Genomic DNA, 42,661 nt, shown 5'->3' on the forward strand with positions numbered 1-42,661 from the left:
TCGCCCGCGTGCTCGCCCTGCTGGAACTCCTTCAGTCGGGCGGCACCCGGACCGTGACCGAACTCGCCGGTCGGCTGGACGTCGACGAACGCACCGTACGGCGCTATGTCGGCCACCTCGTCGACCTCGACGTGCCCGTCGAGTCGGTGCGCGGCCGCTACGGCGGCTACCGCCTTGCCCCCGGTTACCGCCTGCCCCCGCTCATGCTGAGCGACGACGAAGCACTCGCCGTGCTGCTCGGCCTGGTCGCGGGCCGGCGAGCCGGCTTGACGACGACCATGGGCACGGCGAGCGAGACGGCGGCGGCCAAGATCCGGCGAGTGCTGCCCGAGCGGCTGAGCCGCAGACTCGACGCCCTTCTCGGCTCTCTCGCCTTCACGGACCGGCCCGGCGAAACAGTCGCCCCGCACTCCACGGTGCTGCTCGCGATCGCCGACGCGGTCAGCCATCACCGGCCGATCTCGATCCGGTACACCGCCGCCGACGGCCGGCGCAGCGAACGCACGCTGCACCCGCACGGGGTCGTCGCCCACTCGGGCCGGTGGTACGTCACGGCCGCGGATCTCACGGCGGATGAGGACCGGACGTTTCGGCTGGACCGCATCACCGAGGTGAGAGTCCTGCCCGGCTCCTTCGAACCACCCGCCGGTCTCGACCCGGCGGAGCGCGTGCTGACCGGGCTCGCCACGGCTCCGTACCGGCATGAGGTAACCCTGCGGATCCAGGGGACGGCCGAGCAGATCCACACCCGACTTCCCGCCGGCGTCGCGATCGTGGCGGAACTCCCTTCCCCGAGCAGCGCGGATCCGCGGACCGAGCGCTGGTCCCGCGTCGAACTCCGGGTGGAACGGCTCGACTGGCTGCCCGCCGTCCTCGCCTCGCTGGACCGGCCCTTCCTCATCGAACGCCCGGATGAGCTCCGCGACCTGGTCGAAGCCCTCGCCGAACGCCTCAGGAACTCCGCCCGGCGAAGCCCGCCTCACGCATGACGGATCGGCCGGCCCTCCCCGCACCGGAAGCTGCCCAGGACGCTCCGGAGCAGCTCGGAGATCTCCCGCGCTGCCTACTTGTCGTTCGTCGTCATGTTCTCCGCGGCTCCCGGAGGTTCGTTCGATCCGGTGAGAGCAGGCCGCCATGTCCTTGATCTTCGCGACACCTGCCGGCGGGCCGCAGCGTACCCTGCCGCCTGCGCGTCCACGGGTGTCGGCAACCGTGCGCACAGGGGCGGGTAGCGTTCGCCCGTACCGGTGGAAGGCTCAGTGGGGGAATGCCTGCGGGGGGCGCTGACGGGGCAGCGTGGTGCGGAACTCCTCGATCACGGAACTCACCTGCCGCATCAGCGAGGTCCGTTCCAACAGACCGAGGTAGAGATTGCGGCGGGCCAGTCCGGGCAGGTCCACGCAGAAGTACAGCGCCATCAGCGGGTTGATGAACAACGTGCTGCCCTTGGTCCTCTCCGTGAACCGCACGTCGCCGAAGTCACCGCGCACGGCGGCGGCGACGGATCCGTTCACGATGCTCGGGTGGCTCGCGGTGTGGCGCTGGGCGTGCGCCACCGCGTCGAGATACAGCGCGCCCTCCCGCCCTGCCCCGAGCAGCGAGAATGCGCCCAGATAGGCGCCGTCCCGGTCCAGAGCGGCCAAGTTCTCCAGCACGAGCGAGTGGTTCACGCCGTGATAGGCGTCCACCCCGAAGCCGAGGCAGGCCACCAGCCGGTGCGGGACCTCGTCCAGCCTGCTCACGGCGGCCAGGCTGGCCATGTCCTCCTCCGGGGTGCCGAGACCGTGCTCGTCTCCGCGCATCAGGATGTCGGTCCCGCCGTCCACCAATACGACCGCGTCGACACCGCCGAGATGCGTGATCAACCTCCGGTAGGCCGCCCGCAGCGGACCGACCCCGATGCTCGGGAACGCATACACGGTCGACGGAAGATCCTGCGTCGCGAGCCACTGGGCCAGCGTCCGTTCGGGGAAGTAGTCGCCTCGGAGCGGGGTGTCGGGCCCGACGGCCGCGACGTCCTCATCCACCCACACATCGAGGTCCAGGCCGTACAGGTTGGCGAACGACAGGTTGGCGAGGTGCACCTCCTTGCCCGCCGACCGCAGCGCGAGCGCGAGCGGCAGCCCGGCGTACACGTCGAAGCCGCCGCCCGCGCCGGCGATGAGCACCCGTCGCGTATCGCGCAGGCGGGTGAAGAACGCGGGTTCCCCCAGAGAGATCACCGCAGGACGGTAGCAGGAGGACGAGCCGACTCCGGGCTCGATCAACCTGCCCTGCGTTGTCGCACGGGACGGGGCGAGCCTTTTGTGTGGTTCTCCCACCCAGACGCAGGCGGTTACGCACACTCTGTCGGTGGTCGAGTTCAAGGCGGAGCAGTATTTTTTCGTGGCAAGGTCTTCCGCTGGCCTTCAACGGGTGGAAGAAGCGGTGTTGGAAGAGTCGTGCGAAGGACTTCACTTCATGAGAACGATCGCAGTTGAGGCGGCAGAGTCGGTAATCGATCTGATCTACTCCAACGAGGACACGGCGAATCATGCCGACGGATGTCGCGAACAACTCATCGACCGGGCGGAACACGAGATGGGGCTTCGGTTCCCGCCGTCCTACCGTCGCCTCATCGAGGAGTTCGGTACGTGGGAAGCAGCCCCCACAGAGTTCCCCGGCCTGTATCAGACGCCAGCAGGGGGAGACAGTCTGCTGGGCACGGTCGCTTACACCTTGGAAGACCGCGAGGCACTCAGGCTCCCGCATCACCTGATGGTCGTCATGCACGATGACGTGTGGGGTGTTGTGGTACTCGACACCTCACGGCCCGATCGGGACGGTGAATGCCCGGTATACGCCTGGAACCCCGGAGTTCTCGACGGCGGACTCATGGAGAAGATCGCGGACAACTTCGGGATCTTCGCTCTGAACGAATGCCGCCAGGCAATCGGCAATTAACGAAGCCTTTTCCTTATGCGGCGGGTGGCGTGATCCGCCACCCGCCGCGCCCAGCCGATGAGCCATCCGCCAGGTCCCCGCCCCCCGCGCGATCGAGCGGCTACGTCGGCTACGTCGGCTCACGCCGCGCTATAGCCGACTCCCACTCCAGCGCGCTCCTTCCACGCCGTACCGCCATCAAGAAGCGGGGCTGGGGCGAGGGCCTGTCCGGTGACGACTGAGCGGATCGCCGACGCCACCACGACGTCCCGGGATCGGCAACAGATGTTGGCCGTTCAAGGCTGCCGGCCCCAGCATGAGGACGCGGATGACCACCATGTAGCGGACCAGCCGGCTCGACGGACCGCAGGTGCCTGCCGGCCTCGATCCGCGTGTCCGAACCTTCGTACAAGAAGCCCGCGCATGTCTTCGACCACGCCTGGGAGTGTGCGGCCCTCAGCCACAGGAGGCCGCCGCCCGCACGGGATCCGACCGGATGCCGTTCGCGGTCCACCTGCTCGCGTTCAGCCTCTTCGCGATGGGCAGCGCCGAGTTCCTGCTCGCCGGCGTCCTGATCTCCGCCTTCGCTGTTGGCGTCGTGATCGGTGGCCCGCCCCTCGCGGTTCTCACCCTGCGCCGGCCGCGCCGGACCACCCTGGTGGTCTCCCAGACGCTGCTTGCGATCGGCGTCGCCATCGGTTTGCCGGCCGACGATTTCACCGCCCTCATCGTCACCCGCTTCCTTTGCGGTCTCACCTATGCCGGCTTCTGGGCCGTCGCCGCCGTCGCCGGTCAACGGCCCGGTCTGTGACGGCGCGCCGTACGTCCGGACCCGGCCGTCCCGCCACGCGACGGCCGGCAGACGCAGGGCCGCCCGGGGCCGGCGCCGCGACCGACACACCCGCGGCCGCCCGTTTCGCGCACCGGCCGCACGCGCGCCTGCGGCCACCCGGCCGTGGCGTACCACGGCGGCGGTGCCATCGGCGTCGCCGCCGGTCAGATGCCCGGCCGCCGGGCGAGCACCGCCGGTGGCAGCCCTGCGACCGATCGCGTCAGTCGCGCAGGGATCAAGGCCGTGTACCGGGAGTGAACCTTGCACATAGGGTGTTGGCATGTCGCTGAGCCACATAACCCTCTCGTCTGGACATTCGATCGAGCTCACCGAGCTGCGCATGTCTTCGACCTACGGAGGGATGCTGGAGGGCTACCCGTGCAAGCTCATCAATGACATGAAGGTCAGGAGCCTCCAAAGACAGGCTGAACGTGCGTTCACATCCAGGCCAGTTCACCTGGTCCTACCTTCCCGCGAGTACCCGGACGAGACTGCCGGCGCCTTCGGCCCCGTTGAGGTACTTCCTTCCGTGGCCTGCATCGGGCTCTTCCGCTCGACAGCGGTCGCCTCTGAACTTGACCCGGTACTGCACCGTTCCGCTCTCACCGTGGTCTGGTTCCAGACCGGCGTGGATGTCCCGTCGGGCGAGGACGCCGATCTTGGACTGCGCAGCATTTGCTGGGAGGAGCTGGCGCAGGACTACGAGCTCTAGCGACAGGTGCCCATGAAAGCCACTCGTTGATGTGCCGACTCGAAGGAGACGGCGTCCACCACGCCATGCACAGCATTGCCCGGAGGCATAACCTCACCCTCGCCGGACAGGACTGCGGGCCCCGCGGCCGCAAGCACGCCCGAGCAACCTGAATGAGGACCTTCCAGGCTCTCGCAGTGGAGGTCACGTTGAGGGTCCCAGCGCAGAGCGATGCCGCTGCGCCCACGCAGGGCCAAGAGCAGCCGCTCAGCGTCGTGGTAGCGTCGCCGCGGAGGCTCGTAGGTGCCTGCCCCGGACGAGATGTGCGCCGTACACGGCCCGCCAAGACGACGCACTGAGGAGGCGTCGTGGACGTAGGCACACCTTCTGCTGATTCCGCCGGCTCGTTTCCCTCGCCTCGCGAGTTGGACGTCCGTTGGATCCACGGCTCACCATCAGCCAAGCACAACTCCGACCCGGACATCCAGGTCTACGCGTTCGACGAGCATACGGTCATCCTGAGACAGAACATGGCGATCAACTACGAGGCGCCGTTCCTGTTCCTGCTCTTCGGCGATGCCCAGGCAGTGTTGATCGACACCGGCGCCACCGCATCCGCACAGTTCTTCCCATTGCGCAGGCTGGTTGACGAACTCGTCGAGGACTGGCTCGCCCGCCACCCCCGGCACAGGTATCACCTGCTGGTGCTGCACACCCATCCCCACGGCGACCACATCGCGGGGGACGGCCAGTTCGCCGACCGCCCCGACACCACGGTGGTCGGCGCAGAGCTCGCCACCGCCTGGAAATATTTCGGTTTCGACGAGGATCCCACCGCCGTGGCGCAGGTCGATCTGGGAGACCGCGTGCTCGAGTGTCTGGCCACTCCTGGGCACCACCAGGCAGCAGTCACGTTCTACGATCCATGGAGCGGGTTCCTGCTCACCGGCGACACGGTCTACCCTGGCCGGCTCTACATACAGGACTGGCCTGCCTTCGCCCGGACCATCGACCGACTGATCGAGTTCTCCGAACGCCGACCGGTCACCCACGTCCTGGGCTGCCATATCGAGATGACCACCGATCCAGGCGTGGACTACCCGATACGCACCACCTACCAGCCCGACGAACCCCCGCTGCAGATGACAACCGGCCACCTGCACGAGATCCGTGCCGCACTCAACGAGATCGGCGACCGGCCCAGGCGACGCGCCTTCCCCCTCTTTGTTCTCTGCCCGGGCGATTGAGCTCGCACAGCGAGGCGAACGCGGTGAAATCGAGTCGGGATGCCTCAAGATCAGATAGCGTACGTGGCTATGGGTGCGCTGATAGTGATCAGGCATGGCCAGACCGAGTGGAGCCTGTCGGGGCAGCATGCTGGGCGGACTGACGTCGCGCTGACGGCAGCGGGCGAGGCCGCGGCCAGTGCTCTCGCTCCGAGACTGGCCCACCGCCGTCTGCTCGCCGTGTTCAGCAGCCCACTGAGCCGTGCCATGAGGACGGCCGAACTCGCCGGCCTGACCAGTGCACAGCCCGATCCCGACCTGCTGGAGTGGGACTACGGCGGCTACGAAGGCCTGACCGCCGAGCAGATTCGCGAGTCAAGGCCGGACTGGGACCTGTGGCGCGACGGCGTGATTCCAGGCGACGCCGACCACCCTGGCGAGGAGCTGGCGCAGGTGGCCGCGCGCACTGACGCGGTGCTGAACCGCATTCGTCCGCTGCTGAGCGACGGCGACGTCGCCGTCGTGGCGCACGGCCACCTGGCGCGTATCCTCACCGTCCGCTGGCTCGGTCTCGACGCGTCCGCGAGCCGACTGCTCGGCCACCCGCATCCGGGCACGCTCAGCTTCCTCGCCACCGAGGACGGGCGACCCGTCCTCTCCGCCTGGAACGTCCCGTAGCCCGAGCCCGCCGCGTCAGATCTGCCGCGCGAGGCGCCGGAAGCCAATGAACCTTGGTACCGCGTTCGCACAGATCGGTTCGAGGCGTCATTCCTGCCCAGCGTCGGCGAGGATCTGGATGCCGTCTGCAACGTCGACGTGGAGGTGCGGCTGACAGCGGACGGATCCCGCTGGAGCGCGACCATGTTCACACTCGCCGAGGTCGAGCGCCTCATGAAGAGGTGGTCTCAAACAGGCGAGGAGTTGGGCGGCCGCTACTTCTGGTGCTCTGACGGACTGATAGTCCGGGACCCTGGCATCGACAACATGACCCAGGTACTCGCCGGCCTGATCGACGCCGGTGACTTCGCGCAGGTTCTTCAGCGACTCGATGACGAGTATTCCGCGCCCTCATTCTGAAACGATGAGTAAAGCGGCCCCGTCTTCCTTCGGACGAGGCCGCGATCACAACCGCCACTGCGCCAGATCAAGATCCCGAGGCGGGTGCGGCGGCCCGACCGGAGTGCACGGACCCGCACGATGTGCCCACTGCCACAGACCGAGGACGTGCTCGCGAACATCCGTTGCAGTGTGCGCCCGTCCGACTCAGCTCCGCGCGAGCGGAAGTGAGCCGTCACGTGACGATCTGAGCGACGGAGGAAAACCCCGGACGCTCGGCCTTGGGGCTTGTCTACGCCTCGCGGTCCGGCGGGACCAGCAGTGGACGAACGAGCCTCTGGCCTGCGCGCCTCTGATCGCGCAGAGGACCAGGGGCAGCCTGCTATTCGCTCTTGACCTCCAGCGCCCCTCGCGCCAGACCGATGAACCTGACGTAGGCCTCCCGGAAGTCCCGGTAGGCAGCGTCGTACGCGTCCCGGCACTCAGGACTGTCGTCACCGAGTAGCGCGTTGAGTCGCTGCTGCACGCGCCGTGCCATGTCCCTCACATGATCCGCAGCATCGGACACAGCGGCAGGACCATCGAGCCGGATCTCGTGCATCGCCCTGTTCATGTCCCCGATGGCCGGGCCGATGCACTCGTACATCTGCGTCAGGAGCCTGCCCCTGCTTGCAGGGTCACGGGCCGTATCGACGTCGTCCATCTGCCACGTGACCACGTTGAACGCGTGCACGCAGCTCATCATTTCCCGATATGCGGATCGGCGCCGCTCACGCTCGTCACGCAGGGCCTCTGCCCTTGTGGCTGTTTCGGCTTGCGCCCGCGCTGCGCGGAAGGTCGCCCGCGCGGTGATGTAGCTGGCTCCGAGTGCAGTCAGTGCAGTGAGGATGCCGACCCACAGTCCGCTGTTCGCCATGGTCGGAAAGTTTGTCAGCCGAGGGTGGCAGTGAGACAGACTGCAAGCCGCTCGTTGACCGTCACCATCGACGGCCAGGTCCCCCCACGAACTGGACGTCGATGGGAGATGCAAAGTGGCCACTGACACGGTGCCGTGTCCGGCAGCGCCTCCCTCTCCCGCGTTCACGCCCGCAGCACCTGGAGATCAACGGCGGTCATAGACCATGTCTGACAACCCGACCGCGCAAAGGGGGTAGCGGGCGGAAAGGATGCCCCCGGTGCGTACGAGGAGTTCCCCGGTTCACGGGGCGGTGAAGCCGATTCGCAGCACGCCTCGGACCGGTGCGTAGGCATCCCTCGCGTTGGCGACAGCGCGCTGAATCGGCTGATACGCGGGCAATAGGTCGTCACGGAGCTGGCGGCGCAGTGGTGAGGGCGACGCGGCGGCTTGCAGCGCTCGAACAACGCGCCACCATCTGACGCTCAAGCGCCTTGATCGTTTGGCTGACCCGGCCGGGAGAGACGTGCAACCGTTCGGCGGCACGTGCGAAATGCAGTTCTCCGGCCGGCGTGATGAAGGTTGCGGTCTCGTGCCGCTCCACCACGCCCCCATCCGTGACGGCGATGCACTCTGGCTGGCGCCCCCGACCGTAGGTCGACCCCGGCGAACGGACATGTCACCATGGCAGACGCGCTCGGCGAGCGCCTCGTGCAGATCTTCGAGGTGCAGGGACAGTCGAGCCACCCCCTGCGCAAAGGCTCACGCGGTGGACGGCCGACATGATCGCGCAGTCCTGTGCCGCGGAGGGTGAGGCGGAGATACTGCAACCGTCAGCCGTCCTGATCAGTGCGGCGTCGGTATGGCCGGCGGCGAGGAAGGCGCTCTCCGAGTCGTCTGCCAGGACGTGGATGCTCAGCTGGGCGCCACGAACAGTGGCCCGTGCGCCGTGGATCTCGATGACGGCGTTGATGCACAGATACACGGTTCGGTCGAACAGCGCCGTCCTTTGCCGGACACGGGCAGACAGCGGTACATCAGATCGATGATCTCAGCGCGGCCGGTCAGAGCCTGCGACTGTCGCCGTATCTAGTCGGTGTCCATGGCGGCAGAATCCTCCCGCAAGCGCACCTGAGCTCGGCACATCAGTTCGAGTTCGATCGACCGACCCGGTTCTGCCCGAGGCGTGAATTCACCCGGGCGGCGTAGCAATAGCCCCTCGGGCTGGTTGCGACCGGGACGACGGTGGATGAGCGTCTGCTTGCGGGGCAGACGTGGCCCATCACTCCGTTGCAGGTCCCGCGAACCCGGAGGTGGGAAGATGGCCGACCTCGCTCAACTGCTGCACGACACGATGCGCCGGCAACGCCTGGACGCCCAGGCCCTCGCGGACAGGACCGGGATCCGCACTCCCCGCATCCGCGTCTTCGCTCAGGAAGGGGCCACCGGCCCGATCTGTCCCACCGAGCAGGAACTGCGAGAACTGGCCCTCGCGCTGGCCCTGCCTCTTCCCACGGTTCTCGACGCCGCCGGGCCGGCACCCGCGGGCGCACCCTCGTGACGCCCGGGGGAGTCCTGCGCATACCGCGGGACGCGGACGATCAGTCGCATGCGGCCGTTGAGCGCATGGGCTCTCTCCGCCCGATGCGGGTGAACAGCAGGGCTCCTTGTTCAGTGCAGAATGCTGACAGCGCGGGCGATCACCAGCAGTGAGGTGAGGAGGGCCGAGACGCTCTGGACACTCATCATGAGCTTGGCCCGGGCGGACAACGGCATGGTGTCGGTCGGGCTGAAGGCCGTGGAGTTGGTGACGGACACGTAGAGGTAGTCGGTCAGCGTGGGAACCCAGTCGCAGGCGCGGCTGGCGCCGTCGGCGACCTCTTCGACGGCGTCGTCGTTCTCGTCCTGCGAGAAGCGGAAATCGGCCAACGGCAGCTTATCGCGCGGAACTTGTGTGCGGCTGACGGGACCGCCCCGGTCCAGCTCCCAGTAAGCCAGGCCGAAGACGATGATGTTGGTGAGCCACACCTGCAACGCTGCGACCAGCAGTCCGCGGCCGTCCTTCACACCCGCGTAGACGAGTTCATGGATCAGCAGGCCGAGAGCGACGAGATTGCTCACCGCGATGACGGCGACCAGACCCAGCGACAGCGCGCGGAACGTCTTCGTCTCACGGGTCAGCCGCCTGGGGTTGATCGCGACGAGCGGAACGAGGAGAAGGACCTCCAGAACAGGCAGTACATAGCGCGGCGCGACAAGCAGCCGCTGCGGCAGGCCGAGGTACAGGACGATGGCCACGAGAGTGGCGATCGCCGCGGGTAGCCGGGCCTCCCCTCTGCGTTCGTGCCGCGGATGCCGGATGCGAGCCTCCGCACGCGTACGAGTCACGACTCCCCCCTCCGTTCCTCTCTGCCGACCGGCCCGGTGACACCTGCATCACGCGGACCGGCCCCACGACACGTGCGCGTGAGCAGGGAACGTCTGCCCCGAACAGCATCGTTCAACGCGCGGCCGCCGACCTCAGTCACGTGGAGCCGACTGGGGTCGATGACCGCGAGGCTGTGGGCCGTGACGAACTGGTCCTTCGTGAGCCGGTGCCCGTCTGCCCCCGCATGGCGTAGCAGTTCCAGCCAGTAGATCTGGCAGAAGGTCTGGAGTGCCCTGGCCCGGCGGTCGCTCTTGTCGAGCTTGCAGGCCTGGATGCAGCGGTCGGCGAACCAGGCCGGCAAGGTTCAGGTAGCCGGGTAGCAGGGGCCGCTGCGACCAGGCCGCGGTCGCCGCAAACGGTCCCGGGGTTGGCCGACCGGCAGCTCCGGGACCGGCTCCCGGAGCTCTAACGTCACCTCGAGGCCGGCTGCGGCCGACGCCGGTGGGCGTCCCGCCGTCAGGCTGCTCCGGCGCGGAACGCGCGTCAGCGACTCGCTCTCCGGTGCCCTTGCGAGGCGGGCCGCAGCAGCACTGGGCGCAGTCGGGGGAATCCGCGTACCGAGACCGGGCGCAGCCCTTTCAGTTCGTAGCCCGCCAGCCCGGCCAGTTCGCCGGAGAAGGCCGTGTCGACGAGGACGGTGCCGGGGTGGGCGACAGCGGTCAGCCGGGCCGCCGCGTTGACCGCGGTCCCGTACAGGTCGCCGTACCGGGAGAGGACCTGGCCGTAGGCGAGGCCGGTTCTGACGCGGGGCAGCTCGGATGCTTCGTGGGCTCGAGCGGTCAGCTCCAGTGCGATGTCCGCGGCGCAGGACGCCGACTCGCAGACGAAGAACACCTCGTCCCCGATCGTCTTCACCACCCGGCCGTGCCCCTCGGCGATCACGTCGCCGGTGATGCTCTCGAAGCGGTCAAGGACCTGTCCGAGTTCGGCGCCCTCCAGGCCGCGCGTCATCCGGGTGTACCCGACCATGTCGGTGAATCCCACGGCCTGATAACGGAGTCCGGCTTCACCGGGAAGCTCTGCGGGACCGGTCGTCGCCGCGCGCGAGTGGTCCTCCTCGACCGCCCCCGGCGCGGCCTGGAACCGTTCGGCGTGTCCGGCGAGGTGGCGGTGCCAGACGTACGTCTGCAACTCCTCCAGTTGCGGCAGCAGTTCCGCGGCCCGCTCCACCGGAGCGCCGTCGCCGCGGGCCCGGCCGAGCCACTCCCAGAAGGCGTCGATCTGCCACTCGGCCAGGCGTGAGAGGTGGTATCCCACGGTGCGTACCACCATGGTCTCGCTCTCGCTGGTCACCAGCCCCGCCTCGGTCAGGCGGGCCACTGTACGGAGTGCCTCGACGTCGGCGTCGGTGAAGAAGCGCTCACCGTCCCCCACCGCGGGAAACCCCAGCGCGCGCCAGATCCGCTCGGCCCTCTCCAGCTCCACCCCCGCCCGTTCGGTGACGTCCGTCCGCGTCCACCGTGCAGGGGCGCCCAGCACCAGGTCCCGCACGGCGCCGACGGACCAGCCCGGCAGGTCGGCCGGCCTTCCCGCCGTGGCGGCCTGATCCACGCCGCTCATGTGGTGTGCACGATCAGCACATCGCGCCCGGCTTTCCTCGCGATGTCGGCGGGCACGGACCCCAGGATGCGCCCGGCCAGCGAGCGCAGGCCGCGGTTGCCCACCACCAGCAGGTCCGCCGCCTGGTCGGCGGCCGTGTTCACCAGGGCGGGCACGGGATCGTCCTGCACGGCGAGGGAACGCACATCCAGCGCCCCCTGGTCGCGGGCGCGGTCCCGTGCGGCCCGAAGGGTCTCCTCGGCCGGGGCCGAGCCCACCACCTGGTACGCCTCGGCACCGAGCTGGTCCTGCGCCCGGGAGAGTTCCGGACCGCGCATCGGCTGGTAGGCGCACACGATGACGAGTTCGGCCCGACAGGCAGCCGCGAGCCGGGCCGCTCCCTCCACAGCGGCGAACGACGACTCCGACCCGTCCGTGCCGACCATGATGACTCGATAGGAACTCACACTGAACTCCCTTACCTATGACATGACTTACTCCAAAGTAAGCTTTCGCTGTGCGAGACGTAAAGGAGTTCGGGACGCGGGCGGTGAGGCCCCGTCCACACGGGCGACTGCTCGCCCTCGGACTCATCCACCCGACGGCCACGCTGGAAGAGGCCGGTGCGGACGACGCGTGTGGTCGCCCGAGTGGTTCGGAGTGGTTCGCAGTGGCTCGGAGTGGCGACCACCGCGCTGACGGCCGGCTGTCGCCGAGGGGCGGCGGCTCGGTGACGACAACCTGACGTCCGGCGTCCGCTCAAAGTCGGTCGCGGCACGACGCGGAAGGCCGTCCGCACGTAGACGGGTCCGGTGCGGGTACGCGGTTCGAGCGGGTGACCGCGTTCTGTGAACGGCCGGCGTGTGGGAGGGGCGATGGGCGGAGGCGGGGCGTGCGGGGTGCCGGACGAGGTGGACTGGCAGGGCGAGCACCGGTGGTACGACAGACCCTGGGTGCCCGTGGGTCTGTCGGTACTTCTCGTCGGCGGGACGGCGGCAGTGTTACTGCGGATCGGCCTGGGCGGTGCCGGAGCCGTGGGGGGCGTGGCCGGAGCCGTCGGCGGGATCGTCGGCGGGGTGTGGGCCGGCGCACGGGTGCGACGGGAGATCACCCGTGAGACAGGACTGAGCAGGCAGCAGCTCCCCGTCGTGGCACGCCGTCTGCGCAAGGAACACCTGCCGGCCGACAGGCGGGTCCAGCGGGCGATGGACCTGCTCGCGCGCCGCCAGCTTCGTCAACTGCGCCAGGGGCGACACACGTTTCCCCTTCTGTTCGGGCTGTACGTGTTGCTGGGGGCCGGCATGCTGGCGAGCGGCAACACCGCGTTCGGCCTGTTCTGGCTGCTGCTCGCCGCGTTCACGCTGGTCGCCGTCGCCGGCCGACGGCGTACGCTCGCCCGGCTGGTCCGGGTACGGGCACGGCTCGCAGCCACGACCGGCCCTCCGACCGGCCGCGCGGAATGTCCGCCCTCCGGCCCCGCCTGAATCCCTCCTCCGCCGCGGCCGCACATCTCGGCGCCGTGCCGACCGCCTGCGAGGACCTGGGCGCCGACGGCGTGCGGCTCCTCGTCGGACGCCTCGTCGTCACACGTGATCTCCGAGAGCGCCTCAGGGGCGGGCGGGGTGCCGTCGGCCGGGAGGCAGAACCTCATCGGACTTCTCCGAAGAGTCCCACCTGCACCCGTCTTCCCGCATCCGCCCGCCCGCGCCTGGCCGGGCCTACAGGTGAGCCGAGTTGGACAGCATCATGACCAGGACGTTGCGCACGTTCTGGATGTTGCGGAAGTGGCGGGTGCCCAGGACCAGCACGGCAGGGTTCTCGTGGTTGGTGAGCCGGCGGGTGAAGTCGGTCAGACGGCTCCAGTTGTTCTCCAGGATCAGGTCGTCGTTGGTTTGGCTGGCGCTGCCTGATCCCGGGATCGCGTTCAGGACGTCCTGGTACACGGGCTGGAAGCGGGCCCCCTCGGACGTCGCGGCGACGAGGGTGAGAGCGGCGGTGGCGACCTGCTGGTTGGAGACGTTCCCCGAGTCGTTCGCGAAGTTGTACAGGTTCTCCAGCGACTCACCGAGAGCGTGATGGCTGAAGCTGAGCTGGGCGCGCGTACGGGACGAGTTGTACTCGAGGTGCCCCCTTTCCGTCCCGTACCGGCCGTTGAACGGCAGGGTGCGCGCGTTGCGGTCCAGCTGGTGACCCAGGTCGAAATCGTTGAACTGCACCACGTCTCCCTGCCCCACCGAGAAGCCGCGCAGGTAGAGGTTGTCGGTGGTGTAGTGGAGGCTGACCTGGCGGTTCCCGGGAAGCAGCACGGTCATCGTCGCGATGTCGGCCTGATCGCTCGTCACCTGGAACGACGGGTCGGCCGGGTACGCGTGGCCGACCGACTGGCGCAGCCGGCTGATGGCCTGGCCGTAGGTGTTGCGGATCACCGAGGCATCGCTGCTCTGGAAGTCCCAGAAGAAGGAGTTCTGGACGGCCTGGGGTCGTACCGCCACGGCCGTCGGCGCCGGGTGCGGGTGGGCGTCGGCGGCCTCGGCGGCGGGGCGGCGCCGGTGAACAGGGCGGCGGCGAGCAGGAGGGCGGGAATTTCCTTGCGCATGGCGCTCCTTACGAGGGTCGGGTGTGCGCTGAGCCGGTCGTACGACGGTGGGCGGGCAGGTCAGGCGGTCCTGCGGACGGTGAAGGCGACCCGCGCGTTGTCGCCGTCGCCGCCTGCCTTGTCGCACGCGAACCCGGTGGAGACGTCGCAGCTGTAGCTGTTGTGGCCGGTGAACGGGTTGTCCCAGCTCACCGTGACGGTGCCGCCGCCCGACATCGTGTACGTGGTCCGGCCCTCCGTGCCGGTCATGAAGCCGTCGGACTCGCTCTGCCAGGTGCCGCTGTCGCTGGGGTTGATCAGAGACGGCGGCAGCGCGTTCTCGCTCCAGATGCCGTGTGACAGGCTCGCCCCGGTGCGCACGAGCGAACGGCCCGAGTAGTTCGTGAGGTAGACCCTGGTGCTCCGCGCGGCACTGGCGGTGCGGGCCACGCCGGCGGTGCCGGCCGTCAGCCGCGCCGGACCGCCGGTGAGCGTCATGTACACCGTGGCGTTGTTGCCGCCGCCGTCGCTGATCGCGCAGTTGTAACCGGCCGGGGCGTCGCATCCGTAACTGTTGTGGCCCGAGTAGGGGTTGTCCCAGTGGAGGTACACCGTCTGATCGGTGCCGGTGATCTTGAAGTTGGTGTATCCCTCGGTGCCCGTGAGCATCCCGCAGGAGTGACTGCCCCAGCGGGGGCTGGTGTGCTTCGCCACGTAGTCGGGCGGGAGGCTGTCGTTGTCCCAGCAGCCGTGCGAGAGGTCGGAGTAGGTGCGGATCAGTTGCTGGTCGGTGTTGTTGCTGAAGGCCACGGCCACGCTGCGGGCGGAGGAGGCGCTCACGGAAGCGGACGCCGGGGCGCCGGTGGCGGGTGCGGCCTGCGCGGCCGGGGCGAGGCCCGCGGCGGCACCGGCGAACGCGGCCACGGACAGGGCCACGGCCCGCCGGCGTGCGGGACCCGCGGAACGTACGGAACTCGCGGAGCGTGCGAAACGTATGGAACGTGTGAAACGCGCGAAACGTGCGGACATCATGTAGATGCCTTCCGGGAAAGGGGCGAAGGGCGGAGGGGGAGAGGGCGACCGGTCCGGCCGGAGAGGACGTTCCGGCCGGGGGTCAGCTCACGTAGAACAGGTCGAACGCGCCGTTTCCGTTGTCCACACACTCGAAGCGGCTGAACAGCCCCATGCCGACGCTCAGCGAACCGGCCGTGCGGCACGCGACGTACGTGTCGTAACGACCGCCCGGGATGCGGTAGTCGGCCGCCTGCGCCGACTGGGCGCCGGCACCACCGAGCAGGAGTGCCGCCAGGACCAGGGATCCGGCAGCGGTCTTTCGCATGCGCATAACAAGTCCACCGTTGTGTGTGTGCCGCGAGCGGCTGTCCGTCAGAGACAGGACGAGCCTGTCGGCGCCCGCCTACGTTTCGCCCACGTCTCACCGACGTCCCGCTGACGTCCCGCTCACGCCCGCGGTACGCCCTCCTCGACCCGCGCGACCAACGCGGCGCGGCGCTCGGCGTACTCCTGGGCGCCCGTGATCCGTGAGAGCAGTTCCAGCGCGTGCCCGGCCGACTCGTGCAGGCCGTGCGCCTCCGCCCGCCCGGCGGACTCCTCCAGTTCCGCCAGGGCCTCGGCGGTGCGGCCGAGCTGCCACAGGGCCTGCCCGCACTGCAGGCGCAGCCACACCCATCCGGCGACCTCCTCCGCGCGGGTCAGCGTGAGCGCCTGCCGGACGCGGGCCAGCGCCTGCTCGGGCCGGCCGCCGTCGAGAGCCATCCGGGCGAGATGCTGAAGGGCCAGGCGCTGGCTGGGCAGATGCCCGCAGCGGACCGCCAGCGCCAGTCCGCGCAGACACGCGGTCTGGGCCCGCCGGGCCTCACCGGCCCGGGCGTACGCCATGCCGAGGTTGATCCGGGCCGTGGCCTCGGAGACCGGGTCCACGGCCATCGCGGGGGCCGCCTCCAGGTGTCGCAGGGCCTCGGGCAGCCGGTCCTGCTCGATCAGCAGCCAGCCGAGCAGCGCCCGGACCCGCGACTCGCCGTCGCCGCCGGCCGCGTGCGGGTCACGCTGAGCGGAGTCGAGCGCGTCGGCCAACAGGGGGCACCACTCGTCGCGCGGGCGAAGGATCATCAGCGGCCACTGAAGGATGCCCAGCCGCCACGCCTGCGCGTGCAAGCCCCCGGCACGGGCGGCGGCGACCGTCCGGGCGAGCAGTTCCCGCTGCTCGGCGTACCAGTGCAGGGCCTGGGGACGGGAGGTGAACTCCGGGCGGGTGAAGGGCAGCCAGGTCTCGGGCGGCAGGGCGCAGCACACCTGCGACGAGGGTTCGGCGGCCTCGGTGGCGGCCAGGCAGGTGCGCAGCAGCAGATCGACCAGCCGCCGCAGCGCGCCCTGAGCGTCCGGCCCCGCCACGGCGTCCTCGGATCGCGGGGCGGTGGTGCGGACGTAGAGGCGGATCATGTCGTGCAGGGACCAGTGACCGTCGCGTTCCTCCACCACGAGGTGGGCGCCGGCCAGGGTGTCGAGCGCGCCCAGGGCGGCATCCTCGGTGGCCCCGGCCAGGGCCGCCGCCGCGTGGACGTCGATGCGACCGCCCGGGTGCGACGCCAGCGCGTACAGCATCCGGCGGTCCTGGGGCGCGACGTGCCGCAGCGAGGTGCCGAGGGCGGCGCGCGGCCCCCGGTCGTCCACGGACAGCAGGGCCAGTCTGCGGTCGTCGTCCAGGAGTTGTGCGGCCATCCCATCGAGGGAGGTGTCCGGCTGGTAGGCCAGCCGGGCCGCCACCACCCGCAGGGCCAGCGGCAGTCCTCCGCACAGTCCGGCCAGGCGCCGTGCGGCGGCGGGCTCGGCGGCGATCCGCCGCGATCCGAGTACGGAGACCAGCAGCGCCGCGGATTCGCCGTCGTCCAGGATGCCGACCGGTACGGGCCGGGCCGCCTCGGAGACGATCAGACCCCCCAGCCGGTCCCGTGAGGTGACCAGGGTGACGCAGCCGGCTCCGCCGGGCAGCAGGGGGCGCACGTGTGCCGAGGAGCCCGCGTCGTCGAGCACCACCAGGACGCGCCGGTCGGCGGTCAGCTCCCGGTAGAGCGCACCCGCACCCTCCGCCGAGTCCGGGATGTCCTCCGGGGCCACTCCGAGCCGCCGCAGGAAGCCGTGGAGCACGAGTTCCCCGTCCGCCGGGCCGTGCGCCCCGAAGCCGGCCAGATCCGCGAAGAGCAGGCCGTCGGGGAACCTGCCGGCGTTCTGGTGGGCCCAGTACACGGCCAGCGCTGTCTTGCCGACGCCCGCGGGGCCCGTGACCAGGCAGACAGGTGCGTCCTCCGCGGTCAGCGCGTCCAGCCGGGCCAGCTGGGCCGCGCGCCCGGTGAATCCTCCCGGAGAGCGCGGCAGGGAACCCCGTCCTCCGAAGGCACGGGTACGCGACGCCGGGGGCGCGCAGGTCGGCGGCCCGGCCGGGGACAGCAGCCGGGCCGGAGTCACCGGCTCGGCCGGAGTCACCGGCTCGGCCTGAGTCTCCGGCCCGGAGGAGGACGGCAGCTCGCCCGGCCACGGCGACGCGCCCGGCAACGGCAATGCGCCCTGGGACGACGGTCCGGCTGCCGGGCACGACGACGCACCCGGTGACTGCTGTCGGGCCGGGGACGGTCGTGTGTGGCGCGGGGCGGTCGGTCCGTCGCGCAGTACCTCTTCGAATGCCTGGGTGAGCCGCGGCCCGGGACACACGCCCAACTCGTCGGCGAGGAGCCGCCGCGTGTGATGGAAGCGCTCCACGGCCTGCGCCCGCCGCCCCGAGCGGTGGAGTGCCAGGATTAGGGCGGCCACCAGCGACTCGCGCAGCGGATAGGCGGCGATCTCGGCGTCCAGTTCGGCGGCCGCCCGCTCGCACTGCCCCAGCGTGCCGTACGCGTCGGCCAGCCGCTCCACCGCGCCGACCCGCTCCTCCTCCAGGGCGCGGGCCGCGTCCAGCAGCAGGGGGCCGGCGGTGGTGCCGGTGAGGGCGGGCCCCTGCCAAAGTGCCAGTGCCCGGTGCAGCAGCTGCACCGCCTCGGTGTCCGGCCGCGATCTGGCCTGCCGCACCAGCTCCTTGAACCGGGCACTGTCCACCCGGTCCGCAGGCGTGCGCAGTTCATAGGCACCGGTATGGGTGACGAGCTCCACGCCGTGCCCAGCGCCGCCCGAGCCTTCGATGAGGCCGCGCAGGTGGGAGACGTGGCCCTGGACGACCGAGCGCGCCCGGACCGGCGGCTCCCCCTCCCACAGCGCCTTGCCCAGGGCCGACACGGGAACGGGCCGGTTCGGCAGCAACAGCAGGGCGGCCAGCAGACTGCACCGCTTGGGCGGGCCGAGTGTCAGACGGCCCGATTCCGTGACGATCCCCACCGTCCCCAAAAGCTTGAACTCCACCGTGCCTCCTCCGCGCTTCCCTGTGATGCGAAGAGGGAAGGCGGGCGACACTCGGTTGTCGGACAACGGGAACGCGCCATCTCAGCACCGGAAACGGCCAGATGAGAGCCGTATGCGGGTCATGCATGGGCCGTCTACGACTCGGACGGGGGCCGCATGCGGCTCGTGTACCGCCGTCCGCGCCGCGCTCCTCGGCGTCGTCTCCCAACTCGGCCGCCTCGTGCGCCACCACGACTCGGCCGCCCGCGCCCGCACCCTGCCCCACACCACACACGTGCGCCCGCCGATGACGAACGCCATGAATGATGGTGTGCTTGGCCCGGGTGCGTTCGGCGAACCGGTGTCGCGTCGGCGAGGGCGACGACGTGACCGGCTCCGGTCCCTCCGAAGGTTCCTCCGGCTGTGCCGACAGGCCGACAGGGGGCGCAAGCATCCACGGCGCCGGTGTACGCACTTCTCGGCGGCTGCGTCCAGGTTGTGCCAGAGGGGCCACCGGTCGGCGACCTGGCGGAGGGCCTGCGGGGCGCCGCGGGTGGCGCCGTCGGCGAAGAAGGGGGCACGGTCGCTGCAGATGATCTCGATGCCGGGCCGCTCGGCGAGCCAGGCCGTGCCTGCGTCCGTCTCCCGGTCGGGAAGAAGGCAGACCGGCCGCCGTGTCTCGACGTGGACGAGCACGGTCCCGTAGATCCTGCCCTTGTGCTGGGCGCATTCGTCCTCGCCGACCACGCGGGGGTGCTGCGGTGGCGGGATCCGGAAGGGAGGCGATCAGCGTCCCGGCCGCGGAGTAGCACCGCTGATCAGCTGGCCAAGCCCCCAGCAGATGACCGCCGACCACACTCCACCGGAGTCCGGTACGCCACCGATGCCGTCAGCGCGCTCTCGCCGCTGTCCCGCCGCCCACCGTGCTGCCGCCTCCCGCCCCAATGCTCACGGGAAACGGCAACGTACGGAAGCAGGCCCGGTCGATGCTGTGTGCAGAGCATCAAGCCACAGGAAATCCGTTGTCGTGCCACCTTTGAGACCGCATGCTTCGGGGTGTGATCCCTGAAGACGACCTCCCCTACGCCACCCTCACCACGCGCGTCACAGTGCGCGATCTGCTGCCTCAGGACTTGCCGGCGTGCACTTGGTCCGGCTCAGCCACCCACCTGCGCCATGTGGAGCGAGAGCTGACACGCGCCGCGGCGGGCGAGGTGGACTACCTGGCCGTATGTACCCCTGTGAACCTGCCGGTGGCGATCGGCGGCATTGACTATCAGGTCACGCGGGAAACCGGAACCTTGTGGCAACTCGCCGTGCTGCCCGCGCTGCAGTCCTGCGGCTTGGGAACACTGCTCGTCCGCGCTGCCGAACGACGAATCCGGGACCGCGGGCTGCGCAGGGCCGAACTCGCTGTGGAAGAGGACAACACCCGGGCACGCGCCCTGTACGAGCGTCTGGGCTACGTCGCACACGGCCGCGAACAAGACGCTTGGGACGAGGAAGGGCCTGACGGATCGATCCACCGCCACGAGACGATGTGCATCCTCATGCGAAAGAGCCTATGACTGCTCTTCTCTCCAACTGAACCGGTCGCCCAGCCGTACCGCTTCGCCGGAAACTACCAGGACCCCACCGGCCTCTACCACCTCCAGAACCGCTACTCCGACCTGGGTATCGATGCAGCGATAGCGGCTATCGCCGGTGCAGTCTCGACCAGAAGGCGAAGGTACAGAGAAGGTACAGAGATGAGTGTGATGACCGTCGTTTGGGTGGGCGTCATCATCGGTGTCGTAGTAGGCCCTCTGACCGTCCTGCTCGCGCACACAGCGCGGCGCAGACGATGACGTCCTCGTTCAGAAGCCCCGGTTGTGAGCTGCCTGGGTTTCAGGGCCACCGTGCGCGCAAGGATGGCCGCACCTCGCGACCGGCAAGGCGCAGTACATCTTCCAGCACAGCCCGCAGGTCCGCCTGCCGTTCGGGGATCTCCGGCCGCGAACAGCCGGGCCGCACGCAGCGCCAAGGGCACGGCGTGCGGCCGCCGGCACGATTCCCAGTGCGGATGAACTCCCACACGACTCTGCCTGGGCCAGGATGTCCGGCTGCCGCCAACTCAAGACGAGCGCAGAGTTCGGTCAGGGGCCGCGCAGGGCCGGGCCGCAGCCGCTTGATCCGCCGCGTTCTTCCGACTCGGCCGCTCACTCATCGCCTGAAGCACTCATTCACACTTGACCTCAAGTCCAGTCGAGTTTTTAGGGTCGATCTCGTCGAACCGGCTCAGACAACGACAGGGGTTTCGGCCATGGAGTACTCGCACAGCGATACGGAGCTGATCAAACAGCCCATCGGCTACTGGAGTTGGGCGGCCTACAAGGCCGTCATCGCCCGCACCCGGGCCGCCCTCGCCGGGATCGGCACCACCCAACCGCAGTGGTGGGCCCTTGCACAAGTCGCAGGCGCCGACAGCGTCAAGTCCCGTGATGTAGTGTCCCGTATCCTTCGGAACTATCTCGACACCGGCCCGGAAACCATGGAGTCAGAGATCGACACGATCATCGCCCAGGGCTGGATCACCGAGAATGCCGAGGGACGCCTGGGCACCACGGCTGAGGGCAGAGCGTTCTACGACAAGGCCGCAGCCCTTCAGGACCAGCTCTGGGCGGAACGGCACGCAGATATCTCCGACGAGGAGTACCTGACCACCCTCAAGGTGCTGCAGCGGTTCATCCACAACACGGATGGACAAGCTTGGCACCACTGAGCTTGACGTTTATCGTCCGCGGTCGAACATGCCGAACTCAGGGGCGACCGTCCGGCTGTCCGGGGTGACTCTCGGACCGTCACCACAGCGAGGTCGTCGTGACAGGCCGTTTCCAGCCGCGTCTCGGGGACGAACCGGTGCCTGGGCACCTCGCGCAACGCCGCTCGGACCTGCGGCGAGGGCACCGAGCCCTTGCTGATCACGGCGTCCGCCATCCGCTCGCGCACCGGACCGCCTCAGCCGCCTCCTCAGGCACCGGCGAGCCGACGGGGGAGCACCGGTAGGAGTGAACCGGAGGGAGGCCCGGCAGCACCCCGGGCCACACCGCGGTCAGAGCCTGGGCGCTGGGCGCGAAGATTCTCCCAAGAGTTGCCAGGGTGTTCAGGTCGTGGAACTCCCAGCGTACGAAGCGGTGCGGCTCGGGCAGCGCGAGTTCACCGTCCCAGCGGGCGACGCGGACCACGGCGGTGACCCGGCGTACGTCCAGTCGGTCGTCGTGCAACACGGTGATGACGTGGGCGTCGTCCACGCGCGCGGTCAGCCCGGTCTCCTCGGTCAGCTCCCGCACGGCGGCCTCCGGCGCGGACTCGCCTGTCTCGACATGGCCACCGGGCAGCTCCCACATGCCCCGCGTGGAGCGGCCCAGCAGGACCCGGCCGAACATGTCGGTGACCACCGCTGCGGCACCGAAGACGGCCTGCGGCTCGGGCCGCCCCCTCTCCTCCGCGCTGAACGATCCGGCCGGTCCTCGTAGGACCAGCACGGCCAGCCCCTCCGCGTCGAACTGCTCGACGTGCTCGAACCCATCAGTGAGCGCTGCGAGTTCGTTCTCGTCCAGGGCGATGTGGCGCCTGTCTTCCGGGGTGTTCTCCACGGTCGGCGTGATGACGACGAGCGTCCCGCCCTCGCGCAGCCGGACGGCCAGAGCGCGAAGGACACGGGCGCGATCGCGGATGAACGCGATGGACAGCCGCAGGACGACCAGGTGGTAGCCGTCCTCGGCGAGGGCGGCCAGGTCGTCGCACTCCACGTCCAGGCACAGCCAGCGCACCGGCTCCACCGCGGCGTGTTCCGCGCGGGCCCGCTCGAGCGCGCCCTCGGCGAAGTCCGCTCCGTCGACGGTGTAGCCGAGCGAGGCGAGGTAGACGGACAACTCGCCGGTCCCGCAGCCGATGTCGAGCGCGCGGCCGCCCTCGGGGGACGGGGCTTGCGCGGCGAGCAGATCCTTCTCGTCTTCCCCGAGCCGTCGGAAACCCCGCCCGGTGTTGTAGTGCTGGGACCAGGCAGTCCGGGTGATGTCCACAAGTCGCTCCTCGTTCGCAGAAGGCGGGATGGTAGCGGTGTCAGGGCAGTTCGACGGGGCTGTGGAGGGCGGCCGGCTGCCGGGTCCGCAGCGTCCAGTACCGGTCGCCGCAGTGGCGGCCGGCGGTGTGGCCGCCTCGGGCGGTACGCCCGGTCGGCAGCGGTCGTATGCGGCGCGGTGGAGGAGGCGGCGGGGGACCACTGACGCTCTAGAAACGTGGTGGAACTGATTCCGTCACGGCCCGCTTGGAGGGCATTTGGTGAACACGGGCTCTAACGCCGGGGGTGGGCCGTGTGGGCTCTAGGGTGTCGCGGCTCGAACTCGTTCGATCAGGTCGGATCACCTCTTCGGGAGGAGCGCAGACAGCACGGACCGGGGCGCGGTGCGCGGTGGCGGCGGCCCGGGGCGGGTGATCGGGGCTGGAAGGGTGGGTGAGGGTCAGGTGTCGAGGACGGTGAAGGCGGCGGCCGGGAGGCGACGGCCGTTGTCCTGTAGGGCGAGGGAGTAGGAGGCGGGGGAGACCTTCCAGTGTGCTGCGCCCGCACCGTGCGCCGGCTCGGCACGGCGCTGGGGTGCGACCCGTCGACCGTCTACCGCCACTTCGCCGACACCGACGCGCTGCTCCTGGCGGTGGCCGACAGGCTCATCGGCGACTCTCTCGACGGCTTCGCCCCGAGGCGGACTGGGTCGCCTCCCTGCGGGTTTTCGCCACGCGGGTCCACGGGTCGGTGCTCCGCCACCCGCGCCTGGCCACGGTCCGCACCTCCCGGTTCTCCCGGTTCTCCGCCGGAGCCGCCGAGCGCCGCGCCGTGGACACCGGCATCGGCATCCTGCTCAGAGCGGGCTTCCTCCCGCCGACGCGGTGCGGTACTACCACGTCTTCACCGACACCGTCCTCGCCCACGCCGCCCTGGACGCGGAGACGCGCGGCCTCGGCGACGCGGACGCACCGGCCTCAGACGCCATGCCGTCGGACCCTTCAGGGAGTGGTGCGGGAGTGAAGCCTCACGCCTGCGCCTCGGTGCGGGAACGCCCGGCCTCCTGCCGCCTAGACTGGGTGGCCAGATGACTGTCGCTTGTGCGAGTGGGCGGGACGGGAGAGAACAGTGACGGGGCACGCCGGTGGTTTGGAGGATCCGTCCGCCGAGGTTCTCGCCCAGGCGGCCGCCGCGTTCGGGCTGCTCGCCTCTGCGGCCCGCCTGCACCTGATGTGGGCGCTGTCGCAGAGAGAGAGCGACGTCACGCATCTCGCCGACCGGGTCGGCGGCGCCCTGCCCGCTGTCAGCCAGCATCTGGCCAAGCTGAAGCTGGCCGGCCTCGTCAATTCCCGCCGTGAGGGCCGTCGGCAGGTCTACTACGTCGACGACCCGGACGTCGTCACCGTGGTACGGGTGATGGTCGGGCAGCTGACGGCACGGTCGTACGCCCTCGCGCCGGTCCGTGAGCTGCGCGGGAACGGTGGCTGATACCACCGCAGCGCCGGGACAGGACGCACGGCCGCCCGCCCCGGCGGCTGTGAGCCCGCCCGGGGAGGGGACCGCGCCGGGACTGTCCGCGCCCACCGTGCTGGAGACCCTGCGCCGGCTGGACAGCGGGCTGCGCGGTCTGACCGAGGCGCAGGCCGAGGAGCGACTGGCCCGGCTGGGCGAGAACACCGCACCGGCCCGGAGCGAAGCCTCCTGGCCGCGGCTGTTCGCGAGGAGCCTAAGGGACCCGTTCACCGCGGTGCTGGCCTGCCTCGGACTGGTTTCGGCGGCCGTCGCCGCCTGGGGCACCGCCTCGGTGATCCTGCTGCTCGTCGTGGTGAGCTGCGTCCTGCGGGCTTCCGGGGAACACCGGGCGGACCGGTCGACGGCCGCGCTGCGCGAGCTGGTCGCCACGACCGCCACCGTGCTCCGGCGGACCGAGGAGGCAGCGGCCCCGGCGAGCCGCGAGCTCCCCATGGCCGAACTGGTGCCCGGAGACGTGATCCGGCTCGCGCCGGGGGACCTGGTGCCGGCGGACGTACGCCTGCTCCGGGCCGCCGGCCTGACCGTGCACCAAGCGGCGCTGACCGGGGAGTCCGCGCCCGTCGCGAAGTCCGCCCACGATCTGTCCCGCGCGCCGGGCGGCGGGCTGTTCGAGCAGCCGCAGCTCTGCTTCCAGGGCAGCAGCGTGGCCTCCGGCAGCGCCACCGCGGTCATCGTCGCGACCGGCGCGCGCACCCGGTTCGCCGCGTCCCACGAGCGCGGGTCCGGCCGGCCGGAGGCGAGCGCCTTCGACCGTTCCGTCCACGGCATCTCCTGGATCCTCATCCGGTTCCTGCTGCTCACCCCGCCGCTGGTGCTGATGGCGAACGCGGCGTTGCGCGACCGGGGTCTGGAGACACTGCCGTTCGCCGTGGCGGTCGCGGTCGGACTGACCCCCGAGATGCTGCCGGTTCTCGTCACCGTGTGCCTGGCCCGCGGCGCCTCGCTGCTGGCCCGCGGCCACGGGGTGATCGTCAAGCGCCTGCCGGCCCTGCACGACGTCGGCGCCGTCGACGTGCTGTGCCTGGACAAGACCGGCACCCTCACCCAGGACCGGCCCGTCGCCGATCGCGCTCTCGGCCCGGACGGCCAGGACACCCCCGAGGTCCTGCACTGGGCCGCCGTCAACGCGTGGTGGACCCTCCAACTGGCCGACCTGCCCGAACCCGACGCCCTCGACGAGGCGGTCCTGGACGCGGTCGACGAGGGCGCGCTCATGGCGTACGACGGCGTCGCGGCCGTGCCCTTCGCCCCGGACCGCCGGTTCTCCATGGTGGTCGTACGCACACCCGGCCGGCTGGGTACACACACGCTGGTGGCCAAGGGAGACGTCGAGGCCGTACTGGACCGCTGCGCCATCGCGGACGACGAGCGGGAACGGCTGCGCGCCCTCGCCGCCCGGCACGCGGACGACGGAGCGCGCGTCCTGGCCGTCGCCACCGCCGAGCGCACCTCCCTGCGGCGTGAGTACACGCCCGCCGACACACATGGCTTGGCCTTTCGGGGTCTGATCACCCTGCGGGACGCGCTCGCGCCCACCGCCCCCGACGCCCTGAAAACCCTCACCGACCGGGGCGTCACCGTCAAGATCCTTACGGGCGATCATCCGGGAACGGCCGTCCGTGCCTGCCGCGACCTGGGCGTTCCGGTCGCCGCGGACGCCGTGCTCACCGGGGAGGCCGTCGACCTCCTGCCGGGCCCCGAACTCGCCGCGGCCGCCGTCCGCACGACCGTCTTCGCGCGCTGCACCCCGAAACACAAGGCCCGGATCATCGAGGCGCTGCGCGCCGCCGGGCACACCGTGGGTTTCCTCGGCGACGGGGTCAACGACCTGCCGGCGCTCCATGCCGCCGACGTCGGCATCGCCCCCCGCAACGCCGCCGACGTGGTGCGGGACGGCGCTGACGTGGTGCTGGCCGAGAAGAACCTGACCGCCATCGCGCACGCCGTCGCCGCGGGCCGGCACGCCGGCGGCAACATCGTCACCTACCTGCGCATCACGCTGTCGTCCAACCTGGGCAACGTCCTCGCGATGCTGTCCGCCGGTCTGCTACTGCCCTTCCTGCCCATGCTCCCGGCGCAGGTCCTGTTGCAGAACCTGTGCTTCGACGCCGCCCAGCTCACCTTCGCCCATGACCGGCCCGGCTCCGCCGCGCTGCGCCGGCCGACCGTGCTGGACCCACGGGACCTGCTGCGCTTCATCACCGGTTTCGGCGTGCTGAACGCAGCCGCCGACCTGGCGACCTTCGGCGTCCTCGCCCTCGCGGTGCACGGGCCGGGGACGGGGAACGACGAGGCGGTGTTCCACTCCGGATGGTTCACGGAGAACCTGATCACCCAGGCCCTGGTGATGGGGCTGCTGCGCGTCGGCCGCCGTACCGCCGACGTCCGCAGACCGAGCCCGGTCGCCTGGGCCGCACTGGCCCTCGCCGTGATCGGTCTGGTGTTCCCCTCCTCCCCGCTGGGGCCGATGCTCGGTCTGACCGCGCTGCCAGCCCTGTACTACCTGCTGCTCGCCGTCGTGCTGATCCTCTACGCCGCGGCTCTTCTGGCGGCCAGGGCACGGTTCGAGCGCCGTGGAGGCGACGGTCCCGCCTCCGTGAGCCGACTTGGGCGACCGCCGGTGCCCGACGCCGGCCGACATCCGTCTTGATCTTTCCGCTGTTCGAGGCTGCCGGCCCGCGGCGGGGCACGAGGAAGGTGCGACATGACGGAGTCCCGGGCACCGAAATACCGACGACCGCTGTTGGTGCTGGTCTTCGCTCTGGTCGTGTACGGCGTCGTGCGCGCGGCCGGCGTCTCGCAGAGCGATCCGCCGGCCCACGGGAAGGCGTCCCTCCCACCGATGCGTCCGCCGGTCGGCCTCCCCGCTCCTTCCCGGTCGTCGGCGCCCTTCTCGTACGACCCCGCCGACTACGCCGCGTCGGTCCGTGCCCGATCCCGCCAGGCGGGCGTGAGCGCCCAGTTGGTGATGGCGATCCTCTACAACGAGGCGTACAAGCCGCACGACCCGTCGTTCGAGCGGAGCTGGCAGAAGTACAAGCCGGACGCGGCCTTCGGCATCGCCAACATGCATCGCGCAACCTTCGACGAGGTCAAGAGGGGCCGGGACTTCGCGGACCGCCGTTGGGATCAACTGCCGGACGACCGTGACCTGGCCGTCGAAGCCGAAGCCTGGTACCTGCACGCTTTGGCGGCCCAGCTTCCGACCCAGTGGACCGCCCACTACCCGAAGAACGACCTGCTGGCCCTCGGGTACAACACCGGTGCGGGCAACATGCTCGCCTTCGCCCGCGGGGCGACGCCGGGCGCCCAGGCCCGCTCGTATCTGGAGCGGTTGCACGGCAATTGGGCCAAGGCGGGAAGGGCAGTAGAGGCACCCTGACACTCATGACAGGTCGAAGGTGCAGCGTGGATCACGGCACGGTCCGGAGGCGGCGCGCCCTGGGACTCGCCGTCCGACCGAACCGGCGGCGGGACCAGTGCTCTCACGCCGCAAGGACTTTGGTAGGTTGCGCAAACCAGCAACTGTGGTGGAGGTCGGCTCCACCTCGCCCGCGCACCGCCGCGCACGCCCGGCCCTGCCCCTGACGGCCCGGCCTGCCAGGCCCGACCGTCATGGGAGTGGAAGATGAGCGACCCGTGGGACGGCCCGGTCGGCCAAGCCTCGCGCAAGCGCACCGCTCAGGTGCCCGGGCAGCGTGCCACCCGGTCCGGTGGCAGAGGCTCCTCGGGCGGCGACGGCACGCGGCCTTCCGGAGGCCGGGCCGCCGCGACCCGGGCGGCAGCCTCCCCCTCGCGTGGCGGCCCACAGTCGCGCCGCCGGGCGCCCCGGACCGGGCGGGGCAGGCGGTTCCTGAGGGTCGCGGGGTTCTGCCTGTCCGCGCTCATCGTCATCACCGCCGGCGCGGGCTGGTGGTTCTACCAGCACCTGAACGGCAACATTCACAGCGTCGCACTCGACGGCAAGGGCGGGACGGAGAAGGCCGACGCCTTCGGCCGCACTCCGATCAACCTTCTCGTGATGGGCTCGGACGGCCGGACCAGCGAGGCCGACTGCGCGCTCGGCGGCGGCTGTTCGAAGACCGGGGTGCAGAGCGGCAGCAACGCGGATGTCGAGATGGTCGTCCACATAGCGGCCGACCGCTCCAACGCCACTGTCATGAGCATTCCGCGCGACACCATGACCCGGATACCGGCCTGCGAGGACAACGAGGACGGCCGATCCACGAACGGCTACTACGGCCAGATCAACAGCGCCCTCCAGTACGGCCCCGCCTGCCAGGTGGCCACCGTCCATCGGCTCACCGGCATCCCCGTCGACCACTTCGTCAAACTGGACTTCTCCGGCGTCGTGAAGATGTCCGACGCGGTCGGCGGCGTCTCCGTCTGCGTGAGCGACGACGTCTACGACACCTACTCCCACCTCAAGCTGTCCAGAGGCGCCCACACCCTCAAGGGGGTCGCGGCACTGGAGTTCGTGCGCTCGCGACACGGCTTCGGTGACGGCAGCGACCTTGGCCGGACCGTCTCTCAGCACATCTTCCTCAGCTCGATGATCCGCAAGTTCAAGAGCGCGGGCACGCTCACCGACCCCAGCGCGATCTACGCCCTGGCCGACGCCGCCACCAAGGCGCTGACCGTGGACGACGGCCTGGGCAGCGTGAGGAAGCTGGTCTCGCTCGCGGATGATGTGAACAAGGTGCCGGCGAACCGGATGACGTTCACGACGATGCAGACGGCCCAGGACCCGCACGACGAAGACCGGGTGGTCGTAGGCCAGGGCGCCAGGACCCTTTTCTCCAGCATCGCCGACGACCGATCGCTGACCACGGGCTCCGGCAAGAGATCCGCGGCGGCGTCGGCGACCGCGACGGCCACCGACCCGGTGGTCCCCACGTCGCGGATCGCCGTCACCGTGGAGAACGGCACCACGGTCACCGGCCGCGCCGCCGACATCGCCTCGGCCCTGACCGGCCAGGGCTTCAGCTCCGCCACGACCACCGCCAACGCGCCGAGCGCCGCGACGACCACCACGCTGACCTACGGCGCCGGACAGAAGGCGAAGGCGGAGGCGGTCGCCAAGGCGCTCGGCCTGTCCGACTCGCGTCTGCGGCAGGGCAGCGGCCAGGGCCTCACCCTCGTGATCGGCGGCGACTGGCCCACGGGTACGAGTTTCCCCGGCGCCACCTCCTCGCCGACGTCCGCTGACATGAAAGCGGCGGTCTCCCACACGAACGCCCAGACCGCCGACCAGGCCCATACGTGTGCCAAGGTCAGCCCATACAAGACCGTCACTCTCAACGGTGTTCCCATGACGCCGACTCAGGCATACGCGGCGGCGCGCGGCAAACCCGACTCCGACGCCTGAGACCGGCATGTGTGTGCCCCGTGCGGGCTGAGGTGTACGACGCGGACGGCGGTCACTCGGCCTTGCGCCGGATCCTGTAGCTCGCCATCCCATTGGTTGTATAGTTGCGCAAGCTAGCAAGGATGGACGATGTATGCCGTCCATGTCACTGTCACTGTCCGGCGAGGGAAGGAGGTGAGCGGGATGCTCCGTAACGGTCTGGAACCCTGGCACCTGCTGATCGTGGGGGTCGTCATCATCGTGCTGTTCGGCTCGAAGAAGCTGCCGGAGGCGGCCCGTGGGCTCGGCAAGTCCATGCGCATCCTCAAGAGCGAGGCCAAGGCCATGAAGGAGGATGACGTCACGCGGTCCTCCGTCGCCCCGGCCGACACGCCCGGAGAGGCCAATGCCTCAAGTCGTCCGGTCGGCGCCTGAGGACGTCGGGGTGACTCGGCCGCGTCGGAGAGCCGCACGGCCCTCCGACGCGGCACGCCGTGCTTCTCAGGGGCTGGCCACGTCAAAGCCGTAACGCAACGGCTCACTCTCCACACCGTAATCCCTGCGGTACACGTACACGGAGAGGGGAGCCTTTCCGTTGCCGGGAAAGACTCCCCTCCTTATGTGAGGGGCCCTATGGAGCGCTGAGGGCCTCAGTGCTTGAAGGCGTCCTTGGTCTTTTCCTTGGCCGCGCGGGCGTCGCCGGTGCTCTTCTCGGCCTGTCCTTCGGCCGCCATGCGGTCGTTGCCGAGGGCGCTGCCCGCAGCCTCCTTGGTCTTGCCCTTGGCCTGCTCGGTCTTCGCCTTGGCCTTCTCGCCGGCACTCATGAAAGACAGCCTCCTCGAAGCATCAGTTCGTTGTCGCGGTAACTGGCTCGTGCCCTGGCATACTCGCCACAAACAAAGGTGCTGGCGAAGAATATGCACAGTGATGCAGGGCAATCGGAGGGTCAGGAGGTTGATAACTATGGTTCCCCTTTTGCTGGTACTGCTTCTCGCGCTCATCCTTTTCGGCGCCGGCTTCGCCCTGAAGATCCTGTGGTGGGTGGCGATCGTCGTCCTGGTGGTGTGGCTGCTCGGCTTCGTGATGCGCTCCACGAACGCGGGCGGCGGCCGCGGTCGCTGGTACCGATGGTGACCTGACACCGCACACACCCTCTGGTGGGGGCCCGGCCATGGACATGGCCGGGCCCCCACCAGTTCTGCCGTTCTTGCCCGAAGGACTGTCACGGGGCATCGGGCGAATGCTTCCAGAGGGGATTTCGGGGTAGGTGTGTTGCAGTCGGGGGCGGGGCGGACACGCGCGCCAGGAACCCGCGCAACCTCCCGTCATGACCCCGCCCCCGTCCCGGCCTCCCAGGCCCGGACCTACCAGCGCGCTCCGTGGCACTCACCGCAGATGAGGCTCGCACGCCCCGCGACACTCGATGTCCCGCACGAATCCGAGGGCGCGGTCGACCGGCTGCATGTCGCAGTCTCAGGCATCCGCGGCGGTCTGCAAGGAGTGGGCCAGGCTCTGGTCGGTGCGGGTGAGAATGACGGTGGCGATGATGAGGATGAGGATGACGTCGAGAAGGGCGAGGGAGGCGCGCGGGGGCATCCTGACAGCGGCGACGCAGGCACTGCAGGCGAGAAGGCGCTCGGTCCAGGCTCCGTGAGCGGTGGCGCGGAAGAACCATCCCGTTGCCGCGAGATGGAGCGCGGGGCCTCCGAAGAGGAGCAGGGGGATCCGTGGCCGAGGGGGTGGCCGACAACGAGTTCGCGACGTCGACAGGGGCGTCGGTCATCACGCGTCCGGCGGTGAGAACGGTCTCGCCGAGCAGGATGATGAAGAACAGCCGCAGTCGCTCGATCATGTGCTCGGCGTCCAAGGCGAGTTCATGGCTCTGAGCGTGCGGCCGGGCAGCGGCTGTGGGAGCCAGGTGCCGGTGAGGTCGACCAGGGCGGCGCGACGTGGTCACGGTCTTCTCGCGGTGGCCGTTGCGCCAGATGGTGCGGGTGTCGGTGTGTTCACCCCACTCGGCGCCGATCTTTGTGGTGGCTTCCGCCTTGATCAGTTCCTGCAGCAGCCTTTCGGCGACCTCGCGGACGAGTTCAAGACCATCTGCCGAACGTAGTGACTCAAGCAGGCGAAGTAGGTCATGCTGGGACAAGGCCACCGTGTACCCTCTGGGGTCGAACTGCCCGTTCACTCCGGACAGTTGCACGTTGGCCTGCCAGTTGAGCAGGGCACAACCACCGGCAGACGGTGCACTCCAGGGAGTGAAACCCGCGCACTCAACCGCGGAGATCCCCTACACCACACAGCGGGACGCCATCCGGCGTCGTCGGGAGCGTAGTGGCTGTGCACGTCAAGGCGTGAGTGTCGAGCGACGGTGCCCGCCGGCCGGGAGCGGTAGACCTCCATCTGGCGAAGGAGCGCGGGTTCGGGCGAGGTCTTGCGGAAACTGTGTGATTCGTGTTGAACAGGGGTCGTCCACACCTGATCGGGTGACGTGATCTCGATATGTCTGACCTGGCGGTTTTCGCTGCCTATGGTGGATTGCGCGTGGCGGTTGGTCTGCCGTCTCGCGCGAGCCCACGAAAGGGGTCACGGCATGCCGAACGTGTCGGTTCAGTTTCATGAGGGTTCCGGGCTCAGGGCGTCCTTCGAGGGGGTGGTGGACCCGGACGGGGCAGAGGGATACGTGTTCTCCGGCAAGGTCAGAGCCATCTGCGCGCTCGATCGGTCGAGCACGGATTTCGAGAACACGGTGGAGTTCGGGCACGGCGGCGAGTCCGGTGACTACACCTATGTGGCGTATCGCCCCGAGGGCGGCGAAGAAAACGTCTGGACCGTCGAGGGGAAGGGACAGCGCAAGAAGAACGAGCCGGTGGATTTCAAGATCGGCATGAACACGGGACTCAGCGGCCAGTTCAGCTATGGCAAGAGCGTGACTGCCACGCCGGGCGGGCCACGCCAAGAGATCGACCTGTTCCTCCATGACCCTGGATGGGACGTCCAGTTCAACGGCTTCGCCTGGGCGGACGGCCCGACCGGCTACGTCATCCAGGGAAAGCTGAGCCGTGGCAAGCTCCGACAGGGATCGTGGGAATCCGAGCAGATGACGTTCGGATACAAGACGTCCAGCGGGAGCTGGGAGTACAAAATACGCCGATCGACAAAGGCGTGAACGTTACGGTCAGGGGCAGCCGCAAGGACGGCGAGAGAATCCAGGTGCTCATCGGGACCACCACCAAGACCTTCAACAGGTACAACTACAGCGACGAGGTCTCCCTCTCCCTTCCCGCCAAGTTCTGACCTGATGTCCCTACGACGGAGCACTCGATCTGCTGTAGCTCTCGGACGACGGCGGCAAATTGTCTGTCGGGGAGCTTGAGTGCCTGCTTATGAGCCGAAAATGACATACTGATCGGCGCTTGCGCAGCCCACGATCCGAACGGCGTGGCATGGGCGGTGAGATCTGCTGGTCGGCGGGCTGACAGTTGGCGTCGTGGTGTGAATGCCCGAGGGAGCCGTCGCGGCGGTGCGACGATGAAGCCGGGTCGTGCGCCCGGCGGCCTCTGGATGACGGTGACCGCCCTTTTGGTCAGTCGCGTTGGGCTTCGCGGGAGGCCGGCTGTCCGTTTCTGCGGGAGCTTCGACGGGTGACGCGCCTGGTCATGAGGGTGATTGCGGTCCTGGTGATCAGTGCACCTCTTTCACCCTGCGCTGGAGGGTGAAATGGGCTGGTCAGCGGGTGTCGTGACGGGGAAGGGCCCCTCGTCGTTGGCGTGGTGATTCCACTCGGCACACCGTCGAGGGGAGGGGCCCTGTTGGTTCCGTATCGAGCCACGCTCGACGTCAGGTTTCGGGATATCTCAGGCCACCGCCTGGCGATACGTGGACGAGGCTCTGGACGTTCTGGTCTCCTGGACACCTGCCCTCCATGAAGCACCGCAAGCACGGCTCGTCCTGACGGCACACCGCTCCGGTTCTCCCGCGCGACGTCAGGAGGACTCATGACCTGACCGCGGCCCGCGCGCACGAGGCCGAACGGGCCGAGGTCAACGTCTGGGCCCACGAGGCCGGACAGTACGACGCCATTATCGACCTCACCCAGGCGATGGGCGAGGTCCTCGACCCCGCCCACGACTCGGGCGACCACCTGCACCCCGACGACGCCGGTTTCCAGGCCATGGCCGGCGCCGTCGATCTGTCCATCCTCCGACGCCGGTCAGGTGGAGAGGCCGCACGCCTTCGCACGTGACCGCTCCACCCAACCACCGTCACCGCGCGGCGTAGCTCTGCAGGCGCTTCTCCCGCTTCATTGCCACGGAGGCCGGCCATCGGGCATCGTCCTCACCGTGGACCCCGTCCAGCAGGACAGCGGCGGCTTTCCCGGCCTCCAGCTTGCGGGCTCGCAGGATGGTCAGGCAGACGTGGGCGGCCACGGCCAGGGTCATGTGGCGGTGCCGGCCGCCCTTCGGCGGTGGCGATCTTGCTGATGCGGCCGAAGGTATCGTAGTGGAGCTGAGGTCGCCTGTTTTCGCGATTCACCGTCCGGTCCTCGTAGTCCCACCTTGCAGAGGAAGACTCCGTTGAGAACCGGAATAGGCACAGCCAAAGACGATTGCGCAACGGACTGCGGCTGGTTCCTCGCATGGCTCGCTGTCGGGGCGTACCTCGCCTTTGGGCCGGCCGCTCTGCCGTCAGTGGGGCGGCCTTGATCGTCCTGGCCGCCGCGGCCGCCGTGCGTCTGCTCTGGAAGGGAACGGGAATGCCGCCTTCGGAGACCTGACCGGTCCGAGCCTGCCCCTGCTCTACCTCTCCCACCTCAACCGCGGCGGCCCGGGACACGTATGCCGCGCGACCAGCGGCGGGCAGAACTGCACCGAGGAATACCCCCCGTTCCGTTCCTGCTGGCCTGCGTGCTCCTGCTCGCCGGCGGCTTCCTGGTCTTCCTCGCTCCCATCTGACCGCCTACTCGGGCGGCCGACCGGTGGTGCAGGGCGTTCTACGAGTTCCCCGCTGAGCACTGGATCCATTTGCGGACCACGAATCCGAACGAGTCGACCTTCGCCACGGTGCGGCTGCGGACGAAGGTCACCAAGGGGGCCGGCTCCCGAGCGGTCGCCGTGGCGATGGTCTTCAAGCTGGTCGAGTCCGCCAAGAGCCGCTGGCGAGCCGTGAACGCACCTCATCTCGTTGCCCTCATCCGGGCCGGAGCCCGCTTCGAACGCGGCCACTGGGTCGAACGCCTTGAGTCCTTCGCGGCATAAGGTCTGGTGCACTATGACCGACTACGACGTCTACGGCACCAGCAGCCACACAGCCCGCGAGCTTGCTCGCGTCACCGGCAGCTGCCTCGGGCTGGTCTTCACCGAGCACGACAGCTACTACCGGGGGATCTATTACCGGGCGGACAGTCCCGACTGCGAGATCGAGATCCAGCCCAACCCGATTCCCGGCGACGACGGTGACGACGACCTCTACGTCACCGAACACCCAACACTTCAGGTGTTGTTGATGACGACCACCCCGGCCTCCAGCCCCGCCCTGCGGGCACAGTTGGTCGCCATCGAAGGGCTTGTCCACCTGAAGCACGAATCATGGTGAACGGCTGCTGATCCACAGCTTTTGACAATTGCTCGCGGATGGAGGCGGGCTGACCGCTGTGGGGTGTCGTCGGCGCCGGGAGTCGGTGTGGACGCGGGCGCCGAGCTGTTCGATCAGGAGATCAAGCCGTCGGAGGCTCACGGCGTCTGCGAGTGAGCTTGACACCGTAACGACATGAACACCGGACCGCACGCCGCACGCCCAGCAGGGTGGCACCCTTGCCAGGGCGATCGGACTCCGGCGGTCGGAACGCCCCTGGTTCGTCGCGGGGTACGGCGGATGCCGGTGTGCTCACCCCGAGGGACCGATCAGGCGTAGTGGCGGTACAGCGCCTGTGCCACGCAGGCCCGCTTGTCGCTGCCTCCCACCTCGACGGTGAACGTCAGGGGCATCCTCACGCCGTTGCCTCCTCCACAGCGCCGAGGGCACCGTGCAGAGGGATCTTCACACCGACCGGCACGGGGTGGGGGAAACGGACCTTATCCAGGCCCCAACGCGACTCTGTCGGGGATCTTGGGGTTTCCCGATGTGGCGGCGTGATCATCGGGCATGCTCGGGTGGTTCCGATGTCCGAGGCAGCTGTCGAGGTGCCCGTTGTCCCTGCGCCCGCGTTCCGGTGAGCATGTACGGTCTCCGACCGCGCGGGTCGCGCGAGCGAGCACCCCGGGTGGCACGATGGCGATATGGATGCGCGACCCGTTGGACGGCCCGGCCTGTGGCACGACGAGGACTTCGCCGACTGGTGCCCGCGGGACGGACGTCCGAGTCTCTCACCCGCCCAGTTGGCCACCATCTGTGTGCTGCAGTTCCTGCTCGGCCTGCCGGACCAGCAGGCCGCCGAGCGGTCCGCTGTCGTATCGACTTCAAGTACGCGATGGCCATGGAGCTGGACGACCCCGGCGCAAAGAGGTCGGCCTGGTGCGCGAGCGCACCACACAACGCACCGACTCCACCCATGTCCTGGCCGCGGTGCGCGATCTGACCCGCCCAGAGCTGATCACCGAGGCGGTCCGCGCCGCACGGGAAGAAGTCGCCGGAACCTTGCCACACCTGCTGGACGAGCTGGTCGGCGAGGACTGGGCACGCCGCTACGGCCGACCGGTCCGCCGGAGCAAGAACCCCACCAAGCCCAAGAGCAGGTTCCTCGCCACCGGAAACGACGCCGCCCGGCTCCTGGAACACCTCTACCGGCACGGAGCAGACCGCACCTGCGGTCCGCGGATCCAGGCCCTGCGCCAGATCGTGGTGCACAACTACCAACGTGACGCCGCAGGACGCCTGCGCTGGCGCACCGCCGAGAAGTAAGGCGGCCCCGGGCTGCCGCCCTCGTCCCGGGCCATCGTCTCGCCCTACGACACCGGGGCCCGCTACGCCCTCGGTGCCGACGAGTCAACTCGGCCGTCTCAACGGCGTGATCGGCAAGGACACGGAGGAGCCGGGAGTCATCCCCTTCACGGCACCCGTCAAGATCGTGCCTGCCAACGGCTTCTGGGTACTCGACGACCCTCTGGTCGCCGTCGAGGACTGGCACGCCGAGCCATGGCTGAACGGCGCCGACAACATCGTCACGAGAAGGTCTGGAAGACCCTCAGCGAGTCGGCGATGTACGCGGCCGGCGCCCACGACGTCATCGCGTCGGCCCGCCGACCCCTGAACCCACGCTGAAGGTGTTGCGTGCGTGCGCCTGGGACACAGCGCATCACGAGCAGGCGTACGTCGGCGAGCCTGACCTGTCGATCGGCACCAGCGTCCTGCCCAGGAGATTCGGTATGTCCTCGCCGACGCGGTCCGCACCGCGTCGGCGCGAGGCCGGTTCCCGGCTCACCAGCCCTTTGCAGCCCTGACCGCACCCCACGTAGAGTCGCGGCATCTGATCACACTCGGGGGAGCGATCATGACCGAACATGACATATCACCGAGCGGTGCGGCGCCGGCCCGGATGCGTCTGAACCACGCGGCCCCGCTCGATGGCGGTGGAGGCTCCCCGTCCGGCGGCAAGGATCTCGCTTCGAGCCCCGCGGAGAAGAAGAAGGCAGCCGAGGCGATCGAAAGGCACCTGGAGCCTGACACTCACAGGGACGGCACCCAGGCGCATGAGAGCACGGGGGCGGCCGCACGGGAGTTTGAGGGGTGGCTCACCGGACCTGCTCTGAAGACCGCGCGTACGACGTGGAGCGAACAGCTCACGACGCTGATGAACCGGCTCGGCTCAGAGAAGGCCGCATTGCGTGCCACGAACACGCTGCTGCGGAACACGGACACCGGCATGGGGCTGGGCATCCGCAAGTCCTCCGCGCTCGACTCGTTCTGATCGCACAAGTCCAACGAAACCGCGGGCGCTGCAAAGGGAGTTCAGTCATGGTGACGTACTACGAGATCATGGGCACCGACCTGTCGAAACTCACCACGGCTGCCGACGACTGGGCCGCCATGGCCAAAGACTTCGACAAACTCGCTCGGACCTACGAACAGGAAGTACATGGCATCTCCCTCGGTGACACGTGGGTGGGCCTGAGTGCCGGCGCCGCGCGCTTCGACGTGACGTGGAGGGAGTACCAGGGGGCCCAGAGCGAGGCGCAGGCCGTGGCCGATCTGCTCAGGGCCGCGCACGCCGAATTGAGCCGTCTTCGCAAGAAGATCGAGTACGTCCGAGAGGACGCGGTGAAGGCTGGCATGAAGGTGTCCGAGCAAGGCGCCGTCGGTTTCGACACGTCCAAGCTGGATCGCAGCGAGTACATGGCCTACGTGCACGATCGTGACTGCCAGGAGAGCACCCACAAGGCTGCTGCCGGATGGGCCGCGCAACTGGACTCGGCGGTGGCGGCCCTGAACGAGGCGGATGAAGGGTTCAAACTCGCTCTTGCCTCCGTGATGCAGGACAGGGACCCCTTGGACGGCACGATCGGCGGTTTCAACCGGGAAGCCAGTTCCGACCCGTACCCGTCGCTTGCGGAGAGGGCGAAGGCGCAACACGTCCCCAAGGGCAAGAAGGAGGTCGCCGAGTGGTGGCGCGGGCTCGATCCTGTCACGCGCGGCCTCCTGCTTCACGAGAAGGGCGACGAGTTGCGGAAGGCGGGGATCATGAGCCCGCTGTACCACTGGCACGCTGCTGACGCGGGGTCCGGAGCCTTCGACACCGAGAAGCCCACGGCCAAGGATCTGTGGTACCTGGCCCGCGCGCAGGCCGTCGCGACCGGCGGCGACTTCAGCGGGGAGAACGCCGCGTCGCGCAACATGGAGCATTACCTGAGCGCATCGGGTGACCCGCTGGACCTGGACATCGACCGCATCCTCAAGGATGATCCCGGATTTCGCGATGATGTCTCGGTCCACATCGCCCAGAACCAGGACGCGTGGCGACAGCAAGGGCTCGATGCCTTCGAGAAAGCCGGTGGCGACAAGACCGTTGTCGTGCCGGTGGAGAGCAAGGCGGTCGGTCGCACCTTCCGGAGTGACGAGTGGTTCCACGCGGTCGGCTCCCACCAGCAGAACGTGTCGGGGATGGTCACCGTCACCCCCGGAGCGGACGGCAAGCCCAGGGTTTCGCTCGACTACCAGGCCAACGTGTGGGACCGGTACAACTGGGACGCCGGCAAGTCGACCACCTTCCCCGGGGGCGTGGTGATCCCGGACTCCGAGATGGGACGGTTGCACAAGACCGGACTTGCTCAAGAGTTCGACATGCGAGGCAGCAGCTCCACGTACACGTACGACCTGGACAGCGATGCGAAACCGACGGTGAACCCGCCGAACCAAGGACGAGAGGGAACCCGCGGCGACGTCTCCCGCGGCGACGAGGAGAACCGGTGACGATTACACGAGGCGCCCTCCTCATCGCGGCAGTGGCAGCGACCCTTCTGCTCTCCGCCTGCTCCAGCCCGGACACGGACGATCGCCGTGCGACCGACGGGCGCGCCTCGCGGTGGGACGAGAACGCCGGCGCGCCCGAGGCGTCGGCGTTCATGAACGTGACGGCGCCCAAGGGCGCGACCGAGGTCAAGGGAGCTGTGCAGATCAACCCCCAGGAGGACATCTACCTCCTCTCGTTCGTCACCAGCGAGAAGAACGCCGAAGGCATCGCGGCGGACCTTCGTCCCGAAGAACCGCTGAAGGTGAAGACGGCTGACTTCGCGCCGGATGGCGAGCTGTTCCGGCACCTCCAGTTGGCCGAGCCCCAAACGCTGAAGGGAGCCCGCTCGGCCGGTGTCTGCCCCCCGTGCGCGAAAGACGATCGCCGCAAGAACGTGCAGTGGATCGACATCTATGTCCAGGCGCTCGAGGGCGATCAGGCCCGGGTCTATCTGAAGGCGTTCTGACCTCGGTCTCAGTCGAGTACGGCATCGGGCCCGGTGCGGACGTTGACGGCCGCACCGGCCTACGTCGATGTGGGCTTCCGGCGAGCAGGGCGCCAGGACTGCGGCGCTCCGCGTCTTTTCAGCCGCCTCAGCCTGGAGGCCAACTGGAGAGCTGGTCGAGCTTCACTCGGCGGAGATGGCGTGGTGGGCCGGGACGTGCATGTCGGTGAGCGGCTGGGTGTTCGGCTGGCTGACGGTCTGGCGGAACGGGTACGCAGCGCAGGGTTCGAGCGCTCCGGAAACCGCTGGTCGCTGTTTCTGATAGCGGAGTGAACCGCTCCGCGTCTGATGGAGGCTCGATTCCCTGAGAGGAGCGAGTCATGGCACGTCCGTCCCCTTACCCTCCTGAGCTTCGCGAGCGTGCGGTGCGCATGGTCGCGGAGATCCGCCCCAACTACCCGACGGAGTGGTCCGCGATGAAGGCGGTCGCCGCGAAACTGGGCATCGGTGCCGCTGAGACGGTTCGGACTTGGGTCCGCAAAGCCGAAGTTGATGCCGGCCGGCGTCCGGGCGTGACGTCGGACTTAGGGCTTGCAGGGAATCAAGGTGTTGCTCCCACACCTGGACGAGCGGCAGTGACGGCTGCTGATGGCTGCGTAGGCTCGGGTGCTGGGACACGGCGGTGTCCGAGCCGTGGCGCAGGCCGGCGCGGTCAGCGAGACGACGGTCCGCAAGGGCGTGTTCGAACTGGAGGCCGGTGAGGAGCCACTGGGGCGGGTGCGGCGGCCGGGCGGCGGCCGCAAGCGGGTCGCGGATCTGAATCCGGGGCTGCGGCCAGCACTGTTGGCGCTGGTCGAGCCGGATGTGCGGGGGGATCCGATGTCGCCGCTGCGGTGGACGGTGAAGTCCACCCGCACTCTCGCGCAAGAGCTGACTCCGGCCGGGCACTGCGTCAGTGCCGACACCGTCGCCGACCTGCTGCGAGAGGAAGAGTTCAGCCTGCAGGCCAACGCCAAGACGATCGAGGGAAGCCAGCACCCGGACCAGGATGCCCAGTTCGGCTGTCTCAACGAGCAGGCCCGCCGGCATCGGGATGCCGGCCAGCCGGTCATCAGCGTGGACACCAAGAAGAACGAGCTCGTCGGCGAGTTCAAGAACAACGGCTGCCAGTGGCGGCCGAAGGGTGAGCCAGTGCGGGTGAACGTGCATGATTTCGCCGACCCGCAGCTGGGCAAGGCCGTCCCCTACGGGATCTACGATCTGGCGGCGGACACCGGCTGGGTCAACGTCGGCACCGATCACGACACCGCCGCGTTCGCGGTCGAGTCGATCCGCCGATGGTGGCAGGGCCAGGGCCAGGCCGCCTACCCCCGGGCGGCACGACTGCTGATCACCGCCGATGCGGGCGGCTCCAACGGCTACCGCACCCGGGCCTGAAAACTCGAACTGGCCCAGCTCTCCGCCGGGACAGGACTGACCATCACTGTGTGTCATCTACCACCCGGCACATCGAAGTGGAACAAGATCGAGCACCGGCTCTTCTCGCACATCACCATGAACGGGCGCGGTCGCCCGCTGACCAGCCACGAAGTCATCGTCCAGTCCATCGCCGCGACCACCACCCGCACCGGGCTGCGCGTGAGCGCAGCCCTCGACACCACCACCTGTCCCACCGGAGTCCGTTTCGCAGACGCGGAGATGGCGGCACTGCCGCTGACCCGGCACGCCTTTCACGGCGACTGGAACCATGCCCTGCACCCGCAGCCCTGCCCGGCCGTCCCGGTGGGCCGGGCTCAGCAGGCACCGGCCCCGCAGTGGGACCAGGCCCTGCTGTCCGATCCCGCCCTGACCGGCATGTCCCGGCAACAGCTGGACGCCCTCACAGAGACTTTGGCAGCCGACAGCGATGTCCGGCGCGGACGTCCGCCCCGGCTCGCCTTCCCCGAACAGGTCCTGGCCACTGTGCTTCATCTGCGGGTCGCCCTGGCGGCGGAACCTCTCGCCGTGCTGTTCGGCAGCAGCCGCACCGCGCTGCACCGCACCCTTCTGAAGACCAGGAAACTGCTCGAAGCACACGGCATCGTCATCCCACCCGCGACGACGCCACCCCCCGTCCTCGCGGCCCTCCAGACTCGGGTCCTGCCCAAACAGGCGAGCCCCACACCAAGAGCAAGACGACGTGTCAATGATCTGCAACCCCTTAGGCTCAGCCTTCATGACCGACAACTCTGACGCGCCCAAGCGCCCCCTCCTCGTTCTGCACGACTACGGGATGGGCGGTTCATGGTGGTGGGTCCGAGCGCGTTCCAAGCGGGAGGTTCTCGAAACGTTCGCCTGGGTTGAGGTGGTCACCGACCCGGACGCTGTGGCCCGGTCTCGGGATGAGGGCCTGGAGGAAGTCGACATCGACGATCTTCGAATGCCTCCTGGACTGGATGGTCTGCGCGCCCAGCGTGACGCCCAGCGTGAGTGTGAAGGCTTCGGCGCGCTTGCAGAGAGGGACGTTGTATTCCTGCGGCGTCGCTGGGACGAGGAGGGCGATGAACCGGTCGTATATCTGATGGAGGTGGGCCCCGACGGGCGTCGGATTCGCCAAGTGGAGCTGGCTGAGGACGGAACCGCCGTGCGCAGTGGCCCTGACGATTGGCCGTTCAACCCACCGATCGTGGACCTCTTCGACCCTGTGCTCTCGAGAGAAGAGATCAGCCGGAGCGAGTTCGAGGAGCACTGGACGACAGCTCGCCAGGCGGATGCTGAATCGTAGGGGCAGACCCGGTCGGCTCACCTGGTTCCGTGCCGTCGTCTTCGATGGCGTCCGGGTTCTCGTAGAGAGCCAGCTCGGCTTGTTGCGCACGAACGTTCCTGCCGTGGCAGCGGGGTGAACAGGCACTGCGTGGGCTGACCGCGGGCCGGATGAACTGGGCTCCGCAGCCGGGGCAGGGCAGGACCTGCTTCTGGTCCTGGAGGATGCCGTTGCTGGCGGGTGCTCTCTTCAGGAGATCGTCTCTGCGTCGGCATCGCGCCGAGCATCACCAGGGAGCCGGGCCGGCCTCGACGTTCGGTCGGGGCGGGCGGCCGCAGTACTCGCAGAGCAGGCGGTCGGGCGGCGGCGGTGGCGTGCGTTCGAGGACGTCCTGGAGTTCGGCGGGGTCTCGTCCGGTCGCGGCGGCGAGGCGGGACCAGCTGAGGGCGCCGGCTGTCATGGGAGGGTCGCTGAGGTAGGCGCGCAGCTAGGGACTGTTCGGGGTTCGGATCTTGTCGAGGCTCCATGGTGGGCCGGTCCGGGCTGGTAGAACTCG

Annotated in this window: 43 protein-coding genes, 6 pseudogenes and 1 riboswitch (1 of these 50 cut by a window edge); of the genes and pseudogenes, 31 read left to right on the plus strand and 18 right to left on the minus strand. The window is 69.2% G+C overall.

Features of this window, described 5'->3' with window-relative positions; genetic code table 11:
• Window positions 1-989, plus strand: the 3' portion of a protein-coding gene (locus ABEB07_RS20835) for a helix-turn-helix transcriptional regulator (RefSeq protein WP_345669746.1). It extends 13 nt beyond the left edge of the window; only the last 989 of its 1,002 coding nucleotides appear in the window; the start codon falls outside the window, past its left edge; its stop codon occupies window positions 987-989.
• A gap of 267 nt (window positions 990-1,256) precedes the next feature.
• Here ABEB07_RS20835 and ABEB07_RS20840 read toward each other — a convergent pair whose 3' ends face one another.
• Window positions 1,257-2,222: a DUF1152 domain-containing protein gene (locus ABEB07_RS20840; RefSeq protein WP_345669747.1), complete on the minus strand. Its 966-nt coding sequence runs from the start codon at window positions 2,220-2,222 to the stop codon at window positions 1,257-1,259.
• Window positions 2,223-2,352: 130 nt separating this feature from the next.
• Between ABEB07_RS20840 and ABEB07_RS20845 the strand changes: the two genes are divergently transcribed.
• From ABEB07_RS20845 to ABEB07_RS20870, 6 genes are all read left to right on the plus strand, one after another.
• Window positions 2,353-2,943 carry an SMI1/KNR4 family protein gene (locus ABEB07_RS20845; RefSeq protein WP_345669748.1) on the plus strand — a complete coding sequence of 197 codons (591 nt, stop codon included), beginning with the start codon at window positions 2,353-2,355 and terminating at the stop codon, window positions 2,941-2,943.
• A 475-nt stretch (window positions 2,944-3,418) separates the two neighbouring features.
• Window positions 3,419-3,733 carry an MFS transporter gene (locus tag ABEB07_RS20850; RefSeq protein ID WP_345669749.1) on the plus strand — a complete coding sequence of 105 codons (315 nt, stop codon included), beginning with the start codon at window positions 3,419-3,421 and terminating at the stop codon, window positions 3,731-3,733.
• Between the two features lie 301 nt (window positions 3,734-4,034).
• Window positions 4,035-4,466, plus strand: coding sequence for a hypothetical protein (locus ABEB07_RS20855; RefSeq protein WP_345669750.1), 432 nt, complete (start codon window positions 4,035-4,037; stop codon window positions 4,464-4,466).
• Window positions 4,467-4,734: 268 nt separating this feature from the next.
• Window positions 4,735-4,802: riboswitch (guanidine-III (ykkC-III) riboswitch) on the plus strand.
• 11 nt (window positions 4,803-4,813) lie between these two features.
• Window positions 4,814-5,692, plus strand: coding sequence for an MBL fold metallo-hydrolase (locus ABEB07_RS20860; RefSeq protein WP_345669751.1), 879 nt, complete (start codon window positions 4,814-4,816; stop codon window positions 5,690-5,692).
• Between the two features lie 69 nt (window positions 5,693-5,761).
• Entirely contained in the window at window positions 5,762-6,349 is a 588-nt protein-coding gene (locus ABEB07_RS20865; RefSeq protein WP_345669753.1) for a histidine phosphatase family protein, read from the plus strand.
• Window positions 6,350-6,370: 21 nt separating this feature from the next.
• Window positions 6,371-6,748 carry a hypothetical protein gene (locus ABEB07_RS20870; protein ID WP_345669787.1) on the plus strand — a complete coding sequence of 126 codons (378 nt, stop codon included), beginning with the start codon at window positions 6,371-6,373 and terminating at the stop codon, window positions 6,746-6,748.
• Between the two features lie 361 nt (window positions 6,749-7,109).
• On the opposite strand, the gene ABEB07_RS20875 is transcribed toward ABEB07_RS20870, so the two are convergent.
• From ABEB07_RS20875 to ABEB07_RS39250, 3 genes are all read right to left on the minus strand, one after another.
• Window positions 7,110-7,643 (minus strand): hypothetical protein, encoded by a 534-nt coding sequence (locus tag ABEB07_RS20875; protein WP_176147666.1) that lies wholly within the window; start codon window positions 7,641-7,643, stop codon window positions 7,110-7,112.
• Between the two features lie 388 nt (window positions 7,644-8,031).
• Complete coding sequence (locus ABEB07_RS20880; RefSeq protein ID WP_345669754.1) at window positions 8,032-8,229, minus strand: LysR family transcriptional regulator; 198 nt, start codon at window positions 8,227-8,229, stop codon at window positions 8,032-8,034.
• Between the two features lie 72 nt (window positions 8,230-8,301).
• A complete protein-coding gene (locus tag ABEB07_RS39250) occupies window positions 8,302-8,652 on the minus strand; it encodes a nuclear transport factor 2 family protein (RefSeq protein ID WP_425589045.1) in 351 nt (116 codons plus the stop codon).
• A 291-nt stretch (window positions 8,653-8,943) separates the two neighbouring features.
• On the opposite strand from ABEB07_RS39250, the gene ABEB07_RS20885 reads away from it, so the two are divergent.
• Entirely contained in the window at window positions 8,944-9,183 is a 240-nt protein-coding gene (locus tag ABEB07_RS20885; protein WP_164584226.1) for an XRE family transcriptional regulator, read from the plus strand.
• A gap of 110 nt (window positions 9,184-9,293) precedes the next feature.
• Here ABEB07_RS20885 and ABEB07_RS20890 read toward each other — a convergent pair whose 3' ends face one another.
• From ABEB07_RS20890 to ABEB07_RS20900, 3 genes are all read right to left on the minus strand, one after another.
• Window positions 9,294-9,920, minus strand: a complete 627-nt coding sequence (locus ABEB07_RS20890) for a hypothetical protein (protein ID WP_345669755.1) — start codon at window positions 9,918-9,920, stop codon at window positions 9,294-9,296.
• A gap of 613 nt (window positions 9,921-10,533) precedes the next feature.
• Window positions 10,534-11,610 (minus strand): adenylate/guanylate cyclase domain-containing protein, encoded by a 1,077-nt coding sequence (locus tag ABEB07_RS20895; RefSeq protein ID WP_345669756.1) that lies wholly within the window; start codon window positions 11,608-11,610, stop codon window positions 10,534-10,536.
• Window positions 11,607-12,035, minus strand: coding sequence for a universal stress protein (locus ABEB07_RS20900; RefSeq protein WP_425589046.1), 429 nt, complete (start codon window positions 12,033-12,035; stop codon window positions 11,607-11,609). The genes ABEB07_RS20895 and ABEB07_RS20900 overlap by 4 nt, the downstream gene beginning before the upstream one ends.
• A gap of 429 nt (window positions 12,036-12,464) precedes the next feature.
• Between ABEB07_RS20900 and ABEB07_RS20905 the strand changes: the two genes are divergently transcribed.
• Window positions 12,465-13,073, plus strand: coding sequence for a hypothetical protein (locus ABEB07_RS20905; RefSeq protein WP_345669759.1), 609 nt, complete (start codon window positions 12,465-12,467; stop codon window positions 13,071-13,073).
• A 234-nt stretch (window positions 13,074-13,307) separates the two neighbouring features.
• Here ABEB07_RS20905 and ABEB07_RS20910 read toward each other — a convergent pair whose 3' ends face one another.
• The 5 genes from ABEB07_RS20910 to ABEB07_RS20930 all read right to left on the minus strand — a co-directional run bounded on the left by ABEB07_RS20910 (window position 13,308) and on the right by ABEB07_RS20930 (window position 19,297).
• Window positions 13,308-14,081: a ribosome-inactivating family protein gene (locus tag ABEB07_RS20910; protein ID WP_345669760.1), complete on the minus strand. Its 774-nt coding sequence runs from the start codon at window positions 14,079-14,081 to the stop codon at window positions 13,308-13,310.
• Window positions 14,082-14,245: 164 nt separating this feature from the next.
• A complete protein-coding gene (locus tag ABEB07_RS20915) occupies window positions 14,246-15,100 on the minus strand; it encodes a Crystal protein ET79 (protein ID WP_345669761.1) in 855 nt (284 codons plus the stop codon).
• 178 nt (window positions 15,101-15,278) lie between these two features.
• Entirely contained in the window at window positions 15,279-15,503 is a 225-nt protein-coding gene (locus ABEB07_RS20920) for a hypothetical protein (RefSeq protein WP_164584219.1), read from the minus strand.
• 122 nt (window positions 15,504-15,625) lie between these two features.
• Window positions 15,626-18,571, minus strand: a complete 2,946-nt coding sequence (locus ABEB07_RS20925) for an AfsR/SARP family transcriptional regulator (RefSeq protein WP_345669762.1) — start codon at window positions 18,569-18,571, stop codon at window positions 15,626-15,628.
• 81 nt (window positions 18,572-18,652) lie between these two features.
• Window positions 18,653-19,297, minus strand: coding sequence for a transposase (locus ABEB07_RS20930; protein WP_345669763.1), 645 nt, complete (start codon window positions 19,295-19,297; stop codon window positions 18,653-18,655).
• 299 nt (window positions 19,298-19,596) lie between these two features.
• Here ABEB07_RS20930 and ABEB07_RS20935 point away from each other — a divergent pair, with 299 nt between their 5' ends.
• A complete protein-coding gene (locus ABEB07_RS20935; protein ID WP_345669764.1) occupies window positions 19,597-20,118 on the plus strand; it encodes a GNAT family N-acetyltransferase in 522 nt (173 codons plus the stop codon).
• 734 nt (window positions 20,119-20,852) lie between these two features.
• The gene (locus tag ABEB07_RS20940) at window positions 20,853-21,311 is read left to right on the plus strand and encodes a MarR family winged helix-turn-helix transcriptional regulator (RefSeq protein WP_345669765.1); all 459 of its coding nucleotides are present in this window, start codon (window positions 20,853-20,855) and stop codon (window positions 21,309-21,311) included.
• Between the two features lie 199 nt (window positions 21,312-21,510).
• On the opposite strand, the gene ABEB07_RS20945 is transcribed toward ABEB07_RS20940, so the two are convergent.
• Window positions 21,511-22,614: a bifunctional class I SAM-dependent methyltransferase/NUDIX hydrolase gene (locus ABEB07_RS20945; RefSeq protein WP_345669766.1), complete on the minus strand. Its 1,104-nt coding sequence runs from the start codon at window positions 22,612-22,614 to the stop codon at window positions 21,511-21,513.
• 1,106 nt (window positions 22,615-23,720) lie between these two features.
• Here ABEB07_RS20945 and ABEB07_RS20950 point away from each other — a divergent pair.
• From ABEB07_RS20950 to tatA, 5 genes are all read left to right on the plus strand, one after another.
• Window positions 23,721-24,080 (plus strand): ArsR/SmtB family transcription factor, encoded by a 360-nt coding sequence (locus tag ABEB07_RS20950; RefSeq protein ID WP_345669767.1) that lies wholly within the window; start codon window positions 23,721-23,723, stop codon window positions 24,078-24,080.
• Window positions 24,073-26,775, plus strand: a complete 2,703-nt coding sequence (gene mgtA / locus ABEB07_RS20955; RefSeq protein ID WP_345669768.1) for a magnesium-translocating P-type ATPase — start codon at window positions 24,073-24,075, stop codon at window positions 26,773-26,775. Before ABEB07_RS20950 ends, mgtA begins: the two co-directional genes overlap by 8 nt.
• A 54-nt stretch (window positions 26,776-26,829) precedes the next feature.
• Window positions 26,830-27,507 carry a lytic transglycosylase domain-containing protein gene (locus tag ABEB07_RS20960; protein ID WP_345669769.1) on the plus strand — a complete coding sequence of 226 codons (678 nt, stop codon included), beginning with the start codon at window positions 26,830-26,832 and terminating at the stop codon, window positions 27,505-27,507.
• Window positions 27,508-27,753: 246 nt separating this feature from the next.
• Complete coding sequence (locus tag ABEB07_RS20965) at window positions 27,754-29,493, plus strand: LCP family protein (protein WP_345669770.1); 1,740 nt, start codon at window positions 27,754-27,756, stop codon at window positions 29,491-29,493.
• Window positions 29,494-29,676: 183 nt separating this feature from the next.
• The gene (gene tatA, locus ABEB07_RS20970) at window positions 29,677-29,907 is read left to right on the plus strand and encodes a Sec-independent protein translocase subunit TatA (protein WP_345669771.1); all 231 of its coding nucleotides are present in this window, start codon (window positions 29,677-29,679) and stop codon (window positions 29,905-29,907) included.
• A 215-nt stretch (window positions 29,908-30,122) separates the two neighbouring features.
• Here tatA and ABEB07_RS20975 read toward each other — a convergent pair whose 3' ends face one another.
• Window positions 30,123-30,296, minus strand: a complete 174-nt coding sequence (locus ABEB07_RS20975; RefSeq protein WP_345669772.1) for a CsbD family protein — start codon at window positions 30,294-30,296, stop codon at window positions 30,123-30,125.
• A gap of 139 nt (window positions 30,297-30,435) precedes the next feature.
• Here ABEB07_RS20975 and ABEB07_RS20980 point away from each other — a divergent pair, with 139 nt between their 5' ends.
• A complete protein-coding gene (locus ABEB07_RS20980; protein ID WP_345669773.1) occupies window positions 30,436-30,606 on the plus strand; it encodes a hydrophobic protein in 171 nt (56 codons plus the stop codon).
• A 339-nt stretch (window positions 30,607-30,945) separates the two neighbouring features.
• Here ABEB07_RS20980 and ABEB07_RS20985 read toward each other — a convergent pair whose 3' ends face one another.
• Window positions 30,946-31,068, minus strand: a complete 123-nt coding sequence (locus ABEB07_RS20985) for a hypothetical protein (RefSeq protein WP_345669788.1) — start codon at window positions 31,066-31,068, stop codon at window positions 30,946-30,948.
• 352 nt (window positions 31,069-31,420) lie between these two features.
• Window positions 31,421-31,627, minus strand: a pseudogene (locus tag ABEB07_RS39255) (transposase); the annotation flags it as partial.
• A 438-nt stretch (window positions 31,628-32,065) separates the two neighbouring features.
• On the opposite strand from ABEB07_RS39255, the gene ABEB07_RS20995 reads away from it, so the two are divergent.
• The 4 genes and pseudogenes from ABEB07_RS20995 (at window position 32,066) to ABEB07_RS21010 (ending at window position 33,718) form a co-directional block, all read left to right on the plus strand.
• A complete protein-coding gene (locus ABEB07_RS20995) occupies window positions 32,066-32,641 on the plus strand; it encodes a hypothetical protein (RefSeq protein ID WP_345669774.1) in 576 nt (191 codons plus the stop codon).
• Window positions 32,638-32,769: a hypothetical protein gene (locus ABEB07_RS21000; protein ID WP_345669775.1), complete on the plus strand. Its 132-nt coding sequence runs from the start codon at window positions 32,638-32,640 to the stop codon at window positions 32,767-32,769. Before ABEB07_RS20995 ends, ABEB07_RS21000 begins: the two co-directional genes overlap by 4 nt.
• A 473-nt stretch (window positions 32,770-33,242) precedes the next feature.
• Window positions 33,243-33,496: pseudogene (locus ABEB07_RS21005) on the plus strand (helix-turn-helix domain-containing protein); the annotation flags it as partial.
• Between the two features lie 78 nt (window positions 33,497-33,574).
• Window positions 33,575-33,718, plus strand: coding sequence for a hypothetical protein (locus ABEB07_RS21010; protein ID WP_345669789.1), 144 nt, complete (start codon window positions 33,575-33,577; stop codon window positions 33,716-33,718).
• Between the two features lie 19 nt (window positions 33,719-33,737).
• Here the strand turns inward: ABEB07_RS21010 and ABEB07_RS21015 are convergent, their stop codons facing one another.
• Window positions 33,738-33,914: a hypothetical protein gene (locus tag ABEB07_RS21015; RefSeq protein ID WP_425589044.1), complete on the minus strand. Its 177-nt coding sequence runs from the start codon at window positions 33,912-33,914 to the stop codon at window positions 33,738-33,740.
• Between the two features lie 549 nt (window positions 33,915-34,463).
• Here ABEB07_RS21015 and ABEB07_RS21020 point away from each other — a divergent pair.
• From ABEB07_RS21020 to ABEB07_RS21065, 10 genes and pseudogenes are all read left to right on the plus strand, one after another.
• A pseudogene (locus ABEB07_RS21020) lies at window positions 34,464-34,730 on the plus strand (IS256 family transposase); the annotation flags it as partial.
• A gap of 13 nt (window positions 34,731-34,743) precedes the next feature.
• On the plus strand, window positions 34,744-35,067 hold the full coding sequence (locus ABEB07_RS21025) for a hypothetical protein (protein ID WP_345669776.1): 324 nt from the start codon (window positions 34,744-34,746) through the stop codon (window positions 35,065-35,067).
• 918 nt (window positions 35,068-35,985) lie between these two features.
• Window positions 35,986-36,372: a hypothetical protein gene (locus tag ABEB07_RS21030; protein ID WP_345669777.1), complete on the plus strand. Its 387-nt coding sequence runs from the start codon at window positions 35,986-35,988 to the stop codon at window positions 36,370-36,372.
• 67 nt (window positions 36,373-36,439) lie between these two features.
• Window positions 36,440-36,732 (plus strand): annotated as a pseudogene (locus ABEB07_RS21035) (transcriptional regulator); the annotation flags it as partial.
• A gap of 229 nt (window positions 36,733-36,961) precedes the next feature.
• Window positions 36,962-37,378, plus strand: a complete 417-nt coding sequence (locus ABEB07_RS21040; RefSeq protein WP_345669778.1) for a hypothetical protein — start codon at window positions 36,962-36,964, stop codon at window positions 37,376-37,378.
• 47 nt (window positions 37,379-37,425) lie between these two features.
• Window positions 37,426-38,877 (plus strand): hypothetical protein, encoded by a 1,452-nt coding sequence (locus ABEB07_RS21045; RefSeq protein ID WP_345669779.1) that lies wholly within the window; start codon window positions 37,426-37,428, stop codon window positions 38,875-38,877.
• Entirely contained in the window at window positions 38,874-39,383 is a 510-nt protein-coding gene (locus tag ABEB07_RS21050) for a hypothetical protein (protein WP_345669780.1), read from the plus strand. Before ABEB07_RS21045 ends, ABEB07_RS21050 begins: the two co-directional genes overlap by 4 nt.
• Before the next feature lie 359 nt (window positions 39,384-39,742).
• Window positions 39,743-39,946, plus strand: a pseudogene (locus ABEB07_RS21055) (transposase); the annotation flags it as partial.
• A 64-nt stretch (window positions 39,947-40,010) separates the two neighbouring features.
• Window positions 40,011-41,551: pseudogene (locus tag ABEB07_RS21060) on the plus strand (ISAzo13 family transposase).
• A gap of 26 nt (window positions 41,552-41,577) precedes the next feature.
• A complete protein-coding gene (locus ABEB07_RS21065) occupies window positions 41,578-42,126 on the plus strand; it encodes a hypothetical protein (RefSeq protein ID WP_345669781.1) in 549 nt (182 codons plus the stop codon).
• Window positions 42,127-42,391: 265 nt separating this feature from the next.
• Here the strand turns inward: ABEB07_RS21065 and ABEB07_RS21070 are convergent, their stop codons facing one another.
• On the minus strand, window positions 42,392-42,565 hold the full coding sequence (locus ABEB07_RS21070; RefSeq protein WP_345669782.1) for a hypothetical protein: 174 nt from the start codon (window positions 42,563-42,565) through the stop codon (window positions 42,392-42,394).
• Window positions 42,566-42,661: the final 96 nt, after the last annotated feature.

It is taken from the genome of Streptomyces similanensis, assembly GCF_039543625.1.
GTDB lineage: Bacteria > Actinomycetota > Actinomycetes > Streptomycetales > Streptomycetaceae > Streptomyces > Streptomyces similanensis.

What these genes read in the sequence shown, in the direction of transcription:
- ABEB07_RS20985 (WP_345669788.1), bottom strand. Translation starts at nt 31,068, where the DNA reads ATGCCCCCGCGCGCCTCCCTCGCCCTTCTCGACGTCATCCTCATCCTC.
- ABEB07_RS20960 (WP_345669769.1), top strand. Translation starts at nt 26,830, where the DNA reads ATGACGGAGTCCCGGGCACCGAAATACCGACGACCGCTGTTGGTGCTG.
- ABEB07_RS20855 (WP_345669750.1), top strand. Translation starts at nt 4,035, where the DNA reads ATGTCGCTGAGCCACATAACCCTCTCGTCTGGACATTCGATCGAGCTC.
- ABEB07_RS20850 (WP_345669749.1), top strand. Translation starts at nt 3,419, where the DNA reads ATGCCGTTCGCGGTCCACCTGCTCGCGTTCAGCCTCTTCGCGATGGGC.
- ABEB07_RS20995 (WP_345669774.1), top strand. Translation starts at nt 32,066, where the DNA reads ATGCCGAACGTGTCGGTTCAGTTTCATGAGGGTTCCGGGCTCAGGGCG.
- ABEB07_RS20865 (WP_345669753.1), top strand. Translation starts at nt 5,762, where the DNA reads ATGGGTGCGCTGATAGTGATCAGGCATGGCCAGACCGAGTGGAGCCTG.
- ABEB07_RS20940 (WP_345669765.1), top strand. Translation starts at nt 20,853, where the DNA reads ATGGAGTACTCGCACAGCGATACGGAGCTGATCAAACAGCCCATCGGC.
- ABEB07_RS21025 (WP_345669776.1), top strand. Translation starts at nt 34,744, where the DNA reads ATGACCGACTACGACGTCTACGGCACCAGCAGCCACACAGCCCGCGAG.
- ABEB07_RS20900 (WP_425589046.1), bottom strand. Translation starts at nt 12,035, where the DNA reads ATGGTCGGCACGGACGGGTCGGAGTCGTCGTTCGCCGCTGTGGAGGGA.
- ABEB07_RS20895 (WP_345669756.1), bottom strand. Translation starts at nt 11,610, where the DNA reads ATGAGCGGCGTGGATCAGGCCGCCACGGCGGGAAGGCCGGCCGACCTG.
- ABEB07_RS20975 (WP_345669772.1), bottom strand. Translation starts at nt 30,296, where the DNA reads ATGAGTGCCGGCGAGAAGGCCAAGGCGAAGACCGAGCAGGCCAAGGGC.
- ABEB07_RS20980 (WP_345669773.1), top strand. Translation starts at nt 30,436, where the DNA reads ATGGTTCCCCTTTTGCTGGTACTGCTTCTCGCGCTCATCCTTTTCGGC.
- ABEB07_RS21045 (WP_345669779.1), top strand. Translation starts at nt 37,426, where the DNA reads ATGGTGACGTACTACGAGATCATGGGCACCGACCTGTCGAAACTCACC.
- ABEB07_RS21070 (WP_345669782.1), bottom strand. Translation starts at nt 42,565, where the DNA reads ATGACAGCCGGCGCCCTCAGCTGGTCCCGCCTCGCCGCCGCGACCGGA.
- ABEB07_RS20905 (WP_345669759.1), top strand. Translation starts at nt 12,465, where the DNA reads ATGGGCGGAGGCGGGGCGTGCGGGGTGCCGGACGAGGTGGACTGGCAG.
- ABEB07_RS21010 (WP_345669789.1), top strand. Translation starts at nt 33,575, where the DNA reads ATGGGCGAGGTCCTCGACCCCGCCCACGACTCGGGCGACCACCTGCAC.
- ABEB07_RS21065 (WP_345669781.1), top strand. Translation starts at nt 41,578, where the DNA reads ATGACCGACAACTCTGACGCGCCCAAGCGCCCCCTCCTCGTTCTGCAC.
- ABEB07_RS20920 (WP_164584219.1), bottom strand. Translation starts at nt 15,503, where the DNA reads ATGCGAAAGACCGCTGCCGGATCCCTGGTCCTGGCGGCACTCCTGCTC.
- ABEB07_RS20965 (WP_345669770.1), top strand. Translation starts at nt 27,754, where the DNA reads ATGAGCGACCCGTGGGACGGCCCGGTCGGCCAAGCCTCGCGCAAGCGC.
- ABEB07_RS21040 (WP_345669778.1), top strand. Translation starts at nt 36,962, where the DNA reads ATGACCGAACATGACATATCACCGAGCGGTGCGGCGCCGGCCCGGATG.
- ABEB07_RS20885 (WP_164584226.1), top strand. Translation starts at nt 8,944, where the DNA reads ATGGCCGACCTCGCTCAACTGCTGCACGACACGATGCGCCGGCAACGC.
- ABEB07_RS20935 (WP_345669764.1), top strand. Translation starts at nt 19,597, where the DNA reads ATGCTTCGGGGTGTGATCCCTGAAGACGACCTCCCCTACGCCACCCTC.
- tatA (WP_345669771.1), top strand. Translation starts at nt 29,677, where the DNA reads ATGCTCCGTAACGGTCTGGAACCCTGGCACCTGCTGATCGTGGGGGTC.
- ABEB07_RS21015 (WP_425589044.1), bottom strand. Translation starts at nt 33,914, where the DNA reads ATGACCCTGGCCGTGGCCGCCCACGTCTGCCTGACCATCCTGCGAGCC.
- ABEB07_RS20875 (WP_176147666.1), bottom strand. Translation starts at nt 7,643, where the DNA reads ATGGCGAACAGCGGACTGTGGGTCGGCATCCTCACTGCACTGACTGCA.